The sequence below is a fragment of the Marinobacter similis genome (genome assembly GCF_000830985.1).
GTDB lineage: Bacteria > Pseudomonadota > Gammaproteobacteria > Pseudomonadales > Oleiphilaceae > Marinobacter > Marinobacter similis.
The window spans coordinates 1091235-1145646 of record NZ_CP007151.1; the positions used below are offsets into that span (position 1 = coordinate 1091235).

Sequence of the window (54412 nt, forward strand, 5' to 3'; positions counted from 1 at the left end):
CTTAAAAAACGACCATAGGCTGGCCCAGGGTCATGCTCCAGAAGGGGCTTGAACCTCCGGGCAGGAGGGCACCGATGAAAAGGCACTCAACCATCGTTAAGCCGGGTGATTATGAGAGTGCGCTGAGTGTAGTTGGTACTGAGGTTACTGTTCTCGCCGCAAAGAATGTCACACACGGGCAAGAGTTTACCTTTCAGCGTGGGGAGAAGGGCATGGGACCACCCCCACACAGTCATGAGTGGGACGAAGCGTTTTTTGTCCTTGAGGGAAGCGTTGATTTCACTTGCGACGGTAAACGGGAAACCTGTGTTCCGGGCACTCTTGTTTTTGTGCCGGGCGGAACGGTGCACTCATTCGAGTATGGGCCGGATGGCGGCCAAATGCTGGAGGTGACGGGTGCCGGGAGTAACGCGACCCAGATGTTTGCAGCGGTGGATAAGGAAATCCCTCCAGGCCCGCCGAACATTGAGACCATCACCGAAGTGCTGAGTCAAAACGGTGTGACGTTGCACTTGTAGAGCAAAGCTGCGACACATTCTCTTAAAATCTTATTGCCTATGGGAAAACGGCGGAAAATCTGTTTCTCTGATGGATATAACACCATAGAATTGATGAACTGAATCAACTGGTTGTTCACCTGGTACCCAGGTAACCATCGCAGAGCTCTCCATAGGTAACCTTTGTGAATAGGCATCTTTTGAACGGATTGGCAGCGCCGTTGCAGATCGCGCTCCTGATTGCAGTACTTGCTTTGCCCGGTGTATCGCAAGGTAGCACCAAACTGACTTTTGCGTTCAGCGAGGCATCAGCACCATACAGTTCGTTGCGTGACGAAAAGGCAGTCGGGCTGTTTCCGGATTTGGTGCAACTGGCATTCACTTTTATTCCCGATTACACCACGGCGAGTGTGGTGGTGCCTTGGGCGAGGGCGCAATACAACGTCAGACATGGCAGCAGCGATGGCTTTCTGACCTACCCATCGGAGAAACGACAGGAGTACGCAGTCTTCTCAGCGGAGCCGCTCTTCACCCAAGACTTTGGCCACTTGGTTTACTCGGCCGACAACCCGAATAGAGACGTGATCGAATCTGCGACTAGCTTCGCTGACTTGGCCAGTTTGACGGTGATCGTTGAAAATGGGTCCAAGTGGGAAGAGAGCAATATTCCCGGCTATCTGGCGCGCGTGCCGGGCCAGCACGTGGATGCGATGATGCATCTTCTGATGCTGCGCGAGGCGGGGGATTTCTTGGTGCAGCCGGCGGAGGACGCTCGGCTTATTGCTCAACAACTGGGCTACGCGCAGAAGCTGAAAATTCGCAAGGTCGATTTCATTCCCAACTCTCTGATCCCTTTTCACATTGGCGTCTCGCGAAAGCTTCCATATGCCAGGGAGTTGATCAATCAGATTGATGCGGTCATGCAGAGCCCCGAATTCCAGTCACAATCGAGCACCCTGATTGAAGGGTATCGATAACACGCCAATTCGGTTCTGATAGCCAATAAAAAAGGCAGCCTGAGGCTGCCTTTTTTCATCACGTATCGGCTGTTATTTACAGGCCAATAACGTTCTCTGCCTGCGGGCCTTTTTGGCCTTCGGTCACGCTGAACTCCACTTCCTGGCCTTCGGCCAGAGTTTTGAAGCCACTGCCCTGAATAGAGCTGTAGTGAACAAAGACGTCTGCGCCGCCTTCACGAGTGATAAAACCAAAGCCTTTTGCTTCGTTGAAGAACTTAACGTTACCGGTAATTGTAGACATAAATAGCTATCCTGAAATCAATCAATAAGGTGTCGCCAAAGAATCGTTGTGATCTTTGGTCAACGATATGCGGGAAATAAAAAACGTGCGGGATCAAAAACAGGACAAAAGGTGTGGTAACACTAGAGGTCTTATTCGTGAAATGCTTTGCTAAATCTTTCCAACGACACAGACGGTACGCTAATTAAGAGGCCCTGCATAGCAAAGCTTTAAATATTGGAAAAATAACTGTGTCATGTTTCCTCCCTGCAGTCAGCGCGCCAGCTGGCTATAATGGCGCTCCATTTACCGTCGCAGAGAATTCTATGCCAATCGAAAAGAATCAGGTGGTCTTGTTCCACTATAGCGTCCGTGATGAGCAGGGCGCCGAAGTTGAAAACTCCCGTGGCGGTGAGCCCAATGCCTATCTGCATGGCCACGGCGGCATTATTCAGGGCCTGGAAGAAGCCCTGGAAGGTCGCGAGTCCGGCGATACGTTCAGCGTTACTGTCGGCCCGGAAAAGGCGTATGGGCCGCGCAAGGCGGATGCCATTCAGCGCGTGCCGATCAAGCACTTGATGGGCGCCAAGCGCTGGAAGGCAGGCATGATCGCCCAGGTGAAAACCGAGAAGGGTCCACGTCATGTACTGGTTGCCAAGGTCGGCCACAAGTTCGCCGATGTCGACACCAACCATCCGATGGCCGGTAAAACCCTGACCTTCGATATCGAAGTGATTGAAGTGCGCGCTGCGGATGCGGAAGAGCTAGCGCACGGCCACGTGCACGGGCCGGGTGGGCACCATCACTAACGGATTAGAGCGAGCCTAGGGAGGGCGATCGTGCCGATCGTGGATCCGGACAGCTGGACGCTGTTGCAGAGCATTGGAGTTTTTGGTGTCTGTGCCTTGGTGATTGCGATCGCGGGCACTCGCATCACACGTGTGGTCGACCAGCTAGCCGACCGGACCGGGCTGGGTGAGGCGACAGCGGGAGCCGTGCTTCTGGGGGCAGCGACCTCCCTGAGTGGGTCGGTGCTCTCGGTAACAGCCGCCTACCGTGGGCATCCGGAGTTGGCTGTCAGTAATGCCCTTGGGGGCATCGCGGTACAGACTTTTTTCCTGGCCATTGCCGACATTGTCTATCGCCGTGCGAACCTGGAGCATGCGGCTGCCTCAGCCCCGAACATGATGCAGAACGGGCTGCTGATCGCGCTCCTGGCGTTGATCCTTTTAGCTCCAAACTTGCCGGATGTGACCGTCTGGGGCATTCACCCGGTTACCCCGATACTGCTTGGCTTCTATTTCTACGGCACCAAACTCATCCAGAGTGCTGGCGAGAACCCCATGTGGCGCCCCTCCATTACCGGAGAGACACGGCAGGACGAGCCGGAGAACGAGAGCCAGCTGCCGGCATTAAGCCGTCTCTGGACAGAATTCGCGCTGCTCATGGCGACGCTTGGAGCGGCTGGCCTGGTACTGGAGCCCGCCGCTACGACAATCAGCTCGGAAGCCGGGTTGAGCCAGACGATTGTCGGTGTTCTTCTGACCGCGGTCAGTACGTCCATTCCGGAGCTGGTCACGTCCGTTGCGGCAGTAAGGCGGGGGGCGCTCACACTGGCGGTGGCGGGTATCATCGGCGGGAATGCTTTTGATACGCTTTTCATGGCCGCCTCGGACATCGCCTACCGGGATGGCTCGCTCTACCACACGATGACCGCCGACTCGGAACGCTGGGTGGCACTGACCCTGTTGATGGCCGCCATCCTGATCATGGGGCTGATACGTCGGGAACGCTACGGCGTCGGGCGAATCGGTTCAGAAAGTCTGGCAATTATGGTGCTCTACGGGCTTGGTGTGGTGTTGATGTTCACTGGCTGAGTGGGGCGTTCAACTGAAACTCTTTAAGGAGTAAAACTGCGATGAGCTGGGAAGGCAAAACTGCACCCGATTTCACACTGCAAGACCAGGAAAGCAAAGAACATACTCTGTCGGATTATCAGGGACAGAAGGTGCTGCTCTACTTTTACCCGCGTGATGCCACGCCCGGTTGTACCACCGAAGCCCAGCAGTTTCGGGACCGTTTGGACGAGCTCAAGAGTCAGGGCGTGCAGGTACTGGGTGTAAGCCGGGACACGGTCAAATCACATGAAAAGTTCGCCCTGAAAGAGTCGCTGAATTTCCCGATTCTGGCGGACCCGGAAGAAGTGGTGGTGAACCAGTACGAAGTGCTCAAGCAGAAGAATATGTACGGCAAACAGGTGATGTCCGTTAACCGGGAGTCTTTCCTGATCGATGAAAAGGGCGTGATTGTGCGCCATTACGGCAAGGTAAAACCCGCCGAGCATGTGCAGGAGATTCTGGATGACCTGACGTAACGGGTGCCCTTCTGCACGTGGCCAAGGCCGGCCACGTGCATGCCAGGCTCAGCTCCGATCAAGTCACTCTTCTGCGCTCATCGACGATGATTTCATATCATCCTTTTTCTTCATGCCTGACTGGTCGCTCATTTCCGAATCACCGTGGCCAGTTGTGTTCGCTGCGTTGTATTTGGATTTCTTGGCCTCCTGGTGATGCTCAGAATCCTGTTTCCCGGGTTTGGCATGGTTGTCCATATCCTGTTCGCCCAAATCCTTATTCTCACTGCCGTGATGGGAGGCGAGCAGAGCGGTTGAGCCCAGGGCTATAGCGGGTGTGATCAAGGCATAAAACGCGAGTGCATGTAGCTTTTTCATATTGTTCTCCTTCAGATACGATGTCCCGATAGTTTATTACGCTGGGCGGACCACATTGTGCTTATCACCTCAGCATAAATGTTGCAGAGCGAAGGCCTCACTGACTAAATCTATTCAATTGGAATTACTGAGCTTAGACCAAACCATGAATATCGGCGTTATCGCAGATACCCACAGCAAAATGCGCCCCGAAGCCCTCAAGGTTCTGAAAGGCTCGGACCTGATCCTGCACGCCGGTGACGTCGGGCGGGACGAGGTTCTGGATGCGCTGGAGGCGATTGCGCCGGTGGTTGCGATTCGCGGCAACATCGATAAAACAGGCCGTGCCGCGAGTCTTCCCGATGTTCTGGATCTGGAATACCTCGGCCACGCGTTCTACATGCTTCACGACGTCAAAACCCTCGACTTCGATCCCCAAGGCCGCTACCGCGTGGTGATCGCCGGCCATTCCCACAAACCCCGCAACGAGTGGGTTGGCGATGTGCTCTTCTTCAATCCCGGAGGCGCCGGACCGCGGCGCTTTACGCTGCCGATCACGGTAGGGCGTTTGGAGGTGAGCGAAGACGGTGTGGCGGGTGAGATTATTGAGTTGCCGGTTTGATCAGATGGACACCAGTAGGCCTTGCGGTTCCATGATACCCGTTTTGGGTATAGTATTACCCAAAATGGGTTTTTGGGAAGGCGTCAGCAATATGCCTGAAGTTACAACATTAAACCGCACTGGCTTGGCGGATGCCCTGTTCTCAGCAACTCGGCAAAAAGTCTTGCGCTTGTTCTTCACACGACAGGGTAGGGACTTTTCGATTAAAGAGCTCATTGAGGAGGCTGAAGCAGGTTCGGGTGCTGTGCAGCGGGAGCTCGTGCGTCTGGTTGATAGCGGGTTGGTGCAAGTCAACCTTCAGGGGCGCCAGAAGCGCTATAAAGCCAATCCGGACTCACCGGTTTATCCTGAGCTGTCATCTCTTGTAACTAAGCTTCTTGGCCCGGAACAGCAGGTTGAAGATGCTCTCCGACCAATTCTCCATAAAATTGATCTGGCCCTGATTTATGGTTCGGTCGCCAAAAGAACAGAGCACGCCTATAGCGATATTGACCTGATGTTGGTATCGGATACCCTCACCCTGGAAGAAGTCTTTGAGGCGCTGGGGCCGGCAGAGAGCAATCTTTCGCGGACCATCAACCCAACCCTCTACAATCGCAAAGAGTTTAAAAAACGTCGAGCCAACGAAAACCCTTTTTTGAGGAAAGTCCTGGAAGGACAGTACATATTGCTGAAAGGAAGCATCAATGAATCAAGAAGCATTGGAGAACCTGGTTCGGATACACAAACTCCGCCATGAGGCGGCGGACTCGAGCGAGGTCCAAGGACTCATCCAGTCTGGTAATGTTCGATTAAAGGATGCAGGCCTTGAAGCGCTAAGCCTGGAAAGCCGCTTCGATTTGTCTTACAACGCCGCACACGCGCTTTCTTTGGCGGCGCTTCGACACTCTGGCTATCGGTCGGACAACCGATACCTGGTATTTCAGTGTTTGCAGCACACGCTCGATTTGTCGCCAGCTAAATGGAGGGTTCTTGATCAGGCCCACCGAAAGCGGAACCTGGCGGAATATGAGGGCGAAATCGAGGTAGACGAGGCCTTGGTGACAAGTCTCTTGGAAATAACAGAAGAAATCAGGCGGGCTGTGGTTGCACTGACAGCCGAGTAGATCTTTTTAATGCCCATATCGGCTAGCGTGACGCGTTCGGTAGCCACTGAAAGCAACCTGCTGCAAGATTGCGAACTCCTCTTCAAGGATTGAAGGAGCAAAGGAATGACTAAGAGCATCGTATTATTGGGCGACCTGGGCACGGATCACGCAGGTTTCCCGCCAACGCCGGTGATTGCCGGTTCCCCTGATGTGTTGATTGATGGCAAACCCGTCGCCCGGGTTGGCGATCCCCTGGTGCCACACACCAAGCCCAAGCATCCGACGCATCCCCGTACCATCGCTGCTGGCTCGTCCACCGTTCTGATCAACGGCATCCCCGCTGCCGTAACCGGCGGCGCGATTTCATGCGGCGGTGTCACTGTCGGCAGTGGCAGCGTGGTCATTGGTGACACTCATTCGCCAGCCAGGTGACGCCACGCACTTCGATAGTTGGGCCGCTGGGTACATGTGGAATCGGGCTTTGGTCATCAAAGGCCGAAAGAACCGTAGTTCCTGTTTTCTCAATCAGCTCTTGTGCCGAGGTGGCATAATCCAGCCTCCCAACACCATCAACGGAGTGAGTGCATGTCTCTGGCTGAGAAGATCTGCCTTTCTGCGGCTTTTTTGTTTTTCATGACAGGGCTGATCACCGGCATCTGGAAGTATCGGCACATGGCCCGCAGCGAGGACGCCACCTCGCCGATGTATGTGGACATCGCTCATCGCAGCTCTCTGCTTTATAGCTTCGCGGCGTTGCTGCTGGCGGCGTTCAGCGCTCATAGCGTGTTCGCGGGTTGGGTGAATACTATTGCAGCGCTGGCTGCACTGGTGTTCTTTGCTTTCGCGATTGCCACCTACGTTATCCATGGCCTGCTGCAGGACACCGACAATCAGTTGCGCCGTCCTCACCGCCTGGGCAAACGGCTGCTGCCGTCCTGGGTGACCGGGTTGTTCATGACGTTGCTGATTGTCGGGGAAGTTGGCGGGGCACTCGTGCTGGGCACGGGTGCGATGCTGGGGGTATGGAGCAGTTAGGGCGGAGCAAGGCTTGGGCAGGCTTTCTGGTATCATGCGCGTTTAAACGCCTTTACAGGAAAGCCTCATGTCTCAACTTCCGCCGTGCCCCCAATGTGGTTCCGAATACACCTACGAAGATGGCGAACAGATGGTGTGCCCCGAGTGCGCCCACGAGTGGAATAAAACTGAGACGGCTGCCGCAGAAGCCGCGAGCCTGATTCGCGATGCTAACGGCAACGAACTTCAGGACGGCGACACTGTTACCGTAATCAAGGATCTGAAGGTGAAAGGGTCCAGTTCCGTGGTCAAGGTCGGCACCAAGGTTAAGAACATTCGCCTGGTAGACGGCGACCACGACATTGACTGCAAGATCGACGGTATCGGCGCCATGAAGTTGAAGTCGGAGTTTGTGAAAAAGGTTTGAAGAGACCTGTTCAGGGCATCTCTCCAATCATCTTTCCACTGGGAACAGCGCAGTGTTTAACAAGTTGATGAAAGCGGTTGGTCAGGCAAGCTTATACACACGATTGCTGGCAAGGGGTCAGAGCCCCTTGTCAGCAACCTGTTTAACGGGGAGCCATTCGGTCTCGCCCTCAATACGACTTTCTTTGTCTCCGATTTGAATTGAGATTTGCCAGCGCTTGATCACACCGGGCTCGGACGGGTTTTCCACTCGGTCGGAATAGCCTGCCCGCGGTTCAATCCAGCCGTAACTCTTGCCGCCTGAAACCTGCGCCCAGCGAGTTTCCGCGGCGTCGGTGTTTTCGACAAACGAAGGAGCGCCTGCAGGGGCAATACTGGCCCAGGTTTGGCTGTGGCGGTTCACATCCACACCCTGTTGCGAGAAGCGCAGGAAGGGCTCGCCTTGCTCGCCCATGAGAGTTAGCGGCGACTCGCGTTATAGGACAGGAACAGGCCCGGGCGGGAGCTGCCGGGCATGGCGCGCACCAAAGCCTGGCCTTTCAATGCGCCGAGATCGGCCACTTTTGCCTGGATGATGCCCGCGGCATTGGGGCGATACTCGAAATGGCCGGAGATCACACTTTCCGTATCTCCAAGCCGTACGGGAATCGACCATGTTCCAATGGATGCGGGTTCACCGCCGTCGACCACCTGGTGAGGGACATCAACTCCGTCGGTACGCAGCCGAAGATCGAACCAGCCCCAGTTCGGGGTGGTCTCAACCACAGCCCAGCGCGGGTTTTCAGACGCTTCTGCGGGAATCGCGCCGGGTGCCATGATGGTGTTGGTGCGGTGGAACTCAGCAGCGCCCAGGTCGCCCTCGGCCTTGTCAGGGCCAATTCGCAAAAAGGGTCTACCGTTTTCATCCTCTACAATCAGCATTTTGTCGGTTGGGTTGCCCACGAGTAGCTGCGGCGCGAGGGTTCTGCGCAATTGCACGCGCAGTTCCGACAGCTCCGGCGGTATTTTATCGAGTACCGCATGAACGCTGCCTTTTTCATCGCCAGAGCTTTCGCCATGGCCATGAGCAAAGGCTGTCCACAGCAGGGTTAGGGCAGCGGTTAACAGGGAGACGTAGCGCCGGCCCCGAAGGGGCCGGCTAAGGTTAAGGCAACGCATTACTGGCCGTCGACTTGATTGGTGAAATCAACCAGCAGGTTCTCCGTTACTCCCGGAATGCTGGCGATGGTGTCTCCAAGGACTGATGTGCCTCCTTCAACCGCAACACCAAGCTCGTTAAGCAGTTGCGGTGAGCCATCCCGAAGCTGGCCCAGTGTCGGCACGGCGCTGGTAGCACCTGAGCCCAGATCGAAGATCGGATCCAGCAGCGATCCGCCGTTGTTGCCGCTGTTCAGCAGGCCGCCGACCAGACCACCAATCAAGCCGCTTTCGTCGCCATCTCTTTCAGGAGCAGGCTCAAGCTGAGTGACAAGCGGGCTGCCTGAATCGCTCGGATTGGCAATCACGCTGACCGGGGTAGACGTTGAGGGCAAGCGCATACCGTCTTCGGCTTCATAGCTGACAAACAGCATGTACTGTCCCGCTGGCAGCACCGCTCGGTTGCCCGTCATCTTGACTCTCACCTTCTTGTTTCTGCGATCAACGATCGGCAGTTCAACGGCGCGTTGGTCGCCGTCGATCAGGTGCGTTGTTGCCTTGCGGCGGATGAGCATAACCTGGTCGATGTCTGACCGGTCTGTGCGGATGTCGAAAACACCGCCATTGGTCAGCAATGCGACAGGCGCTTTCTCAATCACCGGACGATCGTCACGGGTTGCGTACGGCGGCGTATAGATCTCGAATGACGGATCGCGGCCGGCATAATCCGCAAAGCCCAGTTCGTCGAGGTTGATGAATGACGCGTAGGCGGTGTTGATAGGCGAGTGGCCGCCGATCAATACACGACCATCCGGCATCAGCACAGCGGTGTTGTGATAGGTACGTTCACGGTTTGCCGAGGCCATTGGCTCCCAGGTTTCGGTTTCAATGTCGAAACGCTCGGATTGAATGATTGCACCTTCCAGACCGGTTACGGCCACACCATCACGCGTGCCACCAGAGAAAACCATAACGCTGTTGTCCGGCATCATGACGCCTGAGCCGTACCAGCGCGGCTGGTTGAGCGAGCCCGTCAAGCGTGACTCATACGCCATGTCGTCACCGTTTGTGGCAACGGTATCGATGCGCGATGATGAAACCGGCAGATAGCCGCCCGGGCTGCCGGCTGCAACATACGTTGGTACGCCGCCTGCCGTCAGGAACTCAGAGGTGTGGTAACCGCCATTCGCGTCCGGACGCAGCGGTAGCTGGATCGAGAAGGTTGAACCGCGCATACCGGCGCCGATGGCGCGCTCAAGTGAGCGATCATCAACAGGGGTTTCGAGCAGTTGCCCGATGGCCGCGGTTGGGTCGCTGAGGGTCTGGCCTACGAGGTCGCCCAACAGGTTCTGCACCTGATCCGGGTCCATATTCGTCGGGTTCAGGGTGGTGCTCAGCTCTGACAGGCCCAGCTCATTAACGCGAAGTGGCAGGCCGGCATAGCCAGATCCGTCCACCGTTTGGTTTCGGGATTATAGGTTCCGACGATGTTCCAAAGTGCCTGATCGTAGGCCTGGCCGAATGGATTAAAGGCCTGGCCGCCGGCGTTGTAATAAACATGGCCGTTAGGCAGCAGGTGCATCCGTGGGAAAAGTGGAAGCGAGCGCTGCGCCGCTGAACCGTTGTTGGTCCAGGTGCCGTTTTCGATGTCGTAAGTTTCGGTCTGTGCCACGTTGCGGCCAGACTGAAGCGGGTCTTCAGGATAAACCGGCTTGAGCAGCTTGGTAACTCCGCTGGCGACAAAGATGTCGTTGTTGGCCAGGCTGACGAGGCTCGGGTACCAGCGACCAAATTCCATGTCGCCACTCTGGGACCAGGTGTTGGTAGCAGGGTCGAAAATGCGGGAGGCCTTTAGGCCTTCGAGTTCCACAACACCCACAGGCAGGCCATCAATGCCTGGCTCGGAGTAGTAGTCGGTTCCGCCTACGGCCATCATTCTGCCATCCGGCAGAAAAACCACGTCTGCGCAGAAAAGGGCGCCGTCGTTAATGTCGGTATTGTTAGCGGTGTCCAGCAGGCCACCGGTCAGTGTGGTGCTGTCATTTCCGTCGGGGTTGGCGCCGCCGTCAATGGGGGAGGGCTTTACCCAGCTGGCCTGATCGTTGCCGTCCAGGGTCATAACGCGGGACTGATCGTTTACAGAGACCTCGCCGAATTGAGCGATAACCGCCAGCTCTGCGTTCTCTGTTCCTTCCAGCGCATTGAGGTAAAGGAAGCGGCCGTCGCCAAGCACGGCAATGGTGCCTGCGGTCGGTTTGCATTGAAGACTTCCACTGGCATCCACAATGCACCGGTCACTTGTTGCCACCTGAGCACCATCTACCTGAATGGTGGGCTCTGCGAACGGGTTGCTAAAAAAGCCAACGTTGCCACTGGTTTCGGAGGGGCTTCCATCGCCCGCACTGCTGCCGTCACCTCCGAGCAAACCACCTAAAAGCCCGGCTTGGGCCGGCATTGTTCCCGCGATGACAAGTGTTATTGCTGATGTTAACGCTGTTCTCTTGTAGTTTTTGTTGAGTCGCATTCCGCTGTCTCCTGCTGAGGCCGTTTTTCAACGGTTTTGCCATTTTATTGTGTTTGTCGTTAGGCCTATCAGACTTAACGCCCACTCCTCCTACGGGGCAGGTTGCGGCAGAGATGCAGAAGATTTCACATTTTTTTAAATACGGTTCAAAAGCGTCTAGGCGGGAGAAATATTGCGGGGGGGATGGAGCGGATAGGGCGGGGCTGGGGCCCCGCCTTCACCTTATAGTTCGCGCACGAGCAGGTCGGCGTTGATCTCGCTGATCGACTTGGCGCCTGTCAGCACCATGGCAACCCGCATTTCCTTCTCGATCAACTCCAACAGGTTGCTGACACCGGCCTGGCCGTCGACCGCCAGAGCGTAGATAAAGGCGCGGCCGAGCAAGGTGCAGTCAGCACCCAGCGCCAGCATGCGGACTACATCAAGCCCGGTGCGGATGCCGGAATCCACCAGGATTTTCAGATCGCCTTTGACCGCATCGGCAATGGCCGGTAACGCGCGGGCGCTGGATGGTACGCCATCGAGCTGACGACCGCCGTGGTTAGACACCACGATGCCGTCGGCACCGAAGCGAACGGCATCGCGGGCATCCTCCGCATCCAGAATGCCCTTAATGACCATCGGGCCATCCCAGAACTCGCGAATCCACTCCAGATCTTTCCAGGAGATGGATGGATCGAAGTTGTTGCCCAGCCAGCCTATGTAATCTTCCAGGCCAGTGGTTTGGCCGCGATAGGCGGAGATGTTGCCAGATCGTGCGGCTTGCCGCGCAGGCCAACGTCATAGGCCCAGCGCGGGTGCATCATCGATTGCAGGTAGCGGCGCATGGCCGCGTTGGGACCGCTCATGCCGGAGTGGGCGTCCCGGTAGCGGGCGCCGGGGGTCGGCATGTCGACGGTAAACACCAGGGTGGTGACGCCGGCAGCTTGGCGCGCTCCAGGGCGTTTTTCATGAATCCACGATCTTTCAGTACATAGAGCTGGAACCACATCGGGCGGTTGATTGCCGGCGCAACTTCCTCAATCGGGCAGACTGAAACGGTGGACAGGGTAAAGGGGATACCCTTGTCCGATGCCGCGCGTGCCGCCTGTACCTCGCCTCTGCGGGCGCACATGCCGGTGAGGCCGACCGGCGCAAGAGCCACTGGCATGCTCAGGGTTTCGTCGAACAGCCGGGTTTCCAGACTGAGGTCTTCCATGTTTTTCAGCACTCTCTGACGCAGGCCGATGTCGGCCAGGTCCGAGACGTTGCGCTTGAGCGTGTGCTCGGCGTAAGCGCCGCCATCGACATAGTGGAACAGGAAGGGCGGCAGGCGGCGCTGGGCGGCGGCGCGGTAGTCGGTCGAGGCTGAAATGATCAACGCGGATTCCTCATGAGTTGTTGTACAGGCCACGGTCGGCAAGCGTCAATTGGTCATACCAATTTTCATGCTTTGAGCGAATAGATTAGAAAAGCATCAATGTCATGTCAAACATTGCAGATGTAGGCTTTCGTTCAGAAACTGACATTTTGGTTGATCAAAAGAAGGTCAATGGTTACTCTTTTTGTAAATTGGTAAGACCAAAGGTTGGGCAATGGAAATGGGGCATATTCGCCAACACCGGCTCTCCGACAACATCGTCGAGGAGCTGGAAACCATGATTCTCGAAGGCACGCTGCAGCCGGGACAGCGGTTGCCGGCGGAGCGTGCGCTGGCGGAGCGGTTCGGCGTGTCGCGGCCGTCGGTACGGGAGGCAGTGCAAAAACTGGTGGCCAGGGGGCTGCTGATCAGCCGCCAGGGTGGCGGTAATTATGTCAGTGACTCACTGGGTTCGAGCTTCAGCGATCCCTTGCTGGCCCTGATTGAGGGCCGCCCCGAAGCCCAGCACGACTTGCTGGAGTTTCGCCATACCCTGGAAGCCGACTGCGCCTACTACGCCGCCCGGCGCGCCACCGACCTTGATCGCGCACAGCTGCAGAGCGCCTTTGATGAGCTGCAGGACTGCTATGCCCGTGAGGGCAAGGCAACGCGCGCTGAAGAAGGCGCCGCCGATGCGCGTTTTCACCTGGCGATTGCTGAGGCCAGCCACAATTTCGTGCTGCTGCACACCATTCGCGGCCTGTTCGACCTGCTCAAGCGAAGTACGGTAACCAATATTGGTGGCATGTATGAATTGCGCAGCGAGACCAGGCACTCGCTCGTTGCGCAGCACCAGGCTTTGTTCGACGCCATCATGGAAGGCCGCGCCGATGATGCCCGGCGCATCGCCGGTGAGCACATCAGCTATGTGCAGGGCATGCTGGAAGAGCGCGAGGAAGAAAGCCGCCGGCTGGCCCGCGCCCAGCGGCGAGAACGGCCGGACAGTCGCCGAACGCCTGCCAGCTAACGGCAGCGCTATTTGCTAGTATGGCCTCCCTTTCACATTGAGAGCGATTGTTCACTGCACCATGAACTCCCCCTTTACGTTGCGGCCTTACCAGCAGGAAGCGGTTGATGCCACGTTAAAGCACTTCCGAAGATCAGATGAGTCGGCGGTGATTGTGCTTCCGACCGGTGCCGGGAAGAGTCTGGTCATTGCCGAGTTGGCTCGCCTTGCCAAGCGCAAAATCCTGGTGCTGACCCACGTAAAGGAGCTGGTGGAGCAGAACCACGCCAAATACCAGAGCTATGGGTTAGAGGGCGGCATTTTCTCCGCCGGGTTAAAACGCAAGGAGAGCCGGCATCAGGTGACCTTCGCCAGCGTGCAGTCGGTATCGGCCAATCTGGATCGGTTCAGGGATGAATACTCCCTGGTCATCATCGATGAGTGCCATCGGGTTAGCGGTGAAGAGACCAGCCAGTACCAGCGGATCATCGAGCTGCTGCGGCAACAGAATGACACCCTGAAAGTGCTTGGACTAACCGCCACACCCTATCGGTTGGCCATGGGCTGGATCTATCGCTATCACTACCGGGGTTTTGTTCGCGGCTCTCATGAAGAGCAAGATAAGCCTTTGTGCACTGCATTTACGAACTCCCGCTGAGTTATATGATCAACCGGGGCTTTCTCACCAGGCCCGAGTTGGTGAATGCGGCGGTGGCGCAGTACGATTTCTTGGCGCTGTCTCAGGACCGCTTTGGCGAGTACGCCGAGAAGGACGTTAACCAGCTGCTGAGCAAACATCAGCGGGTGACCCGCGCCATCATCGAGCAGGTGATGGAACTCGCCGCCGAGCGCGAAGGGGTGATGATCTTTGCGGCCACTGTGGATCATGCGCGGGAGATCGCCGGCTATCTGCCGGAACATCAAACCGCCCTGATTACCGGCGCGACCGATCTGAATGACCGGGCGTTGTTGATTCAGCGCTTCAAACAACGGCAGTTGAAGTATCTGGTGAATGTTTCCGTGCTCACCACGGGCTTTGATGCACCCCTCGTCGATTTCATTGCCATTCTTCGTCCCACCCAGTCGGTCAGCCTGTACCAGCAGATTGTGGGCCGGGGGCTTCGGCTGGACGAAGGCAAACAGGATTGCCTGGTGATCGATTACGCGGGCAACCATGTGAACCTGCATCACCCTGAGGTGGGGGAGCCGAAACCGAATTCCGACAGTGAGCCGGTGCAGGTATTCTGCCCGGGCTGTGGTTTTGCCAATATTTTCTGGGGCAAAACAGACAGTGACGGCAGGGTTGTTGAGCATTATGGTCGCCGTTGTCAGGGGCTGCTGGAGCCCGCGGAAGAGAGTGGGGCAGAGGCGGAGAGCGAGCGCCCTGAACAGTGCGATTACCGATTCCGTTTCAAGGAGTGCCCACACTGTGGTGGCGAGAACGATATCGCGGCCCGTAAGTGTCACCAGTGCCAGCAAGCCATTATCGATCCGGATGATCAGCTCAAAGATGCCCTGAAACTTAAAGATGCCATGGTGATTCGTTGTGCCGGGATCACGTTAAGTGCTTTTAACAGCAACAGCGACGGCAAGCTTAAGATCACCTATCACGGTGAGGATGGGGAAGAACTCAGCGAGTCTTTTGATTTCAGCAAACCGGCACAGCGCCACGTGTTTAACAAACTGTTCGGGCGTCGTTTTGCCAATAGCCAGGCCCCGAAGGTGTTCAGCAGCGCTGATGAGGTGCTTGAGATTCAAGCGCTGTTGCCAGCCCCGGATTTCGTTATTGCCCGCAATCAGAAGCACTATTGGCAGGTGCAGGAGCGGATTTTCGATTATCAGGGTAACTATCGTAAGGCGTATTAAGCGTAGAGCTCGGTTTTCCGCATATTGTTGCTGATTATCGGAGAGTTGGGCGGCAAGGAGGGGCTGACGCGCAGAAATCGTACCTGATTTTTTGTTTCTCAGGCTCAATAGGTAGGGTGATCGTGGCCCTCATTTGAAGAGCTTCTGAATATCTTCGGGCTCAATGTCCTGCCATACGGCAGGTCGGCCGATCGCCCGGGTTAAGTCTACATCGGTCAGACTCACATTGGCCCATTTGGAACGGTCAAGCTGGGTGTTGTTGAATTGTGCCCGGTCAAACTGGCTTTGCTCCTCAGTCCAGACGACAACTCCACGCAGGTCACCATTGTTGAAGTTTGTTCCCCGGCAGTCGCAACCCGAAAGAAAGCCCGACAAAAAGATGGAGTGACTGGCGTTGAAGCCAGAAAGATCCAGAGAAGCCAGGTTCATATAGCTGAAGTTAATGTTGGAGATTTTCACCTCAACGGGCGCGGGAGCCGCATCCCGGATTGTGTCTAGCGCCTCTAACGCGGCGATTATACTGAGAGGCCTTGAAAGCCTTGGGTCCGGCTCATACTGGTGACCATCTATGTCCTTGCGCAGATAGGGTAGCCCGAACTTATCTTTGACATGCCGCCGTTCACCCACGGCTTGCCGCAAATAACGAATTAAAATATTGATGGCGTCTTTGTGGTAGCCCGTTGGCGCACCCTCGCCGGCGCCTTGTTTAAGCGCCTGATAAGTTCGATCCTTTGATTGATGGGTGTGTCGGTATTCCCGAGCATGCGACTTGCCTGAACGGTCACCTCTCTGGGGTCGGTGGCAATTTTCAAGGGTGACGGCTCTTCCTGCCCGTTGTTGTCTCTGATCCACCCATCGAGTAAGGGGATAATGACTTGTATTACCCCGAAAACCCCGCCTATCAAAGCGGCCATGATCGCGGCGACGACGGCCGGGTTTTGCCAGACGGGTTTGCTGGGCATCGATGATTACTCCATCGCTTTCTAGGGCCGTGGTTTGATACAGAGTGCCTGACCCACGTATGGCGAGTCGTGAGTCTGGCCGCCGCTGTCAAGGTCAAAGGCCGCCAGGTAGGCTCCCGAGGGGCACCAGGCTTTGCCTGCCCCGTGGCTCTGTTGCAACCCAACCGGCCACCAGGCGGCGGACCCCCAGTTATTGACGGGTGGCGAGGCGTGTCGGCAGCACAGCGCCTGGCCTACGATCGGTGCATCGCCACCTCCAAGCGCCCTGTCACCGTCGAGGTCAAACTGAGTAATGTAGCTACCTGCGGGGCACCAGGCGCCGCTGGCCTGGTGGCTGCCGCGGCCAACCCGGACCCAGTTACACTGGCTCCAGGCGGACGGCGTAGCTGCCGGAGCACAGCACCGAGCCTGACCCACAATCGGTGCATCGTGGTCATCAAGGCCCCGGTCGCCATCGAGGTCGAACTGAGTCAGAAATTGCCCCGAGGGGCACCAAGCGGCGCCAGCAACGTGGCTTTGTTGCCTTCCCACCGGATACCAGCCGCAACTGCCGTAAGGAGTATTAGGCAGCCCCGCTATCCAGTTGTAGCTGGTGTGTGTTGGGCGGGTGTTCGTTTCGGTTCCGATCCAGGAGATGACGGCGACGAGTCGTCCCGTCTGGTCTAGCACCGCGCCCCCCGAGTCGCCGGGGCAGGCATTCCTTCCTGGTTGTATGAAACGCACGGCGTGGGCGATAACCTCGGCCGTAGGCAGGGCCAGCCATCGCTTCTGCCGTGGTCCTTTGCAATCGGTTCCGGTGTGGCCGTGGCCAACCAACCAGAGTGTCTCTCCAAGCCTTGGCATAACAATTGGGTTCTGTAGCGGGATCGGCTGAACGCTGGGAGCCTTGGTGTAGGCTGGCATGTCGAGGTCGAGCACGGCGAAGTCGTTCAGGTTCCAGGTCGGCTGACTGTATTGGGGATGAAAGCGCAGCGTGCCTGGGATGGTGACATCGGTCGGATAAGCCGACTCGTTCACACTCGTTGCCGGGTTGTCGACCGGGTGCACGCCGAACATCTTGAACTCCGCCCGAGGCTTGCAGGCGCCCAGTTTGTCGCCGGGACAAAAGCAGTGCGCCGCGGTCAAAACCTGTGTCGGCGATATCAGCGTACCCGAACAGCCGTTGACCCGACCAATAGCATCGTACTGGCCGGGGGGTACCGGCGTTCCCTCTGACAATGCGAAGGTTGTCGAGGGGATAGCAAGGCATAGAAACGCAGCAAGACCTGTAAAGACGTCGAAAAGTCGCATAACCACTCCCTGTGAATGTGGATGCCCTTTTAGTGTCCTTTAACTGAATCAGTTTTCGGCCTCGAGACGCTCTTTTGTTCCGCGCTTCACTGCTTACCTGACCGGTCGACTCATATCATCAGCATAGACATTGCCGGCAAAATAATAAGGAAACCGGGAAATATTTAATTTTTGTCCAGGCGAGCGACAAAGTGGCTGAGATTCTATAATTACTGAAATTTCTGGCCGTACTAAACATTCGACTGACAAAAGGATTTTGAGGATGCCAGAAGGGAATCACCATCCAATTATTTACGTTCGGGGATATGCAATGACCCCAAAGGAGGTTGAGGTCGTTGTTGATATGCCTCACATGGGCTTCAATCTTGGGGCAACGCGAGTTCGACAGTCTTGGGACGGTAGAGTGTACAAGCAGGTCTTCGAATCGCCGATGGTACGGTTAATGAAAGAACACGGATACGAGGACGCGTTTTCATCAGGGGAGGAGCTGGATCGGAAAATTGGAAAAAAAACCGTTGTTATCTACCGATACTATGACAAGGCGGACAAACTCTTTGGAGATGGCGAGGCGCTTTCCATTTTTGAGGCGGCAAAACAGCTCGGAAAGCTGATTGAGAACATCCGCAGGGAACTTGTTGATGGTCAGGTAGTTGATAGCCGCGAGTTTAAGGTGCATTTGGTGGCACACTCGATGGGGGGACTTATTTGTCGCTGCCTTCTTCAGAATAAAAGTGTCGCAAGTGAGGTGATCCGCCAATCCGTGGAGCGAGTGTTCACTTACGCCACCCCCCACAATGGTATCGAGATGGCGGGGTTAAATGTGCCGGCATTTGTTGGATTGTGGGATATCAACAACTTCAACCGAAAGGTGATGGCTAAATACCTTGGCTTGCCCCCGGAAAGTACTCGTGTAGATACCTTGGGGGGGCATTTCGATCCAGATAGATTTTTTTGTTTGGTGGGTACTAATCATCGGGATTACGAAGCGGCTAAGGGACTATCCCGGATGCTGGCGGGCGAGATGAGTGATGGATTGGTAAGTATTGAAAATGCCAGTATTCAAGGTGCTCCAAGGGCTTTTGTGTATCGCAGCCACAGTGGTTCGTACGGGATTGTGAACTCGGAAGAAGGCTATCAGAATTTGGTTCGCTTTCTCTTTGGGGATGTTCGGGTTGACGGGGTTCTGGCGTAGAAGCGCTTCCTTTGCCGAAAGAGGTAGAAGAGGCAAAAGCAAATGGGAAAGAGGTTCGCGCATCCTATTATTTTGAGGTGACAGTTTCGCCACGCGGGCAAGGCAATTATCGGCTTACAGAAAGGCGCAAAGAAACGTTCAGCGCCATTCTTCGCTCGTTTGATGAGTTGTTCAAACCTCAAAGTGTTGGCCTTAGTGAAGCACGCTCCCCGGTCATCTTTTCAAGTTTTTTAGACAGTGACTTAGTAACCGTTGAGCGAGGCCGTACCTTGGTTATTGCGGTTGAGCTGGCGGTGTCTGCTACGGACTATCTCATTGATGGTGTTTTGTGGTTCAAGAACAGAATTCCGGGAGAGTACCTGTTCAGGGATACGGTTGTTATCAAGATGACACCGGGGCCTGATGGAAACTGGACGGTTCGGTATGTCTTTTCAGACGAAGATCCGAGCAGTCTGAATGGGCGGAAGGCTGAGCGGAAGGGAGAAAACTATTGTATTCCTGTGTCGTCGAATAAAGGCTTCAAAGGTACGCTTGATTGAGTCTCTCTAAGCGAGCTCGGGAAGGCAGCTAATCTCGCGGCCCTTGAAGCGATCGCCTTCCAGGCTTGTGCCTGGTCACCGTCTCCGTGTCGAGTGCTTTCATGGCCTCATTACGGGCGGGGCGGATACCAATCCACTCGACCCGGCCGCATTGGGTGAGGGTGTCGAGCAAGGTTTGAAGGGGAGTGGCATAGGGCATCGCGTTGAAGAAGTGTTCAGAGGTCACCGGTTTTACGTTAAACAATTTCTCCCCATTTAGGATACTATGACGGTTTGAGGTTGGTGAAAAAGCCAACAAATAACGTGGAGAGCACAATGAGCAAGAAAGCCGAAAAAGCGACATTAACGTCAGCCACCATTGAAGAGCAGACTGCTGCTTTTCTCAAAGCTGGCGGTTCCGTTGAGCAGATTGGCAAAGGCGAGAGTGGACAACTTTCCTACTCTGCGTCAAAGCAGGCAAACCAGAAGAAGTAATAGGGGCAGGTTGATCGAGCCCCGATCTTGACAGTGCTTGGCCTCAACGGCATGTTCCTTTGAAAGGCAACAGAACGATGAGAATAGCGATGAAAATCGCCGCTAAAGCTCTTCTTTGCACGTTCTGGTCACTGGCGTTTTCACCCGCGTGGTCTGAAAGCCAGACCGGGAAATCGCTCACTGTCTCGATTGCCGCGCCCTCCTATTGGTGTCCTTACGCCTGTGATTCGTCTGGATCACGTTCGGGATTCACCGTTGATATTGCCCGTGCCGCGCTGGAGTCCGAGGGACATGACGTTGTGCACAAAAACCTGCCCTACGACCGGGCGCTGTTTGAGGCAAGGAACGGTCGAATCGATGCCGTATTGCCTGCGTTCAAGGACGAGGCCCCCAATTTTATCTTTCCCTCATATGCGGTGTCGCTGACCGAATATTGCTTCTACGTTCCGCAGGATGACCCCCGCCGCTACACCGGCTTGTCGTCTCTCGCGAACATGGATTTTGTGGCCACGTCAGGCTACACCTATGGCAAAGCAATGGACGCTTATATTGCGAACAATCTGGGTGGGCGCGTAACTCTGATAGGGGGAGATGACGTATCCAACCGCCTCCGCGAGCTGGTAAGACGGGAACGCGTTGATGCGCTTCTCGATGATCGGCTTCTGTTTGAATTCAGTCGCAATCGCGAAGGCCTGATGAACGCCGGCTGCCTCATTGAGCGCCATGCCGGTTACCTGGCACTGTCCCCGAAAGATTCCGACCGATCCTACGCCATTGCCCGGGCGTTCGAGCGCGGTTTTGAGAAGATCCGAGATGGCCAACAGCTGTGCGAGATTTTGGACAAGTACGGGGTTCGTATTGAACTCGTGCCCGGCCTGAACGCCGGGCATTGCCGATCAGATGCCCCAAGCCGGAACTGATCTGGACCCACTTGGTTTTATCCTCCTTCCCGTAATAACACCGCCGGATTGAGTCGCATGGCCTTCAGTGTGGGCAGCAAGCCACCAAGCAGCGCCAGTGAGCTGACGATACCCGCCACCATCGCACCCAGCCACCAGAGATCGCCGGCCGGCAGTTTCAGCGCAAGATCCGCCAGGGGCAGGGCGATCAGTGCCCCAAGCGCGGTGGCGAAGACGGTTGCAAGGAACGTCAGTAGCCCGGTTTCCAGGAGCATGGCTTGCCGAATGGCCTGGTGCCTGGCTCCGAGACAGTGCAATAGATTGGCCTCGTAGAGTTGCCGGCGGCGGCTCACACTGACCACGCTCGATAGCACCAACAGGCTGGCCAGCAAGCTCACGGTAGCCACGGCGGCGAGACCGGCTGCAGCCTTGTTGAGCAGGTTGCCGGCGGTTTGCAGCCAGTCGGCGGTGCGCAGGGTGATCACGTTGGGGATGTTCCGGGCCAGCCACTGTTGGGAGGTCTTTGCAGCAGGGTCGCTTTGATAAACCGCGCCAACGTATCGGCTGATGAGGTTGTCCAGAGCGCCGTCTTGCAGAATGCCTTCGAACCAGAATCGGGTCTGAAGACCTTTCTGTCGGTAGATGGCCCTGATCTCCGCGGTAATTGGCTGGCCTTGGGCTGTGAACTGCACCTGATCCCCAGCCGACAGCCCCAGCTCGTTGGCTTCCCGATCTTCCATGGCCATGAACACTGGCGCGCCCTTGGGCGCGGGCGACGTCCACCATTGTCCGGATACCAGTTCCAGACCCTCTGGGTTGCCGGAAAGGTAGCTGAGCTTGTATTCGTCGCCCATGGCCTCGCGCCTGGCCTGTGAGTCGTTGGCGAGTAGCTCGGCAATGGGTTGCTCGTTGACCTTGGCAAGTCGAGCACGTACCAGCGGCAGCAGTTCGGTGCTGCTGGAGGCGTCCAGGGAGGTCAGGCCGTTCTCCACCTCTTCCATCTGGTCTGGAAACACGTCATAGAGGATCAGCGCGGGGGATTCGGCCGGTATGGTGGTTTCCAGTGCCCTGAGCAGCGTGGTGACCAGAAGAGTACAGGCGACCACGAGTGTCAGCGCCGTACCCAGGGATAATAGCGTGGCCCGCAGCGGTGAACCGGGCCGGTGGAGATTGGCCAGGGCAAGCCGGCGGGCAAAGTTGCCACCGGCAAAACCGCTGTTCTCCAGCGTTTTTGCGCCATGGCGCAGGCCTTTTATCAGCTTCCAGCAGGCCCCAAAGCACGATCACCGCCAATAAAAACAGGAAGCCCAGCTCGGGGGAGGGCAGCCCCAGCAGTGTAGCGCCGATATACACAGCCAGCAGCAGATAGCTGGCGATACGCCATTTGCGTGGCTCATGGCTGGCGGCCTGAACCTGGCCCCGGAACAGCCCCGCCGGTGGTGCGGCCAGCGCCTTGGCCAGGGAAGGCAGCGCGAAGACATAAGCGGTGAGCACTGCAAACAGCCAGCTAAGCAGTAGCGGCAGCAGCCAGAGCTGCAGCCAGGAGGAAGTGCCCTCCGGCCCCGACAGTGCAAAGGCATCGCCCGCCACACCGATGGCAACCGCGGCAAGCCCAAGGCCTATGGCGCCCCCGATCAGCCCCGCCAGACTACCCATAAGACCAATCTGTAGCAAATAGATGCCCACCAGTGGTCGGCGCCGCAGTCCCAGAGTCTGCAGGGTGGCGATGGTGCCGAGTTTTTCATCCAGGTAAGCGCGAATACTGTTGGCAACCCCGAGGCCGCCAATAAACAGGGTAGTGAAGGCAATCAGAATCAGCGCGGTGGCGATCTGGTCCAGCCGTTCGGCGATGCGTTCGCTGCGTTCGGCAAAGGTGGTGATGTCCCAGCGGGTGTCAGGGAAAGCCTGTTCGAATTCTTCCAGCCACAGGTCCAGGTCGCGCTCGGTCTGTATCCGGTACTCGTAGTCAACGCGGCTGCCGGGGCGGATCAATTGGGTGGCATCCACCGCTTGCTCAGAAATCATCACGGGTAGGCCGCGCCAGTTGGCGTTCAGGCTGCGGTCAGGCTGTTTCTCTATCAGCCCGGTGATGCGGAAGGTGGCGGCACCAATCTGAAGCTCATCCCCTACCGACTGCTCCAGACGCTCCGCCAGCAACGGATCTATAACCGCGCCCCAGAACTCCCCTTGCTTTGCCGTCAAGTCTGTACGGGATTGGTTCGGTGCCAGTTGCAGCTCGCCGTACAGAGGGTAGGCTGCATCTGGAACCAGTATCTCGGCCCGGAAAAAGCCATCGCCCGATTCACTGCTAACGATGGTGTCGAACTCGCGCACCAGCGAGATGCGCCCGGTTTTGCGAATCCACTCGAGCACGTCATCCGGCAGAGGCTTGTTAGTGTCCAGTTCAACATCACCCCCCAGAATGGCCCGGGTGTCTGCCAGCAGGCTGTGCTCAATAACCCGGTACAGGCTGGCCGTGGCCGCAACCAGGGTGACGCCCAGAATCAGGCAGGCCAGAAAGACTTTCAGTGCAGAAATTCGCGAACGCAGATCGGTGATTGCGAATCTCAGCATCCATAGGATACGGGTGGGGGATGCGCTGGTAGAGGCATTACGCTTCATACAAACGCCCGCCTTCCATGCGTACGCGATGCTGGCAGCGTTGCGCAACGCGCTCGTCGTGGGTCACCAGCACCAGGGTGGATTTGCTCTGCTCGTGCAGATCGAACAGCAGAGATAGCACCTTTTCACCGGTTTCCTGGTCCAGGTTGCCGGTGGGCTCATCTCCCAGCAACAGGCTTGGCTGGTGCACCAGCGCCCGGGCAATGGCCACCCGTTGTTGTTCGCCGCCGGAGAGCTGTTCCGGGTAGTGCTGCAGCCGGTGGCTCAGGCCTACCGAATCCAACATCGACAAAGCTTGTTCCCGGGCGTTGGGCTGCCCGGCTATTTCCAGCGGCAGGCTGACATTGCCGAGTGCGGTCAGCCCCGGCAGCAGGTGGAAGGACTGAAAGATGATGCCGAGATGCTCACTGCGCCAGTCGGCCAGGGTGTTGGAGTCCATCTCGCTGAGTCGCTGGTCGCCCACCAGTATTTCACCGCTGGTGGGGCGCTGCAGGCCAGACAGCAGCAGTAGCAGGGAGGTTTTGCCGCTGCCAGACGGCCCGGTGATCGCCAGTGTGTCGCCCGGCGGCACCGTGAGTGAGGCGTTTTTAAGTACCGATACGGCCCCTGAGTCTGTCGGATAGCTCAGGTTAATGTCGCTGATCTGCACACTGGTGGACACAAAAGTACCTTTTCAAGAAGTTCGAATCGAGACTTACGAATCTTAGACGGAACTGGTGCATCGGAAAAAGAACCGGCTACGCGTTAGAGTTAATGATTTGCATTGGCTGACAAACGGAAGGGCGAAAGTTTTGAGTGGCGCGAATAAGCTCTGGAGTAAGGTGAAACGTAGATGTCAGAATGCTATACACAGCCTGACACTGAGTGTTCATGCAGTGCGCATCTCTTTTAACCTCCAGGACGACTTTCTATGGTAGGCGCTTTTAACTTGGTAACCCCGACGGAAATCGTGTTCGGGAGGGGGTACATAACCCAGTTGAACGATCGGGCAACGAAATTGGGTAAGCGAGCACTGATCGTGCACGGTAGCAATCCTGGTCGGCTGGCTGAGGTGTTCGAGTCATTGACCACGGTTGAGATCGTGCAAACCCTTTCTGTCGAAAAAGAGCCCGACCTGAATGCGCTCACGGCTGCGGTAGATCAGGGTAAGAAGCTGGGTGTCGATCTGGTGCTTGGCATTGGTGGCGGCTCGGTTATGGATTCCGCCAAGGTGCTGGCGGCGATGCTGCCGAGTGACACTGAGTTGATGCGTCACCTCGAGGTGGTTGGAGACGGTCTGCCCTTAACGGCCAAACGCCTGCCGCTGATTCTGGTGCCGACCACCTCGGGTACGGGCGCCGAGGTCACTCGCAACGCGGTGATCGATATTCCGGACGCTCAGCGCAAGGTGAGCCTTCGGGATAACCAGTTGCTTCCGGATCTGGCTTTGGTCGACCCTGCACTGACCGACAATTGCCCCCGGCACGTCAGCCTGCACTCGGGGCTTGACGCCATCACCCAGGTGATCGAGCCCTATCTTTCCTCCCGCGCCAACCTGTTCACGGACATGTTGTGCAAGGAGGCGATTCCCAAGGGCCTTGCGGCGTTAAAGCAGCTGATGAACGGAGAATCTAAAGAGGCTCGCGACGCCCTCGCGCAGGTGAGCCTGTTCGGGGGCTTGGCGCTGGCGAACTCTGGGCTCGGGGTTGTCCATGGCCTTGCCGGCCCGCTGGGCGGTCTATGCGGTGCGCCCCACGGCGCCATCTGCGGCGCGCTGTTACCGGCGGGCATTGCGGCGAACCGTGACAGCGTGACGGAAGCCGAACACAAGGCCCGTATCGATCAGGTGATTGGCTGGATTGCCGAGGTATTCTGTACCTCGACGGACCAGGCTTTGCCCCGTTTCCATGAATGGATCATCCAAAGTGGCCTACTCGGGCTTGAGTCAATCGGGGTGACGGAAGAGCACATCATTGCAGCCTCAAAAGCGGCTGCCAGTTCTTCTTCCATGAAGGCCAATCCCGTTGTGTTGCCAACGGCAACTATCGAGAACATCATGCGGCAGTCGTTTTGATCAACCACCATTTTGCCTGGGGCATAAGATGATTAAACCCAGCTGTTACAGCTGTCGGAAAAGGTTTGAGCCTTCTGAGCTCCGTCTGTCGTATTCGAAGAACTACTGCGAACGCTGTGGTGTGGGGCTGTTCGGTGAGCAATATTTCAATTTTCCTAAAAAGTCTGCGCCAACTACCCGGAGAAACCTGGCGATTCACGCTACAGTCCTTATCGTCGGGGTTGCGGGTTTGTGGTTGCTCGCTCACTGGTTTGGATTTGATCTGGCCTTTTCGTAGCGACTTGAAATTAGCCTAGCGCGTCCTTTGAAGTTTTGTCTGGCCCTGCCGATAACCTAAGAACAAGCATTCTGCAGAGGACACCAACAACAATGAATGCAACAAATTCAGAGCGCGGCTCGAATCTTGCGCTGATCAGTCGTCTCAGCAATCTGGTGGTATTGGTCTTGTTCGCGCTGGCCGTGGTGTTGCCAGGGTTTGCGCTGGCCGCGCTTGTAGTGGCGGCCCTGATTACTCTGGGGGGCTGGTGGCTGAGCCGCAGCCGAGCGGTCGGTGGCGAGGCATCGACGGAGTCCGCCGTGGTGCAGGGTAGCGAGGTGCTGGACATATCAGAGGACCAGCCGGTCAGTGCCGGCCAGGCTGGGCGGATTGCCCGGGAACACAATGAACTGTTGGCCAGCATGCGCGGCGCCTTGTTGGACCTGCGCCATCATGCGCTGCAGGTGGCGGTGCAATCGGCACGTTTACGCAAGCTCACCGGCGAGGCCCAGCAGAGCGCAACCAAACAGGAAGAAGTCTCCCAACTGATCGCCCAGTCCAGTGGTGAGGGTGCTGCGGCACTTGAGGACATTACTGAGCGTACAGGGTCGGTATCGGAACTGAATTCCCGCAATCTTGATGGCGTGCGCGAGTCCAACCAGGCCTTGTCTCAGGTGGCTGAGCGTATCCGACAGGTAAATGACCAGCTACAGAACTTCCGCAAGACCGTGGCGGGCCTCAGCGAGAGTGCTGGCAAGATTGGTAAAATCCTGGAGATGGTGCAGGGGTTTTCGGACCAGACCAACCTGTTGGCCTTGAACGCTGCCATCGAGGCGGCTCGGGCCGGGGAAGCCGGTCGCGGTTTTGCAGTGGTGGCGGATGAAGTCCGGCAACTGGCTCAGAAAATCGCGTCAGCCACTGGCGATGTGCACCAGATCATCAGCGACATGGATGCCCGGGTAGGCCGTACCGAGAACGACACGGCGCAGTTGCTGGAGGAAACCGACCAAGCCCGGGAAGAGGTGACTTCGACCGCTTCCCAATTCGACGACATGCTGCAGTACATTGAGCAGGCTCACGCGGAGCTTCTCTCTATCACCTCGTCGGTGGAAGAAGTCAGTATTACCAATCGCCAAGTACACGAACACGGCAATGAGATCCATCAGCTCGGCCGCGAGCTGGCGGAAGAAATCGCCGAATCGGATGCTTACTCCGAGCAGCTGCGCAAAGCTACCGAGGCATCCATGGAGCTGCTGGCCCGCTACCGGATCGGCCAGGGCGCCTTTGAGGAAATTCTGGAGGCGCGCCAGACCCTGGCTGCAGAATTCGAGCGACGGCTTACGGAACTGGCTCGGCAGGGCGTGGACATCTTTGATAATCGTTATGAACCGGTGCCGAATACCTCGCCACAAAAATACCGGACTGGGTTCGTCGATCGCTTTAAGCAGGAGTTCCAGGATCTGACCGACCAGAGCAAGGAGCGTTTTGAAGGCACGGTTTACAGCCTGCTGGTGGACAAGAAAGGCTACATACCAGTGCACCACAGGGCCACGTCTCAGCCAACCACCGGCGACCCTGAAAAAGATCTCCTCTACAGCCGTGACCAACGGCTCTACAACAGCAACGATACGGAAATACGACGGTCCAGCCACACGGAGCGGTTCCTACTGCAAACCTACATCCGGGATACCGGAGAAATCCTCAACGACTTGTCGATCCCTGTGTATGTGGACGGCAAGCATTGGGGTGCGGTGATCATGGGCTTCAATCCGGACTTGCTGTTGGCGGGTGAAGTCAGGGCCTGACGGACAAGGGTCGGCATTGCTCCCGGGCCCTGCATTGTGCGAGTCTGGGCCCCGTCTTTGTTGTTTAACAGTCCGGGAGAGAAGAAGAATGAATGCCAAGCTTAAGAAGTCTGTCGTTATTTCTGTAGTCGCTGGGTTTTCAATGCAGCTCGTCGCCTGTGGCACGATCCTTTACCCGGAGAGAAAGGGGCAGTCTGCTGGCCATCTTGACCCGGCTGTCGTCATCCTGGATGGCATTGGCCTGTTATTTTTCCTGGTGCCCGGGGTTATCGCCTTTGCGGTCGATTTCAGCAATGGCACCATTTACCTGCCTGGTGGTGTGGCATCTGTTGATTCAGAAAAGGTGAACGCCATACATATCTCGGGTGAGGTCACGAACGAGAAAATCGAGCAGGCCATCTTTGAGCAAACCGGAGAGAAAGTGAGCCTGGACGACGAAGCCGTCCAATCACGGGAAGGGACCACAACCCTGAGTGCGCTGAATAGGGAAGTGCGGTTCCTGTAAGGCGGTTTAGGCCTATTTTACTCCGCGTTATTTGAAGCCGGGGCAGGTTTATTTTTGATGCGAAAATAGATCTGCCCCGGTTTTCGTTTATATGACGCTAGCATCTAAGCTGTGCTGCAACTCCAATCTCAATAATTCCTGCAGCATGCTATAACTCAGCCCCCAAATGCAGTAGCCCTCATATCGGCAGCAGGGCATATTTAAAGTGCCCAGAGGCGTTCGCCAGGGCAGTCTGCTCTGGTTCTCTTCGGCGGCCAGGTAGGCGAGGGGAACCCACACCACGCGCTGAACTTCGTGATTCAGCGAGACGCTCTGCGGGCCCTGCCACTCGTAAACGTAGGGCGTGACCACCATCGGGCGCCAGCGGCTGTGGTGGCGGGTGACCAGGTCAGAGAGTCGGGCTCGGAAGCGGCCATGGCGAATCAGGTCGACGCCGGTTTCCTCGAGGGTTTCCCGTTCGGCGGCCGCTCGGGTTGTGGCGTCCTCGGGCTGCAGTCGGCCTCCGGGGAAGGCCATGTCCCCGGACCAGGGATCGCCTTCCCGGCGAGCCCGCTGAATAAACAGCAACTCCGTTCCACCGTCCTGAGCTTGTCGGTAGATCAACGCCACGGAGGCGCGGGTCAGGCGCCTCCGGAGCGGTAGCTTCTTGGGCCGCAAGCTGCTGACCCAGCGTTTGGTTGCCACAGTGTGCTGTCCTTTGGAGGCTGGTGGTTACCAGACTATCCAATCACTTGGCAGGCGTCCAAAGACTCTGCAACTGCCCGAGCAAGGACGAGCCCACGCCCTGTTCGCCCAGGAAACCCAGCACTATCGGCAGGAATTGCTGGATCATGGCGGGGTCCATGCCCAGGGCTGAAAACGCGGATTGCACACCACTTATGGAAGAAATGTTGGAGAGCAGGCCCTGGCTCGCTCCGCTACCGCCGCCCAGAAGGCTGGAAAGGCCGGAGGCTTTGCCACTCAGAGTGCTCATAGTGTCGGTGCCGAGCTGATTCTTGGCCAGCTGCAACATTGCTCCGGTGCCGCCGACCGCTTGTGATTGGGTGACGCCAAGCTGGCTCTGCAGCTGGCCGACCAGTTGTTGTGCTTCGCCCTTAACTTGCGTTGCCGAGGACAGCGCGGCGGTGCCTTTGGTCAGGCTGTCGTTCAGGCTGAAAGCGTCAACCGCTGGAGTGAATAGGTAGATGCTTGAAACCAGCAGGAATTGCTTGAGGATGGCGTTCATTTAAATGTCCCTATGGATGTGTTTCAAGGTTAGCAAGCTAAATATGGGGGCAGTTCTCAGAAAACAAAGTGGAGCAAATAGCGATATTTTTTCCAGGGAACCTGAAACTCCAGGGAAAACCGGAGGGCGTCGAAGCCCTCCGTTATTACTCAGGCGAAGTCGTACTCGCCGCCTTTCTCAAGGGCCGTCTGATACGTCGGCCGGGCGTGCACCCGTTCCACCCAGGCGGTGATGTTCGGCCGATTCTTTCCAACGATGCCTCGTGCTACAGAGGCCTCCAGCGGGAAGCTCATCTGGATATCCGCCGCGCTCAGGTTATCCCCAAGGAACCAGGTGTTTTTTGCCAGGTGGGCTTCAACAAAATCCAGATGGGTTTTGATCATCGGGCCGATGAAGATCTCGTTGGTTTTATCGGAGATGCCTTTGGCTACCGGCTTGATGAAGAACGGCATTGGGCTGGTTTTCACCTTTTCGAACACCAGGCGCATCACCAGTGGCGGCATCAGGGAGCCTTCGGCGTAGTGTAACCAGTAGGTGTAATCCAGCCACGCCTGACCGCCGGCCTCCGGCAGCATGGTGTCCTTGCCATAGGTGTGGGCCAGGTATTCGATGATGGCCCCGGATTCCGCCACCACCAGATCGCCGTCGGTGATCACCGGGGATTTGCCCAGCGGGTGAACCTTCTTGAGGCTAGCCGGCGCCAGCATGGTTTTGGGGTCACGCTCGTAACGCTTGATCTCGTAGGGCACGCCCAGCTCTTCCAACATCCAGAGAATGCGCTGTGAGCGGGAATTATTCAGGTGGTGCACTGTAATCATTTAGAAACTCCGTTCGTTAGATTAAACCCGATTTGATCATGTCAAAGGTGTCCAGAATCCGCGCCACGTACTGGTCTTTTGGGCGAAAGCTGCTTTGGGTGCTCAGTGAGACGTCCCGCTCCAGATGGTCCAGCAGCTTGTGCAGGCGCCGGCGATGCAGGCCTATGGCTGCCTGAACCGGATCGGATATCACGCCGGACAAAGCCGCAAAGGCTGCGAGGGCCGTCATCACCGCAACCATGACGCTGGCGGTGGTCGCCAGCGAGGGCTCTGGTGGAAATACGTTGTAGTACCAGCCACCGATCGTTTCACCCAGAATAAAATCCCGTGCTGCCATGGTCTTGGCCAGCATGGACGCAAGAACCACCCCGAGTCCAATGCCGCCCGGCGTAAATTTCTGGAATGCGAATGCCCCCAGCACGGTGCAGGAAATGCTGTTGGTGATATCGGCAGACGCTGTCCGGGTAACCCGGTACTGGCTGAGCGCGTCGGCTACTAATGGCTCAATGAGCTTGATGAAGCGTTGGTGATCGACCGGCTCCGAGCTATGGCGGGCGTAAACAGCTTCCAGAGCCTCAATCAGGTAGCCCTCCAACAGGTTGCTTTCGGACGGGTTCTTCCTCCCACCCTTGTTCAGTAATTCGTGCTGAATCAGGCTCGAGATGTGCTCCTGCACCCGGGTGGTAAAGCCCGCGGGCACACGATCGGCCAAACGATGCAGCCAGCCAAGGCCTGCTCGATTGCGAACCAGGATTTTTACCAGGCAGGCCAGGGCGTATATCGGTGCCCACAGCAAATTGATGGGCGCCCGCAACATGTCCCAGCCCAGCGCCATCCGGTTGGTGGCAATGGCTCCCGGGTAGTGAAAATGACGGTCGATAAACGCCGGTACCCGCTCCCGGCAGTCGTCGAAGTAGTCCTCGATGCCTGAACGGATGGCCTGCTTTATCTCGGCTTGGGAGATAGTGTGTTCGGTCGATGTGTCATCGGACATAGTGGCAGGCGTGTCTGCAGGTAAATAAGTGGTCCGGGCCTGATGCCGCATCGGCGCATACCGGGACCATTGTTTTCTGGGCGGTTACTGTATCAGGAATTCTCTGCGCTCAGGCAGGTCAGTGACAAGTCCTTCTCCAGCCGGTAAGTGTCGAAATCCCGAGCCAGAAACAGTTTGCCCTGATAATGCTGCAGGGCTTCAGCGGCCAGTTGGTTGATGTTGGGTGTACCGTGCGGCCCGGACTGGTAGCGGGAGCTGAAATGGGTCAGCACCAGATTGGGCAGCTGGGCCTGCTGGGCAAACTTGGCCACTTGTTCGGCGGAGCTGTGCTGTGGCCAGGGGCCGACTCGCTCGGATACGTCCTGGGTGTAGGTGGCCTCGTGAATCAGCAGGTGACTGCCAACACTGGCGTCGGCCAGCAGGGTAGGGTCGTCGTTGTCGCCGGCGACGATCAGACGGCGAGCCACCCGGGGTATTTGAGTGTAATCGTCACTTCTCAGTAGGCGGCCATCAGGCAGGGTAACGTCGTGGCCTTTCTGCAGCTCGCCCCAGCTTGGGCCTGGCTCAATACCGTAATCCCGCAGTTTGTCCTGCAGCAGTTGTCGCTCCAGATTCCGCTCCGTAAACACAAAGGCGCGGCAAGGCACCCTGTGGGACAGCGCCACATTGGTCACCTCAGCGTGGTCATCTTGCCAGTGAAAGCCTGGGGCCTCGGAATCGATGAAGTTCAGGGGGTAGCTCAGGCTGGAGTCGCTGTTTTCGAGCGTGGTGGTGATAAAGCGATGAGTCTGCACCGGGGCGATGAGATCCAGCGGCTCGGTGCGGCCCAGCATGGAGGCACTGGTGAGCAGTCCCGGTAGGCCAAAGGTGTGGTCGCCGTGGATGTGGGTAATGAAGATCGCCCGCAATTGCATCACCGAGTGGTGAGCGCGCAGCAGCTGGTGTTGGGTACCTTCACCGCAGTCCACCAGGTACCAGGGCTTGTGGCCGGATGGCGACAGCGCCAGGGCGGTGACGTTGCGTGCTCGTGTTGGTGTGCCGGCGGAGGTGCCCAGAAAAGTGAATTCCATGGTTTCTCGCTTTGCGTTCAGGGTTGCGAGGTTAAGGCATCCTGCGACACAACGCAGTTGCGTCCCGTCACCTTGCGACATAGAGCGCCTCGTCCGCCCGTTTCATCAGTGAATCGTAGGACGTATCTGTTGATGCGAAAGACGCCACGCCCATAGTGACGGTAGCATGGAAGGAAAAGTCGTCCAGTGTGAATTCCATAGTTTCAATCAGTTGGCGGATACGCTCGGCAAACGCCACGGCACTGTGTAGCTGCGTATTGGGCAGGATGATGGCGAACTCCTCTCCGCCAATACGGCATCCCACATCCAGCGGGCGCAGTTCCTTCTGAACCATCCTGGCGGCATTAATCAGCACAAGGTCACCGCCCGCATGGCCGTATTGATCATTGATGCGTTTGAAGTGGTCAAAATCGAACATGATGACGGAGGTGGGCAGGCCCGAGCGAACAAAGCCTGAGTGTTGCGCCTCTAGCCGAGCATTGAAGTGTTTTCGGTTGTAGAAGCCGGTCATCTCGTCGGTCAGTGATTCCAGGGTCAGCCGGTCTTCCAGCTCCCTCTGGTAGGTGACATCTCGGAGCAGTGCCATGGCAACCCGCTCACCATCCAGCGTGATGATGTTGATCATGATATCGACCGGTACCTCGGTGCCATCCGCACGCACTCCGGAGAAGCGTTTTTGCGCCCCCATGGTCGGTGGACCGGCTTCTGAAAGTAAGTGTCGACATTTTGCCTGTGTGTATCCCGGTGCAGCTCCGGGATGATCATCGTCAGATCCGAACCTTTCAGGGTATTTGCGGGGTAACCAAACATTTGCCCGGCCTGTGAGTTAACCAGTGCGATCTCGTGGTTGGTATTAACGATAACGACGGCATCTGGAAGGGACTCGATAAACGGCAACAAGTTCTCGGAAGTGGTAATGAGCTCGTTGGTGTTTTTCTGCGGCGGCATGGTCAGAGGGATCTCGAAAATGAATCTTTATCACACATTCACTACTATAGGGGCTGATGTCTCGAATACTACCACCCCACTGAACAGGAGCCCGATAATGGCGGAAGGATCACTCAAGGAACAATTGGCCAGCGCGGTAAAAGACGCGATGCGTAACAAGGACAAACTCCGGCTTACCACTCTGCGTATGGCGCAGGCTGCGGTTAAACAGATCGAAATCGATGAGCGCCGTGAATTGAGTGACGAAGACGTTCTGAAAGTGCTGGATAAAATGCTCAAGCAGCGCCGGGATGCCGCCAGTCAGTACGACGATGCTGGCCGCCCGGAGCTGGGCGACAAAGAGCGTGCGGAAATGGTCATTATCGAGGAGTTCATGCCCGCTGCACTGTCCGAGGATGACCTGGATAGCCTGATCCGATTGGCCCTTAGTGCAACCGATGCCCAGGGCATGCAGGACATGGGCAAAGTTATGAACGAACTGAAGCCCCAGGTTCTGGGTCGGGTTGATATGGGCCATTTGAGCAAGAAAGTGCGAGCAGCGCTGGCGGGCTGATGAGTGCACCGGGCTTCGCTGCCTTGAATTGTTCGTGCAGTGCACTCAGCTATCAGAAACAGCCATGACATTTAGCGAGTCAGGAGAGCCGTAATGCATGTGTTCATAGCAGGAGCCAACGGGCAGATCGGACAACACCTGTTGCAGGAAATGGCGAACAGCGATCACGAGGCACGCGCGCTCATCCGGCACCCGGACCAGGGGCCCGATTTGCAGCAGCTGGGCGCCACGGAAACCGTGGTCGGCGATCTTGAGCACGACTGTAGCGAGGCCATGAGAGGCTGTGATGCGGTTATTTTCACCGCAGGCTCCGGCCCTCATACCGGACCGGATAAAACCATCGATGTGGATCAGGATGGTGCTATCCGGCTGGTGGATACCGCCAGAGCCATGGGTATCAAACGGTTCATCATGGTAAGCACGATGCGCGCGGAAGAGCCGGATAAAGGGCCGGAAAAGCTCCAGCATTATCTGCGGGCCAAGCACAACGCCGATGAGCACCTGAAGAACAGCGGTCTGAATTACACCATCGTGCGGCCGGGCCGGCTCACCGATGACGACGGCTCTGGCAAGGTTGCGCTGAGTGCCAGGCTGGAGGAGTTTGGTGAAATTCCACGTCAGGATGTCGCCCGGGTGCTGCTGGCGGTGCTGGATTCGGACAACACCACCGACGCTGTGTTCGATGTGGTTTCTGGCGATACGCCAGTGCCTGAGGCGCTGGCCAAGCTGTAACATCTCGCTGATATCACTCCGGCAACACCAGGCCCGGCGAATTGCCTAGCCGGGCCTGTGAATTGCCTTGCCTTTGCCCTACGCTTGTAGCCATAACGTGGTCAGCCCAAGCGGTGGTCAGGCGCCTATGTCCGATAAAGAACTTCGCACCAAATCCGATAAACAGTCTATTGAGCAGTTTATTCATCAGGTCCAGACATTGCCCAAGGGCGGTGGGGTTAAGGGCCGGCTCATTTTCGCCCTGGACGCCACCGCCAGCCGGGAGGCAACCTGGGACCAGGCCTGTCATTTGCAGAGTGAGCTATTCCTGGCCACCAAGGATCTCGGTGGCCTGGCCATCCAGCTGTGTTATTACCGTGGTTTTCGGGAGTTCAAGGCGACTGGTTTTGTTACGGAAACCGGCCAACTGCTGAGCCTGATGAACGGTGTGTCTTGCCTGGGTGGCCGCACCCAGATCAGCCGGGTGCTGGCCCACGCCGTGAGTGAAACCCGCACCCAGCCTGTAAAAGCCGTGGTGTTCATTGGCGATTGCTGCGAGGAACCGGTGATGAGCTGTGCCATACCGCCGGTGAGCTGGGCATGCTGCGCACCCCGGTGTTTATGTTCCATGAGGGCGACGATGCCCATGCCCGGGCGGTGTTCCAGCAGGTGAGCAAGCTTTCAGGCGGCGCCTATGCGCCCTTTGATCGCAACAGCCCGCAAGTATTGAAGGATCTTATGGCTGCGGTTGCGGTCTATGCGTCCGGGGGAGCCAAGGCTCTGGAGGATTTTTCCAGCCGCAGTTCTCCGGAAGTGAAGCGCCTGACCAAGCAAATCAGATAAGGTAGATAGCGACAATGGTGGGCCAATTAGCCCGGAGTTCCGAGTGCAGATAACGCTAATTTTTCTCGTGATGTCGTTGTTTGCGGCGTTGTGGCTGCGCAGCCTGCCGCGGAAACAGCGGGGCCCAGCGGCCATCAAATTGTCGTTAATCGTGGGTACTGTAATTGTGGTTGCGCTGGCGGTGACGGGCCGTTTGCACTTCTTATTCGCCTTGCTGGCGTTCCTTTATCCGCTCCTGCGCCGGGTGCTGCCGTCTCTTCTGACGGGAGGCCTGACCGGCGGCGGTTCCAAGGCTAAACCGGGCAATCAGTCTCATGTTTCCAGCGAAGTTCTGGAAATGAGCCTGGACCATGACTCTGGAACCATGGACGGCACGATTTTGACGGGCCCCATGGCGGGCCGGACACTGTCGGACCTTGGCGAGAGTGAGTTCCTTGAGTTGTTACGCTACTGTCGGGCGCAGGATGAGGACTCGGCCCGGTTGCTGGAAACCTATCTTGATCGGCGCTTTGGCGACTCCTGGCGCGCGGATGACGAGGCTGGTTCTGAAAGCGGAGAATCCGCTGGGGGCGGCAATGGTGGCAACGCCAGTGGCCCGCTGACAGAGAGTGAAGCCCTGGACATTCTGGGCCTGGAACCCGGTGCCAGCCGAGAAGACATTATTCAGGCGCACCGCCGGATGATGCAGAAAGTGCACCCGGATCATGGTGGCAGCAACTACCTTGCCGCGCGCATCAATGAGGCGAAAGAGTGCCTGTTGGGGTGATGTTTCTGCGTTGATTTATTCCGCTAAAGGGCAGGTCTGCACTGAATCCCCCAGCGCCAGTTCCCCGCCTTCCACCACCCGAGTCGTGATGCCTCCATGGCCGCGCATGGCGTTGTAGCCGCCCGGGCCTAGCGTGGTTTCCATCTTGCTGCAGGGATGGCACAGGCCGGTGTATTCCAAAACCACGTCGCCAATGCGGAACGTTTTACCTTTCAGCGCCAGCAGGTTCAGGCCGGAAACCACGATGTTGCGCCGAAACACCTCGGGGGCAATGGCCTCCCGCTGCAGGCAGGAGGCAATCGCATGCAGGTGCTCCTGCTGAATCAGCGTCACCTGTCGTTTGCTGGTTTCACGGCCCTTGAAGCGGTCTCCCTCCAGGCCTTTGCCGGGACTGACACTCACGCGCTCAAGCATTTCCATTGTCTGGCCACGGGCAGGGCGAATGCCAATCCATTCCACCCGGCCGGTTTGTGGCAGGGTGTCCAGCAGGATTTGCATGGGGGTTGGTTCAGCCATGGGCTCTCTCCACTCGATTCAGAAATACGCCGATGTGCTCGAACGCTTCTTCCGCTTCTGGCAACAACGGCGTGAACAGGTGCCATACATGCACCATGTCGGGCCAGGTTTTGAGTTCTACCGGCGAACCAGCAGCCCGCGCTTTTTCAACGTAGCGCTGCGCATTCTCCAGCAGCAGTTCCGATTCGCTGACGTGGATCATCGTCGGCGGCAGCCCGTGTAATCGCCCCCTTAGGGGCGATGCCATCGGGCTGGTGGGCAGTACCCGCATGCCCAGCACGGTTCCCCACCAGAGCAGAGGCATGGGTATCCGGGCCATTTTTTTCACGGTTGGCCCAAGCATGACATCGGATTCCAGATTGGCGCGGCTGCCCAGTGAGGTAAGCATCAGTTCGGTGGACGGTGACAGGGCAATCGCGGCGGTCGGTGCTTGCAAGCCCTGATCCCGTATCCAGGCGATAAGGCCCAGGGTGTGGCTGCCACCGGCGGAATCGCCCGCAACCACCAGGAAATCGGCTGAAGCCTTACCATCCGGGCCGTTGTCCAGTAGCCAGCGATAGGCCCGCTGGCAATCGATGATGCCGTCCAGGTAGCGGTTTTCCGGCATCAGTCGGTAATCGATGGCGAATACGCAGGCCTGGGTTAGCCGCGACAACCGGTCGGTAATGGCGCGATGGCTTTTGGGGCTGCCGGCGATCCAGGAGCCACCGTGAATGTAGAGAATGCGCCGCTCGGGTTTTGCCCCGGGCGCGATAACCCACTCGCCTCTGGGTGAGCCACTGGCAGGGGGACGGATGTCCGAGGCCAACTCCAGGCCATCGCTCATGCTATCCATGTACGTCCGCAACGCTTTGACTCGGGCAAGCCCGTGCAGACCGTCAGCGGCCGCGTGCATGCCCTTAACTATTTTCAGAACCTTTTGGCGAGCGTCATCGTGTTGTTGGGGAGGCGGTGCCTCAGATTCATCCCTTGTGCTTCGCTTCCGGCGAATGAAAAACACCACGGCAGCGATCAGCGCGACCATGAACAGACCAAACCACATCATTGCGAACCAGGCCATTCCGAATATCATAGTCAGTCCTTAAGCGGCGGCGTCCCGGAAATGGGCTACTTTGCCATACTAATTCAGTTGCTCAGTATCGCATCAATGCAAAACTCAGCAACGACACATACAAGGAGTTGCCATGTCCTCTCAAACCGTCTGGATTACCGGAGCCTCTTCAGGCATTGGTGAAGCCCTCGCCCTGCGTTATGCCATGGACGGGGCCAGCCTGGTGCTCTCGGCCCGACGCAAGGAAGAGCTCGAGCGTGTCGCCGGTTTGTGCCGGGATGCCGGGCTTCCAGCCGATCAGGTACTGGTGCTGCCGCTGGACGTGACTGACTGGGAATCGCTGCCCGGTGCGGTGCAGAGCGTGCTGCATACCTTCGGCACCATCGATCTGCTGGTGAACAACGCCGGTGTCTCCCAACGTTCCCTGTGCGAAGACACCGATATGGCGGTTTACCAGAAACTGATGGATGTGGATGTGATGGGTCAGATTGCGCTAACCAAAGCAGTGCTGCCCCATATGCAGGAGCGCGGTTCCGGGCACCTGGCGGTGACCGCCAGTGTGGCTGGCAAGGTGGGCGTACCGCAGCGGACCGGTTATTGCGCAGCCAAGCACGCGGTGATGGGCTTTTTCGATGCCCTGCGAGCGGAAGTGGAAGGCCAGGGCATTGATGTGTCCACCATTGTGCCGGGCTTCATTCGCACTGACATATCTCGCAATGCCCTCGCCGGTGATGGCTCAGCATTTGGCAAACTAGACGACAACATTGCCGGGGGCATGGATGTCACCGAGTGCGCCGAGGTGGTGTTCAAAGGCCTAAACGCGAAAAAGCGAGAGATCCCGGTGGGCAAGGGCAAGGAGATGGCGGCGCTTTGGATCAAACGGGTATCGCCAGAGGCGCTGTTCCGCATCATTCGGTCGTAAATATAGCCTCAGGCTTTCGCCAATCCCGCCCATAGATTGTGATGATTGGAACGTGGGCTTTGGTTAAACTGCTTTCTCATTTTCCGGTGATGGCAAATATGGCCCTATTTTCAGGTGACAATGGCGAGAACGATCTGTACCTCTCGCGAACCGACCCAGAGAACCCCTTTGGCACTCACGGTGAGTTCAGCTTTGAGCTGGAAGGCAAGGTCTGGCCCACGGTGGAGCACTATTTTCAGGGCATGAAATTCACCGATGAAACCCGGCAGGAAAGGGTGCGGGCAGCCGCCACACCCGCACTGGCAAGAAAGCTAGGCCGAAAGCGCCACAAGAGCTTGCGACGGGACTGGAAACAGGTGCGTGAAACCGTCATGACCCGTGGGGTATACACTTGCTGCCGAACCCATCCTGAGCTGGCGGAAAAACTGCTGAGTACCGGCGATCAGAAGATTGTGGATAATAGTAACTTCGATTACTTTTGGGGCTGTGGTCGTGACCGCCGGGGAAAAAATTGCTTCGGACAGGTGCTGATGAACGTTCGTGCCAAGCTGCGCCAAGAGCTGGCGAGTTGATTTGAGCTAATCAGTCGCCCAGTCTCAATCCTTCGCAAAAAGCTGGCCCATATCCTTGAAGGCTTTGAACTCGAGGGCATTGCCGCAGGGGTCGAACAGGAACATGGTGGCCTGTTCACCTACCTGTCCCTGAAACCGCACATAGGGCTCGATCACGAACTCCGTGCCCCTGGCTTTCAATCGCTCGGCCAGAGCCTCCCACTTGTCCCAGTCCAGCACCACGCCAAAATGCGGCACAGGCACATCGTGCCCGTCCACGGAATTGCTGTGGGCGTTCTCCTGGGAGGCAGTTTTCGGGTGTTCGTGGATGACCAGCTGGTGGCCATAGAAGTTGAAGTCTACCCAATGGTCGCTGGAGCGTCCCTCTTCAAGGCCAAACACCTCTCCGTAAAAGGTCCGGGCGGCCGCCAGGTCGTACACAGGAATTGCCAGATGGAACGGTGACAGGCTCATGGATACCTCCTTCAGGCCTTGTTGTTTAGACCTAGTTGTTCAGGCCCGGTTACTTGGCGCTGGTCACGTATTTCAGCACTTCAACCACTTGCTCAGGTGTTTGCGCCCAGGCCATGGCCGCGGCGTCTACTTCCTTGAGCGGGTGAATGATGTCGTCGTTGTGCAGGGTGACATAGGGCGTGCCCATGGCCGCGCAGTAGCCTGCATCAAAGGCGGCATTCCATTGCTTGTACTTGTCGCCAAAACGGATGACCGCCAGGTCGCACTGCTCCAGCATGGTCTTGGTGCGAATGCTGTTCACCTTGGAAGACTGGTGGTCGCGCCAGAAGGGCACGTCTGGCTTGCCCAGGACATCGCCGGCGGCATCGCTGGCCTCGTGATTGGTCACCGGTGCGGTGAATTCTACCGGCAGCCCGGCCGCTTCTGCGCCGGCCTGAATCTGCTCGCGCCAGTCGGTGTGAATTTCGCCGGAAAGATAAACGGTCCAGATCATGGAGGTTTCCTCAGTTGGTGTCGGAACGGGTCGGTCTACGACCATGGAAAAGCGGAGCCCTATCATACGTGAGCCGGAGACCGGATGCCCATTGCCGGCATTAATCGCCAGCTGGGACTTATCAAAAGGTGCCAACGGCCGTGAGCGCTTTAAGTCCCGACGCGAGCCGTCCATAGTGAGGGGGGTTGGAAAGACGATGAATCACCATCAATCGCCACGTATCAACGCCTATCACGACAGGAGACATGCACAGATGAGTACCTACAAAGCGATTAACCTTGTGAAACGGCCTGCCGGGAGTATTGGTCCGGAGCTGTTCGAGGTCGTGGAAAAGACCGTCCCGGAACCCTCGGACGGGGAGATACTGGTTCGGCAGACATACATGTCCCTGGATCCGGCCATGATGGGCTGGATGAGCGAAGACACCGACAGCTACATTCCACGGGTGGAGCTGGGCGATGTAATGCGCTCGTCCGGCATTGGTGAGGTGGTGGCCTCCCGTCATCCGGATTTTGCCGAGGGCGATCAGGTTATCGGGATGTTTGGCTGGCAGGAAATGGCCCTGATGGATGGCGCGGGTGTGAACAAGGTGGACAAAAATCTGCCGCCGGAAATGGCGCTGTCGGTGTTTGCCCTGCCGGGTCTGACGGCTACCCAGGGGCTGTACGGTTATGGCCGCCCCAAGAAGGGTGAGACCCTTGTGGTGTCCGGTGCGGCCGGCTCCGTTGGTTCAATCGTGGGCCAGCTGGCCAAAGCCGATGGCCTGCGGGTCATTGGTGTGGTCGGCAGTGACGAGAAGGCCGACTGGATCGTCAACGAGCTCGGCTTTGATGGCGCGGTGAACTACAAGACTGACGATTTGGGTGCGAAACTGGACGAATTGGCGCCGGAGGGTATCGACGTTTACTTCGAGAACACCGGTGGCCCGATCCAGGATTATGTGTTTGAGCGGATGAATGCACACGGCCGTGTGGTGGTGTGTGGCATGATCGCCGATTATACCGCGGCTACTCCGCGCCCAGGCCCGAACTGGATGCGCATCATCAAGAAGCGTCTGTCGATTCAGGGCTTCACCATGCCCGATCACCGGGACAAGACCAAAGAGCTGCACGCCAAGCTCACGCCCTATGTTCAGAACGGCCAGATCAAGTACCGGACTCACGTTCTGGAAGGTCTGGAATCGGCCATGAGTGGCCTGTCGTTGTTCCTGACCGGCGACAACAAGGGCAAGCTGATGGTGAAGTTCTGACCTGACGAAAGCTCGAGCAGGGGGCACTCGCCCCCCTGTTCAGTCGCTCTGATTGAGCCCCATCTCCCAGAAGTCGATCTCAAGCCGCGTAGCGTCACTGAAAATTCGGGTAAGTTGCTGGAACCGGGTGTCCGAGACGTCAGCCAGTCGTTCATCCAGCCAGCGAACCTCGGCCTGCATGGCGTCCTGAAATTCCTCGCTCTCGTACATGGCAATCCAGGCATCGTAGGGATTGTTGTCGCCCCGAACGGTGCTGGCCCGGTTGTTCAGCCAGTTGGCGATTTCGCCATACCCCACCATGCACGGCGATAGCGCCACATGCAGGTCCAGCAGATCGCCCCGGTTGCCGGTGTCGAGCACATACCGTGTGTAGGCAAGGGTGGCGCGGGCTTCTGGCAGGTTGGCCAGCTCTTCCTCTGAAATTCCCCACTCCTTGCAGTAACTGATGTGCAGATCCAGCTCCACATCCACGATCGCTTGTAACCCTTCTTTGGCCTGTCGCAGGTCCGACAGGGTCGGGCTTTTGTAGGCGGCCAGGGCAAAGGCGCGAGCGAACTGGATCAGGAACAGGTAGTCCTGCTTCAGGTAATGCTGGAACGCCTCGGGGGCCAGTGAGGCATCGCCCAGCTGCCGCACAAAGCTGTGTTCGATGTAGTCGCGCCATTCGGCCTGGCAGGTCTTCTTGAGGTCTTCAAACTGGTACGGCATTGGGGCTCCCGAATAGAGGGCTGACTGATGTCAGTAGCAGGAATTGGGTGATGAGTCCGGATTGATGTCGCCGGCCACTTCCTCTGGATCGATGCCGTGGCTGATCAGAACTTCTCGTACAAAATTCACCTGGGCCAAAATCCGGTCGGCATCGTCGCCATACTCAAACCGGTTGATCTCCACCGGCTGGGGCATGAATGTGAAGGCGGTTTTCAGCGCAGTGAGGGTGTCTTCGTCGGCCATTGAGAATACTCCTTGCCATGCTGTTGGTGTGACTGCATGGAAGGAGTATACCCAAGCCTGTGGCCTGAATCAGGGGGTCAATGGGTGACTTTGGTCTCAGCGGTTGCCCGTTTGCGTGGAGCGGAGTTTTTACGTGGAGAGACGCGACGTTTCTGCCTGACCGGGGTCGGAGGCGCTGGCTCGTTCCTCACATAAGCTCCGGGCGCTGGCTCAATCACTGGCAGCTCGCCATCCTCGACGGTGCGAGCGGGCACTTTGCCACCACCAAACTGTTCAGCCCAGGCAACCCAATCCGGCCACCAGGAGCCTTCGCTCTGCTTGGCACCTCGCAGCCAAACCTCTGGATCCGGATCATTATCATCGTTGAGGCGGTAGCCATACTTTTTCTTCTCCGGCGGATTGATGATGCCTGCGATGTGTCCGGAGCCGCCCAGCACGAACCGCACCGGGCCGCCCAGATTGCGTGAACCCTTGTAACAGGACGTCCACGGGGCGATGTGGTCCTCAATGGCCGAGGCAAAATAGGTGGGGATCTTCACCTTGCCCAGATCAATCGGTGTGCCCGCCAATTCAATCGCACCGGGCTCCCGCATCCGATTGTTCAGGTACATATTGCGCAGGTAGAAGCTGTGCATTGCCGCCGGCATTCGGGTGGCGTCGGCGTTCCAGTACAACAGGTCAAACGGTGCGCTATCTCGCCCCATGAGGTAGTTGTTGACGAAGAACGACCAGATCAGGCTTTTGGCCCGCAGCATATTGAAGGCGGTCGCCATCGAAGCGCCATCGAGATAGCCCTGCTTGTTCATGACCTTCTCAAGTTTGTTGATGGCATCTTCATCAATGAACACTTCCAGATCGCCCACGTCCGAGAAATCCATCAGGCAGTTCAGGAAGGTTGCGCTCTTGACCCGGTCGTCGCCGCGGGCGGCCATCCAGGCCAGGGTGCAGCCGAGCAGCGTGCCGCCAATGCAATAGCCAACCGTATTCAGCTCACGCTCGCCGGTGGTTTCTTCAATTGCGTTCATGGCGGCAATGGGGCCTTCGAGCATGTAGTCTTCAAAGCTCTTGTCGGCCAGTTCCGGCCCGGGGTTCACCCAGGACACCACGAACACCGTGTGGCCTTGTTCTACCCAATAGCGGATGAAGGATTTTTTCTCGCCCAGATCGAGGATGTAGTACTTGTTGATCCACGGCGGGATTACCAGCAGCGGCCGGCGGTGCACGGTGTCGGTGGTTGGCTTGTATTGTATGAGCTGCATCAGCTCGTTCTGGTAAATGACATCGCCCGGTGTGTTGGCCAGGTTCTCTCCCACCGTAAAGGCGTCCGGGTCGGACATACGGAAGGGCATGGGGCCTGCCCCCTCATCCAGATCCCGCAGCAGATTGGCCAGGCCTCGCAACAGGTTTCTGCCCCGGGTGCGAATGGTCGCCTGCAGCACTTCGGGGTTGCTCAGGATGAAGTTGCTTGGGGCCAGGGCGTCGGTCATCTGGCCGGTGAAGAACTTCAGTTTGCGTCGGGTGTGGTCGTCCATGCCGCGGACATCATCGAGGGTGTCCATAATCCAGCGATTGGACAACAGGTAGGCCTGTTTGATGACGTTGAACGCCATAACCTCGTCCCAGGCCTGGTCGCGAAAGCGCCCATCGCCCGGTTCGGGCTCCACCACACTGAGCGGTTTATTGCTTATGCCGCTGGCCAGCAGGCCCGACCAGAATTCGGTGGAGTCCTTGATCAGTCTCATCTGGGCAAAAAGCAGCGTGTCGGGCTGGGTGGCCAGCCGGCCGGTGAGGGACAAAAAAGGTTTGGCCATGCTCTTGATGCTAGCCGGGTTGGGCTCGCCGCCGCGCAATCGCCGCAGAATCGAGCGTTTCAGCAGGCGGCCACCGTGCTTGCCGGCCCGAACGAGGGACCGGCTTACAACGTTGGGTTCGAACTCTGACGGCGATGGTGTCTTGATCGGTTTATCTGCATGGTGCTGCTATTAACCTCGCTGTGTTACATGTACACGCCGCCGTTCACATTGATCTGTTGGCCGGTGATGTAGTCCCCTTCCGCTGCCAGGAAAACCACCGCCCGGGCGATTTCCTCAGGTTTGCCAAAACGCCCCATGGGCACTCGCGAAATGATTTGTTGGCGAATGTTCTCGGGCACCTGGCTAGCATTTCGGTTTCGGTGAAACCCGGGGCAATGGCGTTAACGGTGATGTTGTACTTGGCCATTTCCAGCGCCAGGGTTTTGGTGAACGCGATGATGCCGCCTTTACTGGCAGCGTAGTTGGCCTGACCAAAGTTGCCGGCCTGTCCGACGAAGGAGGTAATGTTGATGATGCGGCCGTACTCCTGGTCCATCATGATTTTCAGTACTTCAGAGCAAGTCGCGTAGACGCTCCCGAGATTGGTATCGAGGACGTCGTTCCAGTCCTCGTCGGTGAGTTTCTTCATGGACTTGTCTTTGGTGATGCCGGCGTTGTTCACCAGGATGTCAATGCGCCCCCATTTTTCATGGACCTGGCGTATCAGGCTCCGTGCGGCTGGCATCTGGGAAAGGTCGGCCTGGAAGGCAAGGGAGCGGACGCCGTTGGCCTCGATTTCCTTGACGACCTCATCGGCCTCGGACTGACGTGAACGGTAGTTGATGGCGACGTCGGCGCCGCGCTGGGCTAATTGAAGTGCAATGTGCCGACCGATGCCACGAGAGGCACCGGTGACGATGGCAACCTTGCCTTTAAGGTCTTGCATGAGGCGCTCCTTGCGATCTTCTTGTTGGCTGGCTTGAGTAGTTTTTGAATATTCAAAAACTCATGTTTCAAGCTAGCAGAGGGCCGATGAGGCCACAAGAAATCAGCGCAAGGAGCGCGCTAAAGCGAGTACCGAAGAGAGAGCCAAAGAGCGCGCTCAGGCGCTCCGAATGAAGCCCTTCAACTTTGGCGCAATTTCCTCGCGCCAGCGACTGCCATTGAATACCCCATAATGGCCGGCACCCGGCTGCAGGTGATGCACACGGCGGGAGTCCGGCACGTTGACACACAGATCATGGGCGGCCCGGGTTTGTCCGGGGCTGGAAATGTCGTCTTTCTCACCTTCGATGGTCATCAGGGCGGTATCACGGATGGCGGCCGGATTCACCAGGCGGCCACGGTGTTTGAAACAGCCGCGGGCCAGGTGGAATTCCTGGAAAACGCGCTCGATGGTATCCAGGTAGTAGGTTGCCGGCAGATCCATCACCGCCAGGTACTCGTCGTAAAATTCGCGGTGGCGATCGACCTTCTCGGACTCGTCATCGCGGATGGATCGGTACAGCCCGCGATAGGCATCTACGTGGCGATCGAAGTTCATGTTCACAAACCCGGTCAGTTGCAGGAAGCCGGGGTAAACCTGACGCATCACGCCCGGGTAGGGCGCGGGCACCGGGTGCACCAGGTTGCGCTTGAACCAGGCCAGGTTGTGTTCGGTGGCCAGTTTGCAGGGTGCGGTGGGATCAACACGGCCATCGATCGGGCCACTCATCAACGCCAGCGAACGTGGTGCTGACGGATGGTTGTCCTCGGCCATGATGGCGGCGGCCGCGAGTACCGGAACCACTGGTTGGCAAACCGCCAGTACGTGGGTGTCCGGCCCCAGGTGGTCAATGAAATCAATTACGTAATCGATGTAATCGTCGAGGCCGAAATCACCTGCGGACAGCGGAACCTTACAGGCATCGCGCCAGTCAGTAATGTAGACGTCGTGATCTGGAAGCATCGCTTCCACGGTGCCGCGCAGCAGCGAGGCGAAGTGTCCGGACAGCGGCGCAACGATTAGCAGTTTCGGGTCATCAGGCCGCTCTACGTTGCGCTCAAAGTGCTTCAGCTGCGCAAACGATTTGCGTTTGACGATGGCTTCACTGACCTCGACCCGCTGACCATCGCAGGTGGTAAAGGGCAGATCGAAGGCCGGCTTGGGGTAGCGACGGGTAAGGTCGTTGAACACCTCGTAGGCCGAGGCAACGCTGCGGGCGCGGGAAGCCGGGAAAAGGGGCTTAGCCGGTGTTGCAGCAAAGTGCTCTGGGTGGCGCTCATCATGCGCATCGGCATTAACGCTGCGCGGCTCATCTCGTGGGCAAAGTACATCATGGTCTTGTCCTGCTTGAGTTCTGGATTGCGGTAACTTCGAGCCGATCCCTTGTCTCATGCACCACCTGACGATCTATCAGGGTATTACCATTAAACAGCAGACTATCATACTTTGGTCGCTGTACGTTTGGTAAGCTTTTGGCATCACCTATGAGGACTCTCCATGTTTCGTATTCACGTTGAGCGCACGTTGGCCAAAGATATTGATTCAGTTTTTGACGCCATTTCCGACCATGCCCGCTACGAGCGGTTTCCCGGCGTTGATAAGTCAGTGCTGGTTGAAGAGGGAGCTGAGGAGAAAAACGGCGCTGGTGCACTGCGGATTATTGGCGCGGGCCCACTGGAGCTGTACGAGCGCATTACGCGGTTCGAGCGGCCGTCGCTGATGCACTACCGAATTGAGAAATCGAGCCCGTTCTCGGTACGGCACGACAAGGGCGAGATTCTGTTGCAGCCGGAGGGCGAGCGTACCAGAGTGACCTGGATATCCGAGGGTCGAGTACCGGTTCCGGTGCTGGGCCGGGTGTTGGACCGGTTTGCCGAGCGTACGTTTATCAGGGCCTTCAATTCCTTGCTGAAGGCGGTTGAGCGGCTCTAGATGAGTCCGCCCAACCTGCAGTGCCCGCAGCGCTAATCCTCAATCACCTCGCGCTCGAAGCGGCCAAGCACGGTCACGATAATGAGTGCCAGCAACGTCACCATGCCCGCCAGTGCCAGGGTGCCGATGCCGCAGGCCACACCGATGGCACCCGCGATCCAGATAGAAGCTCCGGTGGTGATGCCCTGAACATTGCCACGGCTCTGGATAATGCAGCCAGCCCCCAGAAAACCGATGCCGCCGATGATGCCTTCCACAATGCGGGTGGGGTCGATACGGGCGGACGGGTCGCCCTCAGCGGTGGCAAGCAAGATGTGCATGCCCATGATGATGAATGCGGCAGCGCCCAGCGATACCAGCATGTGAGAGCGAAGGCCCGCTGGTTTGCCCCGCAGTTCTCGCTCTAGCCCCAGCAACAGGGCTAAACCAGCCGCCGCCAGAAGCCGGATGGCCATCTCCATAAACGGAATTTCGCTCTCAAACACTGCTTGCCTCCTGTTTCCTTGTAATGGTGTTCATATGGCCGGGACATTTGCTGACCTGGGATCCTGAGCCAGTTGAGGAGGGTAGCACCTCGAAGCTGCATGATGGGATTCCGCGCTATAATTAGAAAGTAATAACCCGGTCAGGTGGCAATCCCATGCGCGAGAATGACGCCCTCGACTATTGGCACGGCCAGGGCCCCGACTATTTCCGTGAGCTTTCCACGTTCGGTGCATTACCGGACGAAGCCGTGTTGCGCATGCTCCAGAAAGGCCGCGTGATCAGCCTGGAGGCCGGCGAGCGCTTGTACTCCAAGGGTGAGAGCAGCGAAGAGTTCTACATCGTTCTCAGTGGCAGGATGAACTCCTGGATGCCTCGACGGGACGGTGGCTGGACGCTGGCCCGTTGCCATGAGCCCGGTGACGATATGGGCTTCGTACCGATGATCGCGCTGGTTGATCGGCCAGCCAACACCCAGGCCGAAGTGGATTCGGTCGTCCTCGAAATCAGTTGTGGGCAGTTCCTGGATTTGCAGCAGAAAGAGCCGGACGTTTTTGGCCTGATGTTGCTGAATCTGGTCCGCGGTATGGCCAGAACCGTCATTACGATGGTATCGATCATGGCTGAGCGGGATTCCCAACTGCATAAGGTGTATGCCAAGCGCCCAAGCCCAGGAAAAAGTGACCTAAGGTATTGTCCGGTTTTAGGTTTGTCGCTGGCCCGGGGCTCCATGTTAAAGTTTTGAAAAGCATTGCCTTAATGCGCAATCACTGAAATCTGACACCAGCGCGGTTCTGTTTGCAAGACGGTCGGAGAGGGTGTTTTGAAGTCCATATCGAGCACAAAATTTGCTCTTTTCGGCGCAGCGCTGATTGCGATTAGCTATGGTCTTGCGCGTTTTGCTTTCGGCCTGTTTGTTCCACCGATTCGCGCCGACTTGGCATTGTCCCCGGATTTGATCGGCGTTATCGGTGCCCTACCGCTGATCAGTTTCGTGTTGTCGACCTTGGTTGCGCCTTTGGCAGCTGTGCGTCTTGGTGCCCGTAATACGGCCGTGTTATCGGGCGCTTTCGGTGCGGCCGGGCTGGCTTGATAAGTCAGGCTGCCGGGGCTTGGTCGTTGGGTATCGGCGTTTTCGCTTGCGGTATCTGTACGGGCTTGATGATGCCTGCCCTGACCGCGGCCATGCAGGTACTTGTGGACCGAAGCGTACACGGGCGGGTCAGTTCTGTGATGAATGCGGGCACCAGTATTGGCGTCGCCTGTGCAGTGCCCGCGGTCCTGTTTCTGGCCGGAATCTGGCGGTACGCGTACATGGCGTTCGCTATGCTGGCAGTGATCGGAATGGTGGGTGCCTGGTATGTAATTCCCTCGGTGTCTCGGGTTACACCATCGGATGCGGCGCCGCCTGCGCCCATCACCACCTTGCAATGGTGGCGGCTATTCAGGCTTTCGCTGTTTGCGTTTGCGATGGGCTTTGTCTCGGCCGCGTACTGGATCTTTGCTCCGGATCTGGTAGTCAGCCTCGGCGAGATGCCTCCCAGCGCGACCGGGTGGTTATGGCTGGCAGTAGGCATCGCAGGACTTGGCGGTGCCGTGATAGCTGACCTTGCAGATCGCAACAACCCGCCTATTACACAAGCGTTGATGCTGATGATGCTGGCGACGAGCCTCGCGCTGCTGGCAGCCAGTCCCGACCAACTGATTCTGTCTGCTTTTTCCGCGATGGTTTTCGGTTTGGCCTATATGAGTCTGACGGGCCTGTACCTGATGACTGGCATCCGGTTGTTGCCGGGCAGGTTGTCGATGGGCCCCGTTTTACCTTTCCTGGCCGTCTCCCTTGGCCAGGCCGCCGGTTCGCCCATTGTGGGCGTGTTGGTAAATAATTTCGGTTACAGTGACGCGTTTGCCATCTTCTGTGTAATTGGCATTCTGGTGGCGCTGCTGTCGCCCCTGTATCCGGGTTACATTGCTGAGGAGACTGGAGAGACTGTGGAGGAAGAAACTGGCTTGCAAGCGGCGTATGACTATCAGCTTCAAGATGAAGAGGGTGAACCCTACAGCTACGACACTCCGGTCGACGGCCCCGAAAAGGAACCACAATGACGAAGCCAAGTGAAGCCAGGCAGCGGGCGATCCTTGAGCGATTGGACAAATTCAGTCGCTTCACTGACAGCAGCATTGGCATTCCCTTCACCAAATTCCAGATTGGCGCCGAAGCGTCATCGGCCTGTTGCCGGTAGTGGGTGACATGGCCGGTTTGGTGTTGTCTGGCTACGTGCTGGTCGAAGCGCAGCGAGCCGGCGCAAGCAAGGATGTGAAGTTGCGGATGCTGCGTAATATGGGGATTGATTTCCTCGGGGGCCTGTTGCCCGTGGTAGGCGACGCCTTTGATGCCATCTTCAAGGCTAACACTCGCAACACCCGGTTGCTGAGAAACTATCTGGAGGAACAACTGGCGGTGGAGCCGCCTCCGCCGCCGTTCCCCTGGATGACTCTGATCTGGCTGTCGGTTCTGTTTGCGATCGTCACCGGCGGGTTGTCGTTGGTCCTCTGATCGCTTTTTTCCCGTTACTCAACCACTTCAAATAGCTTGCCCAGCCCGCTCTGGGGCTTCAATTTTCCGCACAAGCGCAGGGCCTCCCAAAAGCTGACTTGGTTAGCGGTCAGCACTGGTTTGCCGATGGCCTGCTCCAACTCCGTTAGCCAAGCTGCCGAATGCAGTGCAGTGTCGGGAATGAGCAGCGCATCCGCATTCTCGCGGGTGTCGCGGCCGCGAAATCGATCACATCCTCCTTGCCCAACGTGCCCACCTCGGCGGCAGTGACAATGCCCCGGCTGGATAGGTGCACCACGTCGATGTCGAAATGATTCAGGAACTGGCGGAACCGCTGCGCCACAGCCTCGGGGTAGGTCGCGGCAATGGCTACGGTTTTGGCATCGATCGCTTTTACCGCGCGGGCAAATGCCATGGCTGTGGTGGAGGCTGGAACACCGAGGAGTTTCTCCAGGGTGTCGATCTGCTGGCGAATGCCATCCAGGCCAAGCACAAAGCTGGCGCTGGTGGAGGTCCAAAGCACGGACTCAATACCGGAGTCGGCAAGGGCCGCGGCCCCGGTGGTGAGCCGCCTGACACTGCCCATTTCACTGAGTGCTTCCACCGTATGGGCATCTTCCAGGAACTCCGTGTGAACCAGATGAACCTCGGCGTGCGGCTCTATCATGGAGCCCATCCGTGGGTAGTCATCCTCGGCGGCGTGTCCGGGGTAGAGAAAACCGAGTCTGGCGGGTGGGGATGTATGGGCCATATCTAGCGCTGACCTCGTTTTGTTGTTTGGCATTTGGATTGAGCCTAGCTCAGGTGAGTATCTGGCGCCTTTGGATATTGCGAGAAGGGTTATGGTTCTCCGGATTGTCCTTTCAGGCCTTGCTTAATTATTCACGGAACATTTCTACAGCTCCCTACGTTTGCCTTTGTGAAGTTTTGTAAAAACAAGAAGGACAACAAAAATGCCTGACACTAATTTTTCCCCATTTCGTTATTTCCGACTGTTACCCATCGTTCTTGCCTTGGCAGTTGCCGGCTGTGGCGGCGAGTCCTCAGATTCAGAGGACGAGGAATCTGAGCAGGTCGCCAGTTCCTCGGAACAAACCTGTGAGAATCCTGAGGATGAGGCTGCCGCTCAATGCGAAGTTATTCCTCCCGTCTCTTGTTCTGACGAGACGCCTATCGAAGGTGGCGCCAGTTATCCGGTCACGCTCACCTCGGCCAGTGGCGAAACCATCGCCTTCCAGGTGCTGGAGCCGAAGGGAGCGATTGACTGTGCCGAAGGGCACCCACTGGTGTTACACGGTCACGGCTTTGGCGGATCCCGCACAACAGAGGGCTTCAACAACTACCGTGAAGCGGGCTTCGCGGTCATTTCCATTGATCAGCGTGGCTTTGGCGAGAGCACCGGCACGGTGCGGGTGATGGACCCGGAATTCGAGGGCCAGGACCTGATTCAGATTCTCGACTGGGCCGAGGCCAATCTGGATTATCTGCGCTACCGCAATGAGCCGGACCTGCCGGAAGAGCTCAACCCCAACCTCGTGGCGGGCGCGATCGGTGGCAGCTATGGCGGTGGTTATCAGATCTTGCTGCACGGTCAGGATCCGCGTCAGCGGCTCGATGCCCTGGTGCCGGATATTACCTGGTACGATCTGCGTTACAGCCTCAATCCCGGTAACGTTATTAAAACCGGATGGGATCTTGTGCTGGTTGCGGGTGGTGAAGCCGGCTCAACTGGCAATGGTAACGACGGGCTGGACCCGATTATCCGCGAGATTCTCGCCCAGGGTGCGACACTGAACAGTTTCCCCGAGGCCGGTCTCGATTTCTTCTACTATCACAGCCCGGCGTATCGCTGCTCTGGGGAGCCGGTTTCTGTGGCAGAAAATTCAGGTTTGCTGACCTACCAGATGAATCCGCCAGCGTACGATGTTCCGCCCACACCCTATGGCGAGGTGGATGTGCTGCTGACCCAGGGCATGAAAGATACGCTGTTTAATTTCAACGACGCCTGGCGCAACTTCGAGTGCCTGAAAGCCAGTGGCGGCGACGTTCGATTGCTTACCCACCAGACCGGTCACATCCTGCCCGTTGAAGCACCGGATGAGCTTCAGCCGGGAGAGTATGTGGACCCGACAGCAGGTCTGTTGGAGCTGCCAGGTTTCCAGGGGGCGGCGGGACCTTTTGCCTGTGGCGATATCTCAATTTCAGACGCTACCCTGAACTGGCTGGAGCATCACTTGCAGGGCAAACCTCTGGCTGACTATTTCGACGGTACTGACTCCAATGTTTGCCTGTCTCTGGCCAACGGTGAATCCATTAGCGTGCCCATGGATGCGTTCCCGGCACCCGCTCTGAATGGCGGTGTGCTCGAGGGCGCTAACGTGGTTGAGCGGCCGGTAGCCACTGACACACCGGTCGCCTCCGGGTATGAGGCTGCAGCAACCGCTACACAGCCACCGGCGGCATTGGTTCTTGGGCAAGCGGGCGCGGGCGGACTGACCTTGGGAGGCATTCCAACCGCGAGGCTTACTGTGTCTGATCTGACCGGAAATTCAACCTGTAGCCTGGAGCTAGACCCACAAACCGCTGGGTGTGATCCCATTGTGTTTGTTGGCCTGGGCATGCGCGCAGCGGGAGAGAGTCGTTGGCAGCTGATCGATGATCAGATCAAGCCGGTGCGTGGTCTCAAAGATCAGGCGGTCATTGAACTGGTCGGTGTGGCGGAGGCACTGGCGCCCGGTGATGAGCTCGCGCTGCTGGTTTACGGCTTCCATCCGCAGTTCCCTGCGAGCTGGTCGCGGGATGCGCTGGTGCCTTTCGTGAATGTTGCGGGCACGGTGCAACTGCCAATTCTGGAAGGCGTGTTGAAATAACGTCGGTGTAGCTGATTAAACGGGGCGTTGTCTGAGCTATTTCTTCTGAGAGCTCAGACAACGCGCCAACGCGCTCACGCAGTCACGGAAGACTTCACTGGAAAAGTGGCTGTGATCCCCTGGACCCTCCGCAATGACAAGGCGCCCGCCAGATTCGGTGATGCCGCAGTCAATCATCAGATTGTCGCTGAGCTCGAAGTCCTCAATGGCGTTACCCAGCTCGTCCCGGCTGCCTGAGCCGGCGCGCTCGCGATAGCTCCGGCTGTTCATGGTAAACCCGAATGCGGGTTTGCCCTGGCCGATCATATAGCCCACTTCGAACACCGTACCCGGGTCCGCGCTGATGCCCCGGAACGGAGTCAGGTTGGCGATGATCGCATCGCAGCTGTCCATCAGCTCGCGGTTTGCCCGGTAGATCCGCAGGCCTTGATCCTGCTTGGATTCGTGCTCGGGGAACGCCAGATCAGTATCCAGTGGGTCGACACCCTCAAATCTATGCTCCCGCAGCAGGCGCTTTTTCTCGGCCACGATGGTTCGGTGTTCCTGTTCCGGGAAGAAGACCTCCGGGCCGGCGAGGTAGATGCGGTGTGGGGATGTCATGGGTGCTCCTTGGCAGTCTATCTTTTCAGGCCTCGATCAGTGCCGGACGGAACATATTCGGGCCCTCATGCGTCGCTCTTTGTTAGGCTCTTAATGAAACAACAAGGACAACAACACATGTCTCATTTTAATTCGTGCCCAGTGGTCGGGACGACAGTATGAGCGACTACAACATCAATGGCCTGGCCATTCCGCTATTCCTCATCCTGATGCTGGTGGAGTACGGCGTGTTGCGGCTGCAGGGTCGCAGTTTGCACCGCTTTAACGACAGTGTGAACAGCTTGTCCATGGGCCTGCTGTTGCTGATTTCCGATGCCTTGCTGAAAGCCTATACCTTCGCGGTGTTTATCTGGCTGTGGCAGAACCATCGGCTGATTGATTTCCAAGTGGAGAATCCGATCACCTGGCTGGTGTTCTTCCTGGGCGTCGACTTCTGTTATTACTGGTTCCATCGCATCGCCCACCAGATCAACATCCTGTGGGGCGCGCACGTGGGCCATCACCAGGGCGAGGAATACAACTTCACCACGGCGTTGCGCCAGAGCGCGTTCCAGTACGCATTTTCCTGGGTGTTCTATCTGCCGCTGGCGGTGCTGGGCTGCCCGCCGGTGGTCTTCGTGGTTCAGTTCGTGGTGCTCAAGATGTACCAGTTCTGGTTGCATACCCAGTCCATTAACCGCATTCCGTTAATCGAAGGGGTGATGTCTACGCCGTCTAGTCACCGTGTACATCATGCCAAGAACCCGATCTACATTGATCGCAATTACGGCGGCACCCTGGTGATCTGGGACCGTCTGTTTGGCACCTGGCAGCCGGAGTTGGCGGACGAGCCGTGCCATTACGGGACAACCCGTCCGCTGGATACCCTGAACCCGGTTCGCGCCAACCTGCAGCACTGGTCGATGCTGGCCCGGGACACCATCAAAACCGCACGCTGGCAGGACAAAGTATCGCTGTGGTTTCGGCCCACCGGCTGGCGCCCGGCGGATTGC

General features: G+C 57.5%; 62 protein-coding genes and 4 pseudogenes (1 of these 66 running past the window's edge). 34 read left to right on the forward strand and 32 right to left on the reverse strand.

Features of this window, described 5'->3' with window-relative positions; genetic code table 11:
- Positions 1–212 precede the first annotated feature (212 nt).
- Both AU14_RS04970 and AU14_RS04975 read left to right on the forward strand, forming a co-directional pair.
- Entirely contained in the window at positions 213–518 is a 306-nt protein-coding gene (locus AU14_RS04970) for a cupin domain-containing protein (RefSeq protein ID WP_201773509.1), read from the forward strand.
- A 164-nt stretch (positions 519–682) separates the two neighbouring features.
- A complete protein-coding gene (locus AU14_RS04975) occupies positions 683–1474 on the forward strand; it encodes a substrate-binding periplasmic protein (protein WP_148312717.1) in 792 nt (263 codons plus the stop codon).
- 76 nt (positions 1475–1550) lie between these two features.
- On the opposite strand, the gene AU14_RS04980 is transcribed toward AU14_RS04975, so the two are convergent.
- Complete coding sequence (locus tag AU14_RS04980) at positions 1551–1757, reverse strand: cold-shock protein (protein ID WP_012136625.1); 207 nt, start codon at positions 1755–1757, stop codon at positions 1551–1553.
- Between the two features lie 305 nt (positions 1758–2062).
- Here AU14_RS04980 and AU14_RS04985 point away from each other — a divergent pair, with 305 nt between their 5' ends.
- From AU14_RS04985 to bcp, 3 genes are read left to right on the forward strand one after another with little or no spacing between them, the layout of a single operon-like run.
- Positions 2063–2545: an FKBP-type peptidyl-prolyl cis-trans isomerase gene (locus tag AU14_RS04985; protein ID WP_041339441.1), complete on the forward strand. Its 483-nt coding sequence runs from the start codon at positions 2063–2065 to the stop codon at positions 2543–2545.
- 30 nt (positions 2546–2575) lie between these two features.
- Positions 2576–3613: a sodium:calcium antiporter gene (locus AU14_RS04990; protein WP_052471963.1), complete on the forward strand. Its 1038-nt coding sequence runs from the start codon at positions 2576–2578 to the stop codon at positions 3611–3613.
- A 41-nt stretch (positions 3614–3654) separates the two neighbouring features.
- Positions 3655–4110, forward strand: coding sequence for a thioredoxin-dependent thiol peroxidase (bcp, locus tag AU14_RS04995; protein ID WP_041339444.1), 456 nt, complete (start codon positions 3655–3657; stop codon positions 4108–4110).
- A gap of 63 nt (positions 4111–4173) precedes the next feature.
- Here the strand turns inward: bcp and AU14_RS05000 are convergent, their stop codons facing one another.
- Positions 4174–4467, reverse strand: a complete 294-nt coding sequence (locus tag AU14_RS05000; RefSeq protein ID WP_041339447.1) for a hypothetical protein — start codon at positions 4465–4467, stop codon at positions 4174–4176.
- Between the two features lie 145 nt (positions 4468–4612).
- Here AU14_RS05000 and AU14_RS05005 point away from each other — a divergent pair, with 145 nt between their 5' ends.
- The 5 genes from AU14_RS05005 to AU14_RS05030 all read left to right on the forward strand — a co-directional run bounded on the left by AU14_RS05005 (position 4613) and on the right by AU14_RS05030 (position 7597).
- Entirely contained in the window at positions 4613–5068 is a 456-nt protein-coding gene (locus tag AU14_RS05005) for a metallophosphoesterase family protein (protein WP_041339452.1), read from the forward strand.
- 91 nt (positions 5069–5159) lie between these two features.
- On the forward strand, positions 5160–5807 hold the full coding sequence (locus AU14_RS05010) for a nucleotidyltransferase domain-containing protein (RefSeq protein ID WP_236744390.1): 648 nt from the start codon (positions 5160–5162) through the stop codon (positions 5805–5807).
- A 472-nt stretch (positions 5808–6279) separates the two neighbouring features.
- Positions 6280–6588 carry a type VI secretion system PAAR protein gene (locus AU14_RS05020; protein WP_041339460.1) on the forward strand — a complete coding sequence of 103 codons (309 nt, stop codon included), beginning with the start codon at positions 6280–6282 and terminating at the stop codon, positions 6586–6588.
- A 153-nt stretch (positions 6589–6741) separates the two neighbouring features.
- Entirely contained in the window at positions 6742–7191 is a 450-nt protein-coding gene (locus AU14_RS05025; protein ID WP_041339464.1) for a hypothetical protein, read from the forward strand.
- A gap of 67 nt (positions 7192–7258) precedes the next feature.
- Positions 7259–7597: a zinc ribbon domain-containing protein YjdM gene (locus AU14_RS05030; RefSeq protein WP_041339467.1), complete on the forward strand. Its 339-nt coding sequence runs from the start codon at positions 7259–7261 to the stop codon at positions 7595–7597.
- Positions 7598–7714: 117 nt separating this feature from the next.
- Here the strand turns inward: AU14_RS05030 and AU14_RS18955 are convergent, their stop codons facing one another.
- From AU14_RS18955 to lldD, 5 genes and pseudogenes are all read right to left on the reverse strand, one after another.
- On the reverse strand, positions 7715–8050 hold the full coding sequence (locus AU14_RS18955; protein ID WP_094191155.1) for a hypothetical protein: 336 nt from the start codon (positions 8048–8050) through the stop codon (positions 7715–7717).
- Positions 8051–8055: 5 nt separating this feature from the next.
- On the reverse strand, positions 8056–8754 hold the full coding sequence (locus AU14_RS05035) for a hypothetical protein (protein ID WP_094191156.1): 699 nt from the start codon (positions 8752–8754) through the stop codon (positions 8056–8058).
- Complete coding sequence (locus AU14_RS20675; protein ID WP_236744391.1) at positions 8754–10190, reverse strand: galactose oxidase early set domain-containing protein; 1437 nt, start codon at positions 10188–10190, stop codon at positions 8754–8756. Before AU14_RS20675 ends, AU14_RS05035 begins: the two co-directional genes overlap by 1 nt.
- Positions 10127–11257, reverse strand: coding sequence for a Kelch repeat-containing protein (locus AU14_RS20680; RefSeq protein WP_236744392.1), 1131 nt, complete (start codon positions 11255–11257; stop codon positions 10127–10129). The genes AU14_RS20675 and AU14_RS20680 overlap by 64 nt, the downstream gene beginning before the upstream one ends.
- 222 nt (positions 11258–11479) lie before the next feature.
- A pseudogene (gene lldD / locus AU14_RS05045) lies at positions 11480–12617 on the reverse strand (FMN-dependent L-lactate dehydrogenase LldD).
- Positions 12618–12831: 214 nt separating this feature from the next.
- On the opposite strand from lldD, the gene AU14_RS05050 reads away from it, so the two are divergent.
- Both AU14_RS05050 and AU14_RS05055 read left to right on the forward strand, forming a co-directional pair.
- Positions 12832–13623 carry a GntR family transcriptional regulator gene (locus AU14_RS05050; protein ID WP_041339470.1) on the forward strand — a complete coding sequence of 264 codons (792 nt, stop codon included), beginning with the start codon at positions 12832–12834 and terminating at the stop codon, positions 13621–13623.
- 61 nt (positions 13624–13684) lie between these two features.
- Positions 13685–15468 (forward strand): annotated as a pseudogene (locus tag AU14_RS05055) (DEAD/DEAH box helicase).
- A gap of 129 nt (positions 15469–15597) precedes the next feature.
- Here AU14_RS05055 and AU14_RS19320 read toward each other — a convergent pair.
- Both AU14_RS19320 and AU14_RS05070 read right to left on the reverse strand, forming a co-directional pair.
- Positions 15598–16320, reverse strand: coding sequence for a pentapeptide repeat-containing protein (locus tag AU14_RS19320; protein ID WP_148312718.1), 723 nt, complete (start codon positions 16318–16320; stop codon positions 15598–15600).
- Positions 16321–16451: 131 nt separating this feature from the next.
- On the reverse strand, positions 16452–17720 hold the full coding sequence (locus tag AU14_RS05070; RefSeq protein WP_041339476.1) for a trypsin-like serine protease: 1269 nt from the start codon (positions 17718–17720) through the stop codon (positions 16452–16454).
- Positions 17721–18123: 403 nt separating this feature from the next.
- Here AU14_RS05070 and AU14_RS19770 point away from each other — a divergent pair, with 403 nt between their 5' ends.
- The 4 genes from AU14_RS19770 to AU14_RS05080 all read left to right on the forward strand — a co-directional run bounded on the left by AU14_RS19770 (position 18124) and on the right by AU14_RS05080 (position 20845).
- The gene (locus tag AU14_RS19770; RefSeq protein WP_201773510.1) at positions 18124–18912 is read left to right on the forward strand and encodes an esterase/lipase family protein; all 789 of its coding nucleotides are present in this window, start codon (positions 18124–18126) and stop codon (positions 18910–18912) included.
- An 11-nt stretch (positions 18913–18923) separates the two neighbouring features.
- The gene (locus AU14_RS19775) at positions 18924–19451 is read left to right on the forward strand and encodes a hypothetical protein (RefSeq protein ID WP_201773511.1); all 528 of its coding nucleotides are present in this window, start codon (positions 18924–18926) and stop codon (positions 19449–19451) included.
- Positions 19452–19766: 315 nt separating this feature from the next.
- Entirely contained in the window at positions 19767–19925 is a 159-nt protein-coding gene (locus AU14_RS19610; RefSeq protein WP_169745956.1) for a hypothetical protein, read from the forward strand.
- A gap of 89 nt (positions 19926–20014) precedes the next feature.
- On the forward strand, positions 20015–20845 hold the full coding sequence (locus AU14_RS05080; RefSeq protein WP_041339477.1) for a substrate-binding periplasmic protein: 831 nt from the start codon (positions 20015–20017) through the stop codon (positions 20843–20845).
- 17 nt (positions 20846–20862) lie between these two features.
- Here AU14_RS05080 and AU14_RS20685 read toward each other — a convergent pair whose 3' ends face one another.
- Genes AU14_RS20685 through AU14_RS05090 form a run of 3 tightly spaced genes read right to left on the reverse strand, consistent with a single transcriptional unit; the run spans position 20863 to position 24107 of the window.
- A complete protein-coding gene (locus AU14_RS20685) occupies positions 20863–21930 on the reverse strand; it encodes an FtsX-like permease family protein (protein WP_236744397.1) in 1068 nt (355 codons plus the stop codon).
- A complete protein-coding gene (locus AU14_RS20690) occupies positions 21842–23398 on the reverse strand; it encodes an ABC transporter permease (RefSeq protein WP_236744399.1) in 1557 nt (518 codons plus the stop codon). The genes AU14_RS20685 and AU14_RS20690 overlap by 89 nt, the downstream gene beginning before the upstream one ends.
- A 37-nt stretch (positions 23399–23435) precedes the next feature.
- Positions 23436–24107 carry an ABC transporter ATP-binding protein gene (locus tag AU14_RS05090; RefSeq protein WP_094191157.1) on the reverse strand — a complete coding sequence of 224 codons (672 nt, stop codon included), beginning with the start codon at positions 24105–24107 and terminating at the stop codon, positions 23436–23438.
- Between the two features lie 249 nt (positions 24108–24356).
- On the opposite strand from AU14_RS05090, the gene AU14_RS05095 reads away from it, so the two are divergent.
- The 3 genes from AU14_RS05095 (at position 24357) to AU14_RS19690 (ending at position 28065) form a co-directional block, all read left to right on the forward strand.
- On the forward strand, positions 24357–25499 hold the full coding sequence (locus tag AU14_RS05095) for an iron-containing alcohol dehydrogenase (RefSeq protein ID WP_041339478.1): 1143 nt from the start codon (positions 24357–24359) through the stop codon (positions 25497–25499).
- Positions 25500–25868: 369 nt separating this feature from the next.
- Positions 25869–27560, forward strand: a complete 1692-nt coding sequence (locus AU14_RS05100; RefSeq protein ID WP_052471964.1) for a methyl-accepting chemotaxis protein — start codon at positions 25869–25871, stop codon at positions 27558–27560.
- 88 nt (positions 27561–27648) lie between these two features.
- On the forward strand, positions 27649–28065 hold the full coding sequence (locus AU14_RS19690) for a hypothetical protein (RefSeq protein WP_052471965.1): 417 nt from the start codon (positions 27649–27651) through the stop codon (positions 28063–28065).
- 87 nt (positions 28066–28152) lie between these two features.
- On the opposite strand, the gene AU14_RS05110 is transcribed toward AU14_RS19690, so the two are convergent.
- The 7 genes from AU14_RS05110 to AU14_RS23695 form a co-directional block, all read right to left on the reverse strand.
- Positions 28153–28749, reverse strand: coding sequence for an NUDIX hydrolase (locus AU14_RS05110; protein WP_041339479.1), 597 nt, complete (start codon positions 28747–28749; stop codon positions 28153–28155).
- Between the two features lie 43 nt (positions 28750–28792).
- Positions 28793–29290, reverse strand: coding sequence for a DUF2780 domain-containing protein (locus AU14_RS05115; RefSeq protein ID WP_041339481.1), 498 nt, complete (start codon positions 29288–29290; stop codon positions 28793–28795).
- Positions 29291–29439: 149 nt separating this feature from the next.
- Positions 29440–30108 (reverse strand): glutathione S-transferase family protein, encoded by a 669-nt coding sequence (locus AU14_RS05120; protein WP_041339482.1) that lies wholly within the window; start codon positions 30106–30108, stop codon positions 29440–29442.
- Positions 30109–30124: 16 nt separating this feature from the next.
- Positions 30125–31102: a DUF6635 family protein gene (locus AU14_RS05125; RefSeq protein WP_094191159.1), complete on the reverse strand. Its 978-nt coding sequence runs from the start codon at positions 31100–31102 to the stop codon at positions 30125–30127.
- 92 nt (positions 31103–31194) lie between these two features.
- Positions 31195–32172: a ribonuclease Z gene (locus tag AU14_RS05130; protein ID WP_041339485.1), complete on the reverse strand. Its 978-nt coding sequence runs from the start codon at positions 32170–32172 to the stop codon at positions 31195–31197.
- Positions 32173–32239: 67 nt separating this feature from the next.
- The gene (locus tag AU14_RS05135) at positions 32240–32860 is read right to left on the reverse strand and encodes a GGDEF domain-containing protein (protein WP_094191160.1); all 621 of its coding nucleotides are present in this window, start codon (positions 32858–32860) and stop codon (positions 32240–32242) included.
- Complete coding sequence (locus tag AU14_RS23695) at positions 32794–33120, reverse strand: PAS domain S-box protein (RefSeq protein WP_041339487.1); 327 nt, start codon at positions 33118–33120, stop codon at positions 32794–32796. Before AU14_RS23695 ends, AU14_RS05135 begins: the two co-directional genes overlap by 67 nt.
- A gap of 97 nt (positions 33121–33217) precedes the next feature.
- Between AU14_RS23695 and AU14_RS05145 the strand changes: the two genes are divergently transcribed.
- The 4 genes and pseudogenes from AU14_RS05145 (at position 33218) to AU14_RS05160 (ending at position 35993) form a co-directional block, all read left to right on the forward strand.
- The gene (locus AU14_RS05145; RefSeq protein WP_041339488.1) at positions 33218–33673 is read left to right on the forward strand and encodes a GatB/YqeY domain-containing protein; all 456 of its coding nucleotides are present in this window, start codon (positions 33218–33220) and stop codon (positions 33671–33673) included.
- Between the two features lie 93 nt (positions 33674–33766).
- A complete protein-coding gene (locus tag AU14_RS05150) occupies positions 33767–34405 on the forward strand; it encodes an SDR family oxidoreductase (protein ID WP_041339489.1) in 639 nt (212 codons plus the stop codon).
- A 127-nt stretch (positions 34406–34532) separates the two neighbouring features.
- Positions 34533–35227, forward strand: a pseudogene (locus AU14_RS05155) (VWA domain-containing protein).
- Positions 35228–35270: 43 nt separating this feature from the next.
- Complete coding sequence (locus tag AU14_RS05160; RefSeq protein WP_041339490.1) at positions 35271–35993, forward strand: J domain-containing protein; 723 nt, start codon at positions 35271–35273, stop codon at positions 35991–35993.
- A 15-nt stretch (positions 35994–36008) separates the two neighbouring features.
- Here AU14_RS05160 and AU14_RS05165 read toward each other — a convergent pair whose 3' ends face one another.
- Together AU14_RS05165 and AU14_RS05170 are read right to left on the reverse strand one after the other, a co-directional pair.
- The gene (locus AU14_RS05165; protein WP_041339492.1) at positions 36009–36509 is read right to left on the reverse strand and encodes an MOSC domain-containing protein; all 501 of its coding nucleotides are present in this window, start codon (positions 36507–36509) and stop codon (positions 36009–36011) included.
- Complete coding sequence (locus tag AU14_RS05170) at positions 36502–37569, reverse strand: alpha/beta hydrolase (RefSeq protein ID WP_236744406.1); 1068 nt, start codon at positions 37567–37569, stop codon at positions 36502–36504. The genes AU14_RS05165 and AU14_RS05170 overlap by 8 nt, the downstream gene beginning before the upstream one ends.
- Before the next feature lie 124 nt (positions 37570–37693).
- Here AU14_RS05170 and AU14_RS05175 point away from each other — a divergent pair, with 124 nt between their 5' ends.
- Positions 37694–38482: an SDR family oxidoreductase gene (locus AU14_RS05175; protein WP_041339495.1), complete on the forward strand. Its 789-nt coding sequence runs from the start codon at positions 37694–37696 to the stop codon at positions 38480–38482.
- A gap of 98 nt (positions 38483–38580) precedes the next feature.
- Positions 38581–39054, forward strand: a complete 474-nt coding sequence (locus AU14_RS05180) for an NADAR family protein (protein WP_041343641.1) — start codon at positions 38581–38583, stop codon at positions 39052–39054.
- 24 nt (positions 39055–39078) lie between these two features.
- Here the strand turns inward: AU14_RS05180 and AU14_RS05185 are convergent, their stop codons facing one another.
- Both AU14_RS05185 and AU14_RS05190 read right to left on the reverse strand, forming a co-directional pair.
- Positions 39079–39507, reverse strand: coding sequence for a VOC family protein (locus tag AU14_RS05185; RefSeq protein WP_041339497.1), 429 nt, complete (start codon positions 39505–39507; stop codon positions 39079–39081).
- A 49-nt stretch (positions 39508–39556) separates the two neighbouring features.
- On the reverse strand, positions 39557–40000 hold the full coding sequence (locus AU14_RS05190) for a YtoQ family protein (RefSeq protein WP_041339499.1): 444 nt from the start codon (positions 39998–40000) through the stop codon (positions 39557–39559).
- Positions 40001–40253: 253 nt separating this feature from the next.
- On the opposite strand from AU14_RS05190, the gene AU14_RS05195 reads away from it, so the two are divergent.
- Positions 40254–41249, forward strand: a complete 996-nt coding sequence (locus AU14_RS05195) for an NADP-dependent oxidoreductase (protein WP_041339501.1) — start codon at positions 40254–40256, stop codon at positions 41247–41249.
- 39 nt (positions 41250–41288) lie between these two features.
- Here AU14_RS05195 and tenA read toward each other — a convergent pair whose 3' ends face one another.
- The 6 genes and pseudogenes from tenA to AU14_RS05220 form a co-directional block, all read right to left on the reverse strand.
- Positions 41289–41957, reverse strand: coding sequence for a thiaminase II (gene tenA / locus AU14_RS05200; protein WP_041339503.1), 669 nt, complete (start codon positions 41955–41957; stop codon positions 41289–41291).
- 30 nt (positions 41958–41987) lie between these two features.
- Positions 41988–42200, reverse strand: coding sequence for a hypothetical protein (locus AU14_RS05205; RefSeq protein ID WP_041339505.1), 213 nt, complete (start codon positions 42198–42200; stop codon positions 41988–41990).
- Between the two features lie 77 nt (positions 42201–42277).
- Complete coding sequence (locus tag AU14_RS05210; protein WP_236744408.1) at positions 42278–44011, reverse strand: PHA/PHB synthase family protein; 1734 nt, start codon at positions 44009–44011, stop codon at positions 42278–42280.
- Positions 44012–44196: 185 nt separating this feature from the next.
- Positions 44197–44310, reverse strand: a complete 114-nt coding sequence (locus tag AU14_RS20700; protein ID WP_407942820.1) for an SDR family oxidoreductase — start codon at positions 44308–44310, stop codon at positions 44197–44199.
- 77 nt (positions 44311–44387) lie between these two features.
- Positions 44388–44939, reverse strand: a pseudogene (locus tag AU14_RS05215) (3-oxoacyl-ACP reductase family protein); the annotation flags it as partial.
- Positions 44940–45095: 156 nt separating this feature from the next.
- The gene (locus AU14_RS05220) at positions 45096–46370 is read right to left on the reverse strand and encodes a polyhydroxyalkanoate depolymerase (RefSeq protein ID WP_236744410.1); all 1275 of its coding nucleotides are present in this window, start codon (positions 46368–46370) and stop codon (positions 45096–45098) included.
- Between the two features lie 105 nt (positions 46371–46475).
- Between AU14_RS05220 and AU14_RS05225 the strand changes: the two genes are divergently transcribed.
- Complete coding sequence (locus tag AU14_RS05225) at positions 46476–46910, forward strand: SRPBCC family protein (protein WP_041339509.1); 435 nt, start codon at positions 46476–46478, stop codon at positions 46908–46910.
- 32 nt (positions 46911–46942) lie between these two features.
- Here the strand turns inward: AU14_RS05225 and AU14_RS05230 are convergent, their stop codons facing one another.
- Entirely contained in the window at positions 46943–47395 is a 453-nt protein-coding gene (locus AU14_RS05230; protein ID WP_041339510.1) for an MgtC/SapB family protein, read from the reverse strand.
- 155 nt (positions 47396–47550) lie between these two features.
- Here AU14_RS05230 and AU14_RS05235 point away from each other — a divergent pair, with 155 nt between their 5' ends.
- The 5 genes from AU14_RS05235 (at position 47551) to AU14_RS05245 (ending at position 49950) form a co-directional block, all read left to right on the forward strand.
- Positions 47551–48138: a Crp/Fnr family transcriptional regulator gene (locus tag AU14_RS05235; RefSeq protein WP_041339512.1), complete on the forward strand. Its 588-nt coding sequence runs from the start codon at positions 47551–47553 to the stop codon at positions 48136–48138.
- A gap of 78 nt (positions 48139–48216) precedes the next feature.
- On the forward strand, positions 48217–48486 hold the full coding sequence (locus AU14_RS20705) for a hypothetical protein (RefSeq protein ID WP_236744412.1): 270 nt from the start codon (positions 48217–48219) through the stop codon (positions 48484–48486).
- Between the two features lie 26 nt (positions 48487–48512).
- A complete protein-coding gene (locus AU14_RS05240; RefSeq protein WP_236744414.1) occupies positions 48513–49499 on the forward strand; it encodes an MFS transporter in 987 nt (328 codons plus the stop codon).
- A complete protein-coding gene (locus AU14_RS20710) occupies positions 49496–49636 on the forward strand; it encodes a hypothetical protein (RefSeq protein ID WP_236744415.1) in 141 nt (46 codons plus the stop codon). The genes AU14_RS05240 and AU14_RS20710 overlap by 4 nt, the downstream gene beginning before the upstream one ends.
- An 8-nt stretch (positions 49637–49644) precedes the next feature.
- Positions 49645–49950 carry a DUF4112 domain-containing protein gene (locus AU14_RS05245; RefSeq protein ID WP_236744417.1) on the forward strand — a complete coding sequence of 102 codons (306 nt, stop codon included), beginning with the start codon at positions 49645–49647 and terminating at the stop codon, positions 49948–49950.
- 145 nt (positions 49951–50095) lie between these two features.
- Here AU14_RS05245 and AU14_RS05250 read toward each other — a convergent pair whose 3' ends face one another.
- A complete protein-coding gene (locus AU14_RS05250) occupies positions 50096–50701 on the reverse strand; it encodes an aspartate racemase/maleate isomerase family protein (RefSeq protein WP_236744419.1) in 606 nt (201 codons plus the stop codon).
- Between the two features lie 202 nt (positions 50702–50903).
- Here AU14_RS05250 and AU14_RS05255 point away from each other — a divergent pair, with 202 nt between their 5' ends.
- A complete protein-coding gene (locus tag AU14_RS05255; protein ID WP_052471967.1) occupies positions 50904–52820 on the forward strand; it encodes an alpha/beta fold hydrolase in 1917 nt (638 codons plus the stop codon).
- A 36-nt stretch (positions 52821–52856) separates the two neighbouring features.
- On the opposite strand, the gene AU14_RS05260 is transcribed toward AU14_RS05255, so the two are convergent.
- The gene (locus AU14_RS05260) at positions 52857–53420 is read right to left on the reverse strand and encodes a nucleoside 2-deoxyribosyltransferase (protein ID WP_041339514.1); all 564 of its coding nucleotides are present in this window, start codon (positions 53418–53420) and stop codon (positions 52857–52859) included.
- A gap of 158 nt (positions 53421–53578) precedes the next feature.
- Here AU14_RS05260 and AU14_RS05265 point away from each other — a divergent pair, with 158 nt between their 5' ends.
- A protein-coding gene (locus tag AU14_RS05265; protein WP_052471968.1) for a sterol desaturase family protein crosses the window boundary here: on the forward strand, positions 53579–54412 show its 5' portion. 345 nt of this gene lie beyond the right edge of the window; only the first 834 of its 1179 coding nucleotides appear in the window; it begins with the start codon at positions 53579–53581; its stop codon lies off the right edge, out of view.

Excerpts from the sequence above, each read along its gene's own strand:
- AU14_RS04970 (WP_201773509.1), top strand. The coding sequence starts at position 213 with ATGGGACCACCCCCACACAGTCATGAGTGGGACGAAGCGTTTTTTGTC.
- AU14_RS04980 (WP_012136625.1), bottom strand. The coding sequence starts at position 1,757 with ATGTCTACAATTACCGGTAACGTTAAGTTCTTCAACGAAGCAAAAGGC.
- AU14_RS04985 (WP_041339441.1), top strand. The coding sequence starts at position 2,063 with ATGCCAATCGAAAAGAATCAGGTGGTCTTGTTCCACTATAGCGTCCGT.
- bcp (WP_041339444.1), top strand. The coding sequence starts at position 3,655 with ATGAGCTGGGAAGGCAAAACTGCACCCGATTTCACACTGCAAGACCAG.
- AU14_RS05000 (WP_041339447.1), bottom strand. The coding sequence starts at position 4,467 with ATGAAAAAGCTACATGCACTCGCGTTTTATGCCTTGATCACACCCGCT.
- AU14_RS05005 (WP_041339452.1), top strand. The coding sequence starts at position 4,613 with ATGAATATCGGCGTTATCGCAGATACCCACAGCAAAATGCGCCCCGAA.
- AU14_RS05010 (WP_236744390.1), top strand. The coding sequence starts at position 5,160 with ATGCCTGAAGTTACAACATTAAACCGCACTGGCTTGGCGGATGCCCTG.
- AU14_RS05020 (WP_041339460.1), top strand. The coding sequence starts at position 6,280 with ATGACTAAGAGCATCGTATTATTGGGCGACCTGGGCACGGATCACGCA.
- AU14_RS05025 (WP_041339464.1), top strand. The coding sequence starts at position 6,742 with ATGTCTCTGGCTGAGAAGATCTGCCTTTCTGCGGCTTTTTTGTTTTTC.
- AU14_RS05030 (WP_041339467.1), top strand. The coding sequence starts at position 7,259 with ATGTCTCAACTTCCGCCGTGCCCCCAATGTGGTTCCGAATACACCTAC.
- AU14_RS18955 (WP_094191155.1), bottom strand. The coding sequence starts at position 8,050 with ATGGGCGAGCAAGGCGAGCCCTTCCTGCGCTTCTCGCAACAGGGTGTG.
- AU14_RS05035 (WP_094191156.1), bottom strand. The coding sequence starts at position 8,754 with ATGCGTTGCCTTAACCTTAGCCGGCCCCTTCGGGGCCGGCGCTACGTC.
- AU14_RS20680 (WP_236744392.1), bottom strand. The coding sequence starts at position 11,257 with ATGCGACTCAACAAAAACTACAAGAGAACAGCGTTAACATCAGCAATA.
- AU14_RS05050 (WP_041339470.1), top strand. The coding sequence starts at position 12,832 with ATGGAAATGGGGCATATTCGCCAACACCGGCTCTCCGACAACATCGTC.
- AU14_RS05070 (WP_041339476.1), bottom strand. The coding sequence starts at position 17,720 with ATGCGACTTTTCGACGTCTTTACAGGTCTTGCTGCGTTTCTATGCCTT.
- AU14_RS19610 (WP_169745956.1), top strand. The coding sequence starts at position 19,767 with ATGAGCAAGAAAGCCGAAAAAGCGACATTAACGTCAGCCACCATTGAA.
- AU14_RS05080 (WP_041339477.1), top strand. The coding sequence starts at position 20,015 with ATGAAAATCGCCGCTAAAGCTCTTCTTTGCACGTTCTGGTCACTGGCG.
- AU14_RS20690 (WP_236744399.1), bottom strand. The coding sequence starts at position 23,398 with ATGCTGAGATTCGCAATCACCGATCTGCGTTCGCGAATTTCTGCACTG.
- AU14_RS05095 (WP_041339478.1), top strand. The coding sequence starts at position 24,357 with ATGGTAGGCGCTTTTAACTTGGTAACCCCGACGGAAATCGTGTTCGGG.
- AU14_RS05100 (WP_052471964.1), top strand. The coding sequence starts at position 25,869 with ATGAATGCAACAAATTCAGAGCGCGGCTCGAATCTTGCGCTGATCAGT.
- AU14_RS19690 (WP_052471965.1), top strand. The coding sequence starts at position 27,649 with ATGAATGCCAAGCTTAAGAAGTCTGTCGTTATTTCTGTAGTCGCTGGG.
- AU14_RS05115 (WP_041339481.1), bottom strand. The coding sequence starts at position 29,290 with ATGAACGCCATCCTCAAGCAATTCCTGCTGGTTTCAAGCATCTACCTA.
- AU14_RS05120 (WP_041339482.1), bottom strand. The coding sequence starts at position 30,108 with ATGATTACAGTGCACCACCTGAATAATTCCCGCTCACAGCGCATTCTC.
- AU14_RS05125 (WP_094191159.1), bottom strand. The coding sequence starts at position 31,102 with ATGTCCGATGACACATCGACCGAACACACTATCTCCCAAGCCGAGATA.
- AU14_RS05130 (WP_041339485.1), bottom strand. The coding sequence starts at position 32,172 with ATGGAATTCACTTTTCTGGGCACCTCCGCCGGCACACCAACACGAGCA.
- AU14_RS05135 (WP_094191160.1), bottom strand. The coding sequence starts at position 32,860 with ATGGGGGCGCAAAAACGCTTCTCCGGAGTGCGTGCGGATGGCACCGAG.
- AU14_RS23695 (WP_041339487.1), bottom strand. The coding sequence starts at position 33,120 with ATGCCGCCGCAGAAAAACACCAACGAGCTCATTACCACTTCCGAGAAC.
- AU14_RS05145 (WP_041339488.1), top strand. The coding sequence starts at position 33,218 with ATGGCGGAAGGATCACTCAAGGAACAATTGGCCAGCGCGGTAAAAGAC.
- AU14_RS05150 (WP_041339489.1), top strand. The coding sequence starts at position 33,767 with ATGCATGTGTTCATAGCAGGAGCCAACGGGCAGATCGGACAACACCTG.
- AU14_RS05165 (WP_041339492.1), bottom strand. The coding sequence starts at position 36,509 with ATGGCTGAACCAACCCCCATGCAAATCCTGCTGGACACCCTGCCACAA.
- AU14_RS05170 (WP_236744406.1), bottom strand. The coding sequence starts at position 37,569 with ATGGCCTGGTTCGCAATGATGTGGTTTGGTCTGTTCATGGTCGCGCTG.
- AU14_RS05175 (WP_041339495.1), top strand. The coding sequence starts at position 37,694 with ATGTCCTCTCAAACCGTCTGGATTACCGGAGCCTCTTCAGGCATTGGT.
- AU14_RS05180 (WP_041343641.1), top strand. The coding sequence starts at position 38,581 with ATGGCCCTATTTTCAGGTGACAATGGCGAGAACGATCTGTACCTCTCG.
- AU14_RS05185 (WP_041339497.1), bottom strand. The coding sequence starts at position 39,507 with ATGAGCCTGTCACCGTTCCATCTGGCAATTCCTGTGTACGACCTGGCG.
- AU14_RS05190 (WP_041339499.1), bottom strand. The coding sequence starts at position 40,000 with ATGATCTGGACCGTTTATCTTTCCGGCGAAATTCACACCGACTGGCGC.
- AU14_RS05195 (WP_041339501.1), top strand. The coding sequence starts at position 40,254 with ATGAGTACCTACAAAGCGATTAACCTTGTGAAACGGCCTGCCGGGAGT.
- tenA (WP_041339503.1), bottom strand. The coding sequence starts at position 41,957 with ATGCCGTACCAGTTTGAAGACCTCAAGAAGACCTGCCAGGCCGAATGG.
- AU14_RS05205 (WP_041339505.1), bottom strand. The coding sequence starts at position 42,200 with ATGGCCGACGAAGACACCCTCACTGCGCTGAAAACCGCCTTCACATTC.
- AU14_RS05210 (WP_236744408.1), bottom strand. The coding sequence starts at position 44,011 with ATGGCCAAACCTTTTTTGTCCCTCACCGGCCGGCTGGCCACCCAGCCC.
- AU14_RS20700 (WP_407942820.1), bottom strand. The coding sequence starts at position 44,310 with ATGGGGCGTTTTGGCAAACCTGAGGAAATCGCCCGGGCGGTGGTTTTC.
- AU14_RS05220 (WP_236744410.1), bottom strand. The coding sequence starts at position 46,370 with ATGAGACAAGGGATCGGCTCGAAGTTACCGCAATCCAGAACTCAAGCA.
- AU14_RS05225 (WP_041339509.1), top strand. The coding sequence starts at position 46,476 with ATGTTTCGTATTCACGTTGAGCGCACGTTGGCCAAAGATATTGATTCA.
- AU14_RS05235 (WP_041339512.1), top strand. The coding sequence starts at position 47,551 with ATGCGCGAGAATGACGCCCTCGACTATTGGCACGGCCAGGGCCCCGAC.
- AU14_RS20710 (WP_236744415.1), top strand. The coding sequence starts at position 49,496 with ATGACGAAGCCAAGTGAAGCCAGGCAGCGGGCGATCCTTGAGCGATTG.
- AU14_RS05245 (WP_236744417.1), top strand. The coding sequence starts at position 49,645 with ATGGCCGGTTTGGTGTTGTCTGGCTACGTGCTGGTCGAAGCGCAGCGA.
- AU14_RS05250 (WP_236744419.1), bottom strand. The coding sequence starts at position 50,701 with ATGGCCCATACATCCCCACCCGCCAGACTCGGTTTTCTCTACCCCGGA.
- AU14_RS05255 (WP_052471967.1), top strand. The coding sequence starts at position 50,904 with ATGCCTGACACTAATTTTTCCCCATTTCGTTATTTCCGACTGTTACCC.
- AU14_RS05260 (WP_041339514.1), bottom strand. The coding sequence starts at position 53,420 with ATGACATCCCCACACCGCATCTACCTCGCCGGCCCGGAGGTCTTCTTC.